This window comes from Streptococcus suis (assembly GCF_024509555.1).
In the GTDB taxonomy this organism is placed as follows: Bacteria; Bacillota; Bacilli; order Lactobacillales; family Streptococcaceae; genus Streptococcus; species Streptococcus suis_AD.
The window spans coordinates 1-44363 of sequence record NZ_JAMWEL010000019.1 but is presented as its reverse complement, the minus strand read 5'-3'; the positions used below and the strand labels follow the sequence as shown (position 1 = coordinate 44363).

General features: G+C 42.1%; 42 protein-coding genes, 1 tRNA gene, 2 pseudogenes and 1 riboswitch. Of the genes and pseudogenes, 12 read left to right on the top strand and 33 right to left on the bottom strand.

All coding sequences use genetic code 11. The features are described from left to right. On the top strand, positions 1 to 361 hold a 361-nt coding region (locus NF418_RS08355), incomplete at its 5' end, for a transposase (protein ID WP_256779197.1). A gap of 319 nt (positions 362 to 680) precedes the next feature. On the opposite strand, the gene NF418_RS08350 is transcribed toward NF418_RS08355, so the two are convergent. The 5 genes from NF418_RS08350 to hprK all read right to left on the bottom strand — a co-directional run bounded on the left by NF418_RS08350 (position 681) and on the right by hprK (position 8101). Continuing rightward, positions 681 to 4847, bottom strand: coding sequence for a sialidase domain-containing protein (locus NF418_RS08350; RefSeq protein WP_256779196.1), 4167 nt, complete (start codon positions 4845 to 4847; stop codon positions 681 to 683). A 621-nt stretch (positions 4848 to 5468) separates the two neighbouring features. Continuing rightward, positions 5469 to 5984, bottom strand: coding sequence for a YtxH domain-containing protein (locus NF418_RS08345; RefSeq protein WP_256779195.1), 516 nt, complete (start codon positions 5982 to 5984; stop codon positions 5469 to 5471). Further along, entirely contained in the window at positions 5968 to 6378 is a 411-nt protein-coding gene (locus NF418_RS08340) for a DUF948 domain-containing protein (RefSeq protein WP_029185975.1), read from the bottom strand. The genes NF418_RS08345 and NF418_RS08340 overlap by 17 nt, the downstream gene beginning before the upstream one ends. Positions 6379 to 6390: 12 nt before the next feature. After that, the gene (gene lgt / locus NF418_RS08335) at positions 6391 to 7167 is read right to left on the bottom strand and encodes a prolipoprotein diacylglyceryl transferase (RefSeq protein WP_256779194.1); all 777 of its coding nucleotides are present in this window, start codon (positions 7165 to 7167) and stop codon (positions 6391 to 6393) included. Position 7168: 1 nt separating this feature from the next. After that, a complete protein-coding gene (gene hprK / locus NF418_RS08330) occupies positions 7169 to 8101 on the bottom strand; it encodes an HPr(Ser) kinase/phosphatase (RefSeq protein WP_105108979.1) in 933 nt (310 codons plus the stop codon). Positions 8102 to 8536: 435 nt separating this feature from the next. On the opposite strand from hprK, the gene manA reads away from it, so the two are divergent. Next, positions 8537 to 9478: a mannose-6-phosphate isomerase, class I gene (gene manA / locus NF418_RS08325; RefSeq protein ID WP_256779193.1), complete on the top strand. Its 942-nt coding sequence runs from the start codon at positions 8537 to 8539 to the stop codon at positions 9476 to 9478. Positions 9479 to 9518: 40 nt separating this feature from the next. Here manA and NF418_RS08320 read toward each other — a convergent pair whose 3' ends face one another. The 6 genes from NF418_RS08320 to NF418_RS08295 form a co-directional block, all read right to left on the bottom strand. Next, positions 9519 to 9791 (bottom strand): PspC domain-containing protein, encoded by a 273-nt coding sequence (locus NF418_RS08320; protein WP_256779192.1) that lies wholly within the window; start codon positions 9789 to 9791, stop codon positions 9519 to 9521. Then, positions 9781 to 10542: a hypothetical protein gene (locus NF418_RS08315; protein ID WP_256779191.1), complete on the bottom strand. Its 762-nt coding sequence runs from the start codon at positions 10540 to 10542 to the stop codon at positions 9781 to 9783. The genes NF418_RS08320 and NF418_RS08315 overlap by 11 nt, the downstream gene beginning before the upstream one ends. A 69-nt stretch (positions 10543 to 10611) precedes the next feature. Beyond that, entirely contained in the window at positions 10612 to 11046 is a 435-nt protein-coding gene (locus NF418_RS08310; RefSeq protein WP_256779190.1) for a SprT family protein, read from the bottom strand. Next, the gene (locus NF418_RS08305) at positions 11033 to 13189 is read right to left on the bottom strand and encodes a Tex family protein (RefSeq protein WP_256779189.1); all 2157 of its coding nucleotides are present in this window, start codon (positions 13187 to 13189) and stop codon (positions 11033 to 11035) included. Before NF418_RS08305 ends, NF418_RS08310 begins: the two co-directional genes overlap by 14 nt. An 81-nt stretch (positions 13190 to 13270) precedes the next feature. Beyond that, positions 13271 to 14113 (bottom strand): aldo/keto reductase, encoded by an 843-nt coding sequence (locus NF418_RS08300; RefSeq protein ID WP_256779188.1) that lies wholly within the window; start codon positions 14111 to 14113, stop codon positions 13271 to 13273. Positions 14114 to 14224: 111 nt separating this feature from the next. Beyond that, the gene (locus NF418_RS08295; RefSeq protein WP_172024395.1) at positions 14225 to 14740 is read right to left on the bottom strand and encodes a QueT transporter family protein; all 516 of its coding nucleotides are present in this window, start codon (positions 14738 to 14740) and stop codon (positions 14225 to 14227) included. Beyond that, positions 14738 to 14839: riboswitch (PreQ1 riboswitch) on the bottom strand. (Overlaps the previous gene by 3 nt.) Positions 14840 to 14868: 29 nt before the next feature. On the opposite strand from NF418_RS08295, the gene NF418_RS08290 reads away from it, so the two are divergent. After that, entirely contained in the window at positions 14869 to 15306 is a 438-nt protein-coding gene (locus tag NF418_RS08290) for a GtrA family protein (protein WP_256779187.1), read from the top strand. 47 nt (positions 15307 to 15353) lie between these two features. Here the strand turns inward: NF418_RS08290 and NF418_RS08285 are convergent, their stop codons facing one another. The 8 genes from NF418_RS08285 to NF418_RS08250 all read right to left on the bottom strand — a co-directional run bounded on the left by NF418_RS08285 (position 15354) and on the right by NF418_RS08250 (position 23058). After that, on the bottom strand, positions 15354 to 16277 hold the full coding sequence (locus tag NF418_RS08285) for a YihY/virulence factor BrkB family protein (RefSeq protein ID WP_256779186.1): 924 nt from the start codon (positions 16275 to 16277) through the stop codon (positions 15354 to 15356). A 24-nt stretch (positions 16278 to 16301) separates the two neighbouring features. Then, complete coding sequence (locus NF418_RS08280) at positions 16302 to 17162, bottom strand: methionyl aminopeptidase (protein ID WP_172097115.1); 861 nt, start codon at positions 17160 to 17162, stop codon at positions 16302 to 16304. 10 nt (positions 17163 to 17172) lie between these two features. Next, positions 17173 to 17730, bottom strand: a complete 558-nt coding sequence (locus tag NF418_RS08275) for a GNAT family N-acetyltransferase (RefSeq protein WP_256779184.1) — start codon at positions 17728 to 17730, stop codon at positions 17173 to 17175. A gap of 80 nt (positions 17731 to 17810) precedes the next feature. Next, positions 17811 to 19070 carry a UDP-N-acetylglucosamine 1-carboxyvinyltransferase gene (locus NF418_RS08270; RefSeq protein WP_256779183.1) on the bottom strand — a complete coding sequence of 420 codons (1260 nt, stop codon included), beginning with the start codon at positions 19068 to 19070 and terminating at the stop codon, positions 17811 to 17813. Between the two features lie 133 nt (positions 19071 to 19203). After that, positions 19204 to 20403: a methionine adenosyltransferase gene (metK, locus tag NF418_RS08265; protein ID WP_256779182.1), complete on the bottom strand. Its 1200-nt coding sequence runs from the start codon at positions 20401 to 20403 to the stop codon at positions 19204 to 19206. A 397-nt stretch (positions 20404 to 20800) separates the two neighbouring features. Then, complete coding sequence (locus NF418_RS08260; protein ID WP_256779181.1) at positions 20801 to 21268, bottom strand: deoxycytidylate deaminase; 468 nt, start codon at positions 21266 to 21268, stop codon at positions 20801 to 20803. Positions 21269 to 21284: 16 nt separating this feature from the next. Continuing rightward, positions 21285 to 22022: a hypothetical protein gene (locus NF418_RS08255; protein WP_256779180.1), complete on the bottom strand. Its 738-nt coding sequence runs from the start codon at positions 22020 to 22022 to the stop codon at positions 21285 to 21287. Between the two features lies 1 nt (position 22023). Next, the gene (locus NF418_RS08250; RefSeq protein WP_256779178.1) at positions 22024 to 23058 is read right to left on the bottom strand and encodes a M42 family metallopeptidase; all 1035 of its coding nucleotides are present in this window, start codon (positions 23056 to 23058) and stop codon (positions 22024 to 22026) included. A 64-nt stretch (positions 23059 to 23122) separates the two neighbouring features. On the opposite strand from NF418_RS08250, the gene birA reads away from it, so the two are divergent. Continuing rightward, positions 23123 to 24079, top strand: a complete 957-nt coding sequence (gene birA / locus NF418_RS08245; RefSeq protein ID WP_256779177.1) for a bifunctional biotin--[acetyl-CoA-carboxylase] ligase/biotin operon repressor BirA — start codon at positions 23123 to 23125, stop codon at positions 24077 to 24079. On the opposite strand, the gene NF418_RS08240 is transcribed toward birA, so the two are convergent. The 7 genes from NF418_RS08240 to udk all read right to left on the bottom strand — a co-directional run bounded on the left by NF418_RS08240 (position 24045) and on the right by udk (position 30266). Beyond that, positions 24045 to 24227 (bottom strand): DUF3272 family protein, encoded by a 183-nt coding sequence (locus NF418_RS08240; protein WP_256779176.1) that lies wholly within the window; start codon positions 24225 to 24227, stop codon positions 24045 to 24047. The genes birA and NF418_RS08240 overlap by 35 nt on opposite strands. A gap of 197 nt (positions 24228 to 24424) precedes the next feature. Continuing rightward, positions 24425 to 26092, bottom strand: a complete 1668-nt coding sequence (dnaX, locus tag NF418_RS08235) for a DNA polymerase III subunit gamma/tau (RefSeq protein WP_256779175.1) — start codon at positions 26090 to 26092, stop codon at positions 24425 to 24427. Beyond that, positions 26092 to 26589, bottom strand: coding sequence for a GAF domain-containing protein (locus tag NF418_RS08230; protein ID WP_256779173.1), 498 nt, complete (start codon positions 26587 to 26589; stop codon positions 26092 to 26094). Before NF418_RS08230 ends, dnaX begins: the two co-directional genes overlap by 1 nt. Before the next feature lie 97 nt (positions 26590 to 26686). Next, the gene (locus NF418_RS08225; RefSeq protein WP_256779172.1) at positions 26687 to 28570 is read right to left on the bottom strand and encodes an LPXTG cell wall anchor domain-containing protein; all 1884 of its coding nucleotides are present in this window, start codon (positions 28568 to 28570) and stop codon (positions 26687 to 26689) included. A gap of 171 nt (positions 28571 to 28741) precedes the next feature. After that, positions 28742 to 29011: a DUF1294 domain-containing protein gene (locus NF418_RS08220; RefSeq protein ID WP_256779171.1), complete on the bottom strand. Its 270-nt coding sequence runs from the start codon at positions 29009 to 29011 to the stop codon at positions 28742 to 28744. Positions 29012 to 29095: 84 nt separating this feature from the next. After that, positions 29096 to 29635: a PadR family transcriptional regulator gene (locus NF418_RS08215; RefSeq protein WP_024380061.1), complete on the bottom strand. Its 540-nt coding sequence runs from the start codon at positions 29633 to 29635 to the stop codon at positions 29096 to 29098. A 1-nt stretch (position 29636) separates the two neighbouring features. Further along, positions 29637 to 30266 (bottom strand): uridine kinase, encoded by a 630-nt coding sequence (gene udk / locus NF418_RS08210; protein WP_105108583.1) that lies wholly within the window; start codon positions 30264 to 30266, stop codon positions 29637 to 29639. A gap of 83 nt (positions 30267 to 30349) precedes the next feature. On the opposite strand from udk, the gene NF418_RS08205 reads away from it, so the two are divergent. Both NF418_RS08205 and NF418_RS08200 read left to right on the top strand, forming a co-directional pair. Next, the gene (locus NF418_RS08205; protein WP_256779170.1) at positions 30350 to 31336 is read left to right on the top strand and encodes a Gfo/Idh/MocA family protein; all 987 of its coding nucleotides are present in this window, start codon (positions 30350 to 30352) and stop codon (positions 31334 to 31336) included. After that, on the top strand, positions 31326 to 32408 hold the full coding sequence (locus tag NF418_RS08200) for a DEAD/DEAH box helicase (RefSeq protein WP_256779169.1): 1083 nt from the start codon (positions 31326 to 31328) through the stop codon (positions 32406 to 32408). Before NF418_RS08205 ends, NF418_RS08200 begins: the two co-directional genes overlap by 11 nt. Positions 32409 to 32573: 165 nt before the next feature. Here NF418_RS08200 and menA read toward each other — a convergent pair whose 3' ends face one another. The 5 genes from menA to NF418_RS08175 form a co-directional block, all read right to left on the bottom strand. After that, positions 32574 to 33536: a 1,4-dihydroxy-2-naphthoate polyprenyltransferase gene (menA, locus tag NF418_RS08195; RefSeq protein WP_256779198.1), complete on the bottom strand. Its 963-nt coding sequence runs from the start codon at positions 33534 to 33536 to the stop codon at positions 32574 to 32576. Beyond that, on the bottom strand, positions 33529 to 34545 hold the full coding sequence (locus NF418_RS08190) for an FAD:protein FMN transferase (RefSeq protein ID WP_373325954.1): 1017 nt from the start codon (positions 34543 to 34545) through the stop codon (positions 33529 to 33531). The genes menA and NF418_RS08190 overlap by 8 nt, the downstream gene beginning before the upstream one ends. 222 nt (positions 34546 to 34767) lie before the next feature. After that, positions 34768 to 35247 (bottom strand): FMN-binding protein, encoded by a 480-nt coding sequence (locus tag NF418_RS08185; RefSeq protein ID WP_105150697.1) that lies wholly within the window; start codon positions 35245 to 35247, stop codon positions 34768 to 34770. A 79-nt stretch (positions 35248 to 35326) separates the two neighbouring features. Further along, complete coding sequence (locus tag NF418_RS08180; RefSeq protein WP_256779167.1) at positions 35327 to 36316, bottom strand: polyprenyl synthetase family protein; 990 nt, start codon at positions 36314 to 36316, stop codon at positions 35327 to 35329. Between the two features lie 18 nt (positions 36317 to 36334). Further along, on the bottom strand, positions 36335 to 38227 hold the full coding sequence (locus NF418_RS08175) for an NAD(P)/FAD-dependent oxidoreductase (protein WP_248045044.1): 1893 nt from the start codon (positions 38225 to 38227) through the stop codon (positions 36335 to 36337). A gap of 185 nt (positions 38228 to 38412) precedes the next feature. On the opposite strand from NF418_RS08175, the gene NF418_RS08170 reads away from it, so the two are divergent. The 4 genes from NF418_RS08170 to NF418_RS08155 all read left to right on the top strand — a co-directional run bounded on the left by NF418_RS08170 (position 38413) and on the right by NF418_RS08155 (position 42504). Then, positions 38413 to 38952: a Gx transporter family protein gene (locus NF418_RS08170; protein ID WP_256779166.1), complete on the top strand. Its 540-nt coding sequence runs from the start codon at positions 38413 to 38415 to the stop codon at positions 38950 to 38952. 119 nt (positions 38953 to 39071) lie between these two features. After that, positions 39072 to 40421, top strand: coding sequence for a TrkH family potassium uptake protein (locus NF418_RS08165; RefSeq protein ID WP_256779165.1), 1350 nt, complete (start codon positions 39072 to 39074; stop codon positions 40419 to 40421). A gap of 12 nt (positions 40422 to 40433) precedes the next feature. Continuing rightward, complete coding sequence (locus NF418_RS08160) at positions 40434 to 41099, top strand: potassium channel family protein (RefSeq protein WP_256779164.1); 666 nt, start codon at positions 40434 to 40436, stop codon at positions 41097 to 41099. Between the two features lie 67 nt (positions 41100 to 41166). Next, positions 41167 to 42504 carry an MATE family efflux transporter gene (locus NF418_RS08155; protein WP_256779163.1) on the top strand — a complete coding sequence of 446 codons (1338 nt, stop codon included), beginning with the start codon at positions 41167 to 41169 and terminating at the stop codon, positions 42502 to 42504. Between the two features lie 21 nt (positions 42505 to 42525). Here NF418_RS08155 and NF418_RS08150 read toward each other — a convergent pair whose 3' ends face one another. Then, positions 42526 to 42897 carry a hypothetical protein gene (locus tag NF418_RS08150; protein WP_256779162.1) on the bottom strand — a complete coding sequence of 124 codons (372 nt, stop codon included), beginning with the start codon at positions 42895 to 42897 and terminating at the stop codon, positions 42526 to 42528. 145 nt (positions 42898 to 43042) lie between these two features. On the opposite strand from NF418_RS08150, the pseudogene NF418_RS08145 reads away from it, so the two are divergent. Beyond that, positions 43043 to 43627 (top strand): annotated as a pseudogene (locus NF418_RS08145) (transposase family protein); the annotation flags it as partial. Between the two features lie 156 nt (positions 43628 to 43783). Then, positions 43784 to 44046, top strand: a pseudogene (locus tag NF418_RS08140) (ISL3 family transposase); the annotation flags it as partial. Positions 44047 to 44237: 191 nt separating this feature from the next. On the opposite strand, the gene NF418_RS08135 reads toward NF418_RS08140, so the two are convergent. Next, positions 44238 to 44311: transfer RNA gene (locus NF418_RS08135), tRNA-Pro, on the bottom strand. Positions 44312 to 44363: the final 52 nt, after the last annotated feature.

The window sequence follows — 44363 nt, the reverse complement described above, 5'->3', positions numbered from 1 at the left end:
AAGTATTATTGGTGAACTGGGAGATATTCGCCGTTTTCAGTCTGCCAATCAAATCAATGCCTTTATCGGTATTGACCTGAGACACTATGAATCTGGTAACTTCCTCGCTAAGGAACACATTACCAAGCGTGGCAATCCCTACGCTAGAAAGATTCTGTTCAAATGTATTCACAATATCGCTTCAGCCAGTCACACCAATCCTTGCCATATAGCCGACTTTTATGAGAAACGAAAAAGACAATCGCAAACGACTTCAACGAAGCCGCACACGATTGCCTCCATACATCGTCTCATTCGGACAATGTATTACCTCATTACGCATAATAAGCTTTACGATTATACTTCTACCCAAAATCGGTAAAACTGTTTATGCACTATCATTGTAACACCTTATCAAAAAATTTCAACATAAGGTGTTGGTTTTGTATGCACTTTTTACACTAAAATTTAGTCCAAAAGAAAACAATTTCCTTATTTTGACTATTGAACTCAAAATATTTTTCGTCAAATACCTTGATGAACTTGACAAATGGTAGAAAAAGAGTTCGTCTTCCCACCCCCGCACAGTTGATTAGGCCAGATTTGGAGTGCAAAACACGAACAAATCTGCCAATCAACCACTGCGCTGAGATGTTGACACGAACTCTGAGAAGTGATCCTGGGCTTGAGCCCAGCCTCTATTATTCTTTTCTTTGGCGACGACCCTTACTAGCTCCGAGTCCAACTAGGGAGAGAAGACCTAGGACAGATAGGCCAATACCACTGCTAGCTCCTGTATCTGGTAATTTCTTACTTGTCTCACCTTTGGCAGTGTTTGACTTAGCATCTGCTCCATTGTCTTTTGGAGCATTCTCCTTCAACCAAGCGTCAATGTCAAAGCTTGGAAGAGCTTCTGCCTTAGTACTCTCACCTTTGGCTGTTACCAATTCTGGCTCAGTTTCACTTTGAGCATTTTCCTTCAACCAAGTTTCAATGTCAAAGCTTGGAAGAGCATCTGCCTTAGTACTCTCACCTTTGGCTGTTATCAATTCTGGCTCAGTTTCACTTTGAGCATTTTCCTTCAACCATGCGTCAATATCAAAGTTTGGAAGTGCCTCTGCCTTAGTACTCTCACCTTTGGCTGTTATCAATTCTGGCTCAGTTTCACTTTGAGCATTTTCCTTCAACCATGCCTCAATGTCAAAGCTTGGAAGAGCATCTGCCTTCACACTTTCGCCCTTACTTGTGATGATTTCTGGTTCTTCAACTTTTTCAGGTTCTACAACAGGGGTCTCACCCTCTGGAAGAACAGGGGCTTTCACACCCTCACCGTGGGCTTTCACTTCTCTGTATACTATTGCATACTCACTGAAGGTGGATGCAACGAAGACTACAGACTTAAAGTTCTTTCCTGTTTCATCACTAGCTGTGGTTTCTGTAAAATCTACTTCACTTGGACCTTGACCTGATAGATAAAGGACTTTCTCAACTTCTTTGCCCTCATCAATCGGTACAATCACCAAGGTTTCTCGAGTAGGAGCTACGGCTTGACCCTTGTCATCTACCAAGGAAATGTCATAGAGGTCATAGTCTTGACCAAGCAAGGTTTCTGGAGTATCTGCCGTACCTGATTCTTTATGAGTCACTCTCAAGCCAACAATAGCCTTGCTTTCTCCTGCCTCCAATTGCACCCGAAGATTGGTTGCCTGGTCTTTCAATTCAACATCTTCTGTGTAGGTTTCAACAGGTGTTGGTAGAAGTTCAAACAATTGAAGTTCTCGAACGGTCCACATGGTATTGTTCTTAGTGGTTGGATTGGTGTGAGCTTCAATTGGAATAAACTCAATCTTATCCGCACGAACACCATTGAAGAGGACTGGAATATCAGCTGTCGCAAAGGCAACAGACTTCTCACCTGTATCAAAGACTTGTTGGTCTCCTAAATAAGCCTTGACTTGATACTTGGTCATGGTACCATTCCCAGGCGTACGTTTGGTAATGAGTAATGAATGCAAGTCCTTCTCATTTTTCAAACGAAGGGTAATGGTTTGTGGCAGAGTAATAGCTGGGTTGTTAGCAGTTTCCCAACGCAATTCGGAAACGGTTGACTTGTTGCCGTCCATGAGATTTGCCAGACCAAAACCACGACCATCTTCATAGACGTCCTCACCACTGATCTTAACAGTACGTCCATTGACTTTAGAAAGATACTTATCACCATCTTTTGTCAAGAGGGTAGCAATGGACACTGGTAGCTTATTAATATTGGTCAAGCTTCCACTAGCAACATCGAGAATGGCTGCTCCCTTATCCGCATCTGTAATGCGATAAAGCAATCTCTTGCTGTCGAGTTGTGAAACAAACTCAGCCACATTGCCATTGGAGAGACGAAGGCTTGGATTATTGAGGGCTAGGATATCGTTTTCAAAATTCAAACCGATGTAATTATTCTCATAGAAATCAACAGATGTCACGCTACTTTGTGGACGACCTGGTGTTTCTTGAGTAAGGTAGTTCCAGTTGAATTTTTTGTAGTAGAGGCTGTACCAGTTCTGGTCTCCAGTCTTATGTTCATAGAGAAGACCAAAATCATCGCCACCTAGGTGTTGGATGGAGTTATAGGCAAATTCGCCATCCTGAACCATTTGATGATGAATCCAGACGAGACTACCATCCGCCTGAACTTCGGCAATACGAATGTATCCGTCCATCCTTTGTGTACCAGGACCATTGGCGTTGGACAACAAGACATACTCTTTACCGTTGCGTACAATGCGAATAGCTGATAGCTGAACATATGGATCTGGAACTTCTTGGAAAAGTTCAACTTCGTTAATCCAGCTTGCTCCTCCATCAGTAGAGGTAGCCATGCGAACGGCACCTTTCTTACCACGCATAAACATCTTAATCTGTCCATTATTCAATTGAACAATCGTCGCCTCTGTACCAATCTCACTACCGTTGTTCATGGTAGAAGATTCAAGAACAGTTCCATTAGCTAAACGGCGACCGTCGTTGAAGGACTTACCTGCATGCCAGGTTTCACCATGATCGTCAGAGTAGAAGACTAGTGCTGATTGTGAATTCATACCTCCTGTGTAGCTCAATGAATAAGCTGGAACAACCAATCGACCTGCATGTTCACCAGTATGAAGCACAATACCTGTACCTGGACCCAAGCCCAAGAATTTCATATGTGGTTTCTTGAGATTTGGTGTAATGTCTTTTGGATGTGACCAGGTCACACCATCATCATCACTATAGGACATCCAGATAAAGTTTGCTAGCGCGGTTCTAAATGGTGCTGTTTTTTGCGTTTGGAAATAGATATTGCCGATTGGCTCTGTTCCTGTTCCTTGGTAAATATCCCCGATATTGGCATAGGCAGCACTAGTATCCTGGATATTAACACGGTATTCTGTTGCTTCACCAGCTGGTGTGTAGACACGACCATCCTCTTTCAAGAGATATGGTGCTGTTTCACCAGCCTTATAAAGATTGAGGTAGTGCTTGCCATCTACCACCGTATACTCTGCTTCATAAGTATTTGGTGCTCCAAAAAGGGCCCTGCCTTCTGGATACATATCATAGATCGCAAAAATCCGTTTGGTCGTTGGGTCTTGTACAAGGGCAGTATCAATGGTCAGCGGCGTACCTTGATTCTTATCTGTCGCTCTAGGATTTTCTCGTAGGTCAACAATTTTGATTGTCGAGCCCCATGTTGCACCTTGGTCTGTACTGCGTTTAACAACTTGGGCGATATTCCCCCAGTCACTATAATGATCATGACGTTGGTCCGTAGCAGCAATCAAGGTGCCCTTATCTGTCTTCAAAAGTGCTGGAATACGGAAACTTGCTACTCCATTTTCTGGATTCTTTTGTCCCGAACGACCGCCTTCAAAAACAGTAATCTTCTCTGTAATCTCAGAGCCTTCTTCTTTGATAAGCGGATAGTCCCGACGAACAAATAGGGCAGAACGTTCAGCAATCTCCTCAGCCGTCAAGGCACGATTGTAGACTGTAAAATTATTGACAGAAAGGAATCCAGGTGCCCAGACATTTTGTGTACCACGTTTGGTTTCACCAAGCTGTGCCTTATCCAATCCATTCCCAAAGATGTCTTGACTAGCAGTACCAGTTCCAACCAGTTCACCATTAAGGTATAGATTGACTGCTAGTGAACTATTTTCATTCTGGTTATAGGTAACAGCTAAGGCATTCCATTCCCCGTTATTAGCCCGATAACCACCTGAATTTAATCTTAAGACACGGTCATTGCCAGAGTTACTTTGTAGACGTGATTCAATACCAGCTACACCATTATTTATATATATGTTTGTATATTCATTATTTTGAGTTGTACTAGATAAAGAAAACAAATTATAGAAATTCTGTCCTGAAGCAGGTTGTCCAGCATATTCAAGATAGATAGTTCCTGAGCTAGTTTCTTTGACTTTACTTGTTTCTGCTTCTGTCAATTCATGACGTTTCTTAGAGCTATCTAATTGAATATTATCCAGACGAACCTCTTCAGCACTGGTAAATTCTTGCCCAACCAAGCTCTTTGGTAGAGTTGTAGGATCCACTTCTAATGTGTTTTCTTTTGGAGCTTCTGTAGTAGATGCTGGTGTTTCACTAGCCGGGGCTTCCTCGGTAACAGTCTCCGAACTGCCACTGGTTTCAGATGCAGTGGCTACAGTAGAATTTGTAGTCCCATTGGTAACTGCAGAGACCGTTCCTCCTTCAGGAGTACCTGTCGTTTCTTCCGCTAATGCACCTTGTTGCGATACCACAAACGATGCCAAGATTACACTTGAGAAGAGTGCAACCTTTGTTACTGGTTTTACACTTGAATATTTTTCAGCCATATTTTCCTCCTATGCTTCTCACTTTGTTTGATATATTGTCTCAATGATATATTAACATTTAAAAGGAGAGTTTGCAAGTGATTTTTGCAAACGCTTACTGAATTTTGATAAATAGAGCCTACTAATTATTCTTTTCAACTCATCATCAGATTTCAGTGGCTGGAACACTAACTGTTAAAGCCATATAGAATGATATGTCTGAGCATTAGGTTATCATTTTCATAAGAAACAAATAAAGATTTGGAATTTTATAGTAAACTGAATTACAAACAGGACATATTTAAATCAATTTGAGAACTCTAGAGCTATTTCGAGAGCAAGTTACTAAAACAAACTATGGACACTATCCTTTTCATAATTCAAACCCTATAAATTCAAGTGATAGTATCTGTTCTCCACCAAACCTATTACCGAAAATATAAAAGGACTTAGCCCTGCTCAGTACAGAACTAAATCCTTTGCTTATAATTGTTTATCTAACTTTTGATCCATACAGATACCTGATATAAAACCTTTGAAAAGTAATTTTTCAAAACAAGACTGCTTATTTGATTAGATTTAAGGGAGTAAATAGGTTTAGATTTGGTAGTATAAATAGACTCCGATACCTAATTTCTCCCTTTAGAAATCTCGAGTAATCTCTTCAGTGCTTGCATCCCCTTGCTCATTTTCAACAACTGGAACCACTAAGTCAATTTCAATATCTTCAGATACAACAACAGCATCCTCAACTTCCTCAGTCACATCTACCGTCGGTGCCTTGACAGTCTTAGCCTTAATGGCTTCCAAAATATCCGCAGTGGTCAGGTTTTGTCCTGCAATCTTTTCCTTGATTTGCTCGAAGGTTTCAACAGATTTTTCCTTACCTGACTTGACCAAATCTTCAACAGTCAATTCACCAGTTTCCAGTTGAGTTTTGACTTCTGTGAAACGGTCTGTAGCTTGTTTACCTAAATCCTGAGCCTTGTTGACCAAATCAGCATTGATTTCCTCATGATTTTCCTTGTAGTCATTGGCAAAGTTGACTACCTTTTCTTTCACTGATTTACCAGTTTTACTTGCTAGAAAGGCTGCCGCTGCAGCGCCACCTGCTACACCTAACAAAAGACTAGTTAAGACACTAGATTTTTTTACCATTTTTTTCTCCTTTCTTACCTAAGAGAGATGAGATAGTTGACAAGGCGGAGAGGGCTCCGCCAGCTTTAACAGTATTAGCACCGGCCGACTTGGCTTTGACTGTCAAATCACGCGCCGAAGCATTCAAGTCTGACACGGAGGTTGATAAGTCCGCCACTGCGACAAATAGAGGATCTAAAGTGGAAACCTTACCATTGACATCTTCCACCAACACATTGGTCTTGGCCAAAAGTTCATTGGTCTGGTAGAGCGTCACATTGACATCACTGGTCAAGACCTTAAGGGTTTGTTGGGCCTCGTCCGTCACAGTCCCCAACTTTTTCAATAACAAAACAATATAAACTGCTACTGCTGCGATTGACAGAGCAATTATTAAGACAGAAATTTCAATAATCATATTTTCTCCTTATGATTGATAAAATGGAATAGAAGATTTTCTTCTCCGCACCACAACCATGCTAATTCCGACGAGAATTAGAATACCAGATAGCCATTGGGAAACACGGATTCCCAAGAACATGAGGCTATCTGTCCGCAAGCCTTCTATCAAGAGGCGACCAAAACCATACCAAATCAGGTAAAAGGCTGTGATTTCACCCTGCTTGAGCAGGCGAGTCCTTCTACGTAGGACACAAATCAAGCCAAAACCAAGTAGATTCCATAAGCTTTCAAACAAGAAAGTCGGCTGACGATAAGCTCCTTCAATATACATCTGGTCACGGATAAAGGCTGGCAAATAGTCCAAACTCTCCACTGACTTACCATAGGCCTCCTGGTTAAAGAAATTCCCCCAACGTCCAATGGCTTGAGCGATCATGACTGAAGGAGCCACCACATCCAGAAAATCTAGCGTATTGATAAAACGATGCCGAGTGAAGAAATATAGAACAATTGCCCCTGTAATTAAACCGCCATAGATAGCAATGCCACCATTCCAAATGGCAAAGACAGACAAGAGATTATCCTTGTATTCGCTCCAAGTAAATGCTACGTAATAAATCCTAGCTCCGATGATGGAAAGAGGAAAGGCCAGTAAGATAAAGTCTATAATATCATCTTGCAAAATCTTTTTTCGAGGAGCTTCCTTAGTCGCCAGGTAAACACCCAAGACCAAACCTAGCAAGATACAGATGGCGTACCAACGTATTTCTAAAGGTCCTAATCGAATGGCAATTGGATCCATATTAGCCCTCTTCCCTATTCTGCTCGATAAGATTACCTAGACGCTCTTCAAAAATTTTCGTTGCGTCATACCCCATTTGCTTGGCACGGTAGTTCATGGCTGCAGCCTCGATAACCACTGAAATGTTTCGACCTGTCTTAACTGGGATGCGAATTTGTGGAATAGAAATGCCAGCAATTTCAATAGTATCACCAGAATTCCCAAGACGATCAAAGACCTTGCCCGTTTCATAATTTTCCAGATAGACAGCCAACTGAACTTCTGATGAATCCTTAACGGCGCTGGCACCATACAAGCTCATGATATCGATAATACCGACACCACGGATTTCTAATAAGTGGCGAAGAATTTCCGCAGGCTCTCCCCAAAGGGTCACGTCATCTTTGGCAAAAACATCAACTCGGTCATCCGCCACCAAGCGATGACCACGCTTGACCAATTCAAGCCCGGTCTCACTCTTACCGATACCAGAATCACCTTGGATAAGAACACCCATCCCGTAAATATCCATCAAGACACCATGAACGCTGGTCCGCTGAGCAAGTCGGCTATCTAGATAGGAAGACAATTCCCCTGATAGACGGCTGGTCGCAGTCTTGCTCCGGCAAATAGCAATCTTCTTCTCCTTAGCTGCACGATACATCTCCTCTGGGATTTCCAAACCACGCGCCACAATAATTACAGGCGTTTCTGGTTGAAACATCTGCGAGAGCACTTGGTAGCGGTTATGGGCTGTCATAGCCATCAAATAAGACCACTCTTTCATGCCCATGAGCTGAATACGCTCGGGTGAATAATAATCAAAGTAGCCCGTCATCTCCAATCCAGGACGTGTAATATCAGACGTCGTAATCTCTTTTTGGAGCAGTTCCTCCGTACTGTAAGCACTTTCAATTCGTAAATTTTCAAGCAATTCTTTTACATAAACTGTCATATCTGCCCTCACTTTCAGTTTTATTATATTATACCACAAGCAAGGGGTTGGGGGCGAAACAAGCATTGTTTTTCAATGAAAACTTAGTTAATTCTATTCCAAAGTATGGCAAAAAAAACAGTGAATATGCGCAATTCACTGTTTCATAGAGACCAAACTCGGAAATTTCTATGAGTGGGGTATAGATTAAATAGGAAGGAAGGCCTGATCTCCAGTTTTCTAGCTTTTGGAGTTCATTTCTGGGAACGCCAGTATTTAACCCAAAATGCTACTCAGGATAAATTCACTCCTGTAGCTATATTATACCCCCCCCCCCCCCGAAAAATCAAGTTTTTAAGATATTTTATTCACATATAAAAACACTTTAGCTTTATCAGTATTATTATCCCTTAAAGTCTGCTATACTAGAGAAATAGAAATTGAGAGGAGAATACCATGGAACCATTATTTCTCACACCTGTTATGCAAGAAAAAATTTGGGGAGGTAATCGCCTGAAAACCAACTACCACTACGACATTCCAAGTGAAAAGACTGGTGAATGCTGGGCTATATCTGCTCATCCAAATGGTGTTACTACCGTTTCAAACGGTCGCTATGAGGGGCGTGGGCTTGATGACCTCTATCAGAATGAAAAACATTTATTTGGCAATCCTAAAGACGCGGTCTTTCCACTCTTAACCAAAATTCTAGACGCTGAAGATTGGCTCAGCGTTCAGGTTCACCCTGATGACAACTACGGTCTGGCTCATGAAGGCGAACTCGGCAAGACAGAATGTTGGTACATTTTAGAAGCTGAGGAAGGAGCTGAGATTATTTATGGACACAATGCCCAATCCAAAGAAGAACTCCGCCAACAAATCCAAGCTGGGGATTGGGATAATCTCTTGACCCATGTACCTGTTAAAAAAGGTGACTTTTTCTTCGTTCCTAGTGGTACTATGCACGCCATCGGCAAGGGTATCATGATTTTAGAAACCCAACAATCTAGCGATACTACCTACCGAGTCTATGACTTTGACCGCCGCGATGATGCTGGAAACCTCCGTGAACTTCACATTGAAAAGTCTATCGACGTATTGACAATCGGTCCCGTAGCTAATTCCACACCTGCCCAACTCAAAGTAGGCAAGCTCGACACTACCCTCCTAGTCTCTAATCCCTTCTTCTCTGTCTATAAATGGCAAACCAAGGGAGAAATCCACATGGAGCAAACCGTCCCTTACCTACTCGTCAGTGTCATAGAAGGCCAAGGTGCCATCCAAGTCGGTGAAACCAGCTACCCTATTGAAAAAGGAAGCCACTTTATCTTGCCCGCAGATGTCACGGATTGGACATTTACAGGCCAGATGGAAATCATCGCTAGCCACGCAAATTAGGCCATTAAAAAACTTGAGCTTTTAAAACTCAAGTTTTTTCTTATTTAAACCAAGACTTGTTTATCTTCTCCGCATCCTTTATCTTTCGGGGACCGGTTCCATAACGTTCCGCATCCCTATCTTCCTTGTAGGGCAGGAAGTAAGCACCTGCAAGATAAAGTGCCAGTGTAAGCAGAGAAGTTTTTCCTAAAAACAGGGCAACTATAAAAAGCACACGAGTTACCCAAGCTTCCCAGCCCAATTTATGGGCTAGCCCTGCAAGAACACCCGATACAATCTTACCCTGTCTTAGCTTATACAAATCAATTGACATCTTTTATTCCTTTCACATAGAAAGCACCTTGTCCAGTCTGTGCCTTGATAAAGAGTAAATCATTGCCCGATTTTTCAAACTGGTAGGGACTGGCTTTCTTTTTTCGGTTGACAAAAACCTGACCAGAAGTAGACTCAATCTGACCTTGAATCCCTTGACCTTTTCCTGTCTGTAAGGTCAAAGGAGCCTGGACAAGCTGCACAAACAAGTGTTGTGGATAACCACCGCAAGTCGTCAAGCGGATATCCTGTTGTTTTTTATCCCTTGAACTGCGGATGGAAATATCTTCAAACGGTAAATAATCCAAGCGAGCATCGGCCTGCCCCAACTCCAAGTCCAATACGGACATCCATTCCTGTGGCAAGCTGATCGTCAAACGACAGGCCAAGCCACTGCTAAAATAGAGACATTTTTTTTCTACATAAAGATGAGGAAGTCTATCTTCAGGTGCATCCTGATTGTAACAAATTTCCACACTAAGCTGATTGTTCTTGGATTTTGCAAAGGTCAGCCGCCCTTCAGAAAGTTTTAAAAATAGTGACTCAATCCCTTCAAATGTATAGGCTTGCTTCAACTTAGAAGAGGCAAATACTTTAAAAATTGGCAAGGAAAAATTCAATTTTTCTTTTTCTTCCACAAAAAGAAAGTCAGGTTCTTGGTTCATTTCCTTAAAACAGGCACGCGCCTCTTCCTTGGTCAAGACACCTTTTTCATATAACTCAATTAAGCGTTCTTCTCTCTTTTGCGTCATAGACTCACCTCGATTCTATTCTAGTATATCACAATCCCCACCAAAAAAATCAGCCCGAGGACTGATTCTCTATTCTTTCAAAGTGAGTTTACCCCTACACTTACCACATCGGTATTTTTTTAGGTCAATGCGGCGCTTGCGCTGGTAGACTTGTCCACAGGACTGACATCTGTAAATCAAACTCGGCTTGGCAGTTTGTTCCAGTTTGGGAGCGTAGCGCAGGCCGTCCACCGCAGCCAGCAGTTCCTTGAAGTCCTTATCCCCATGCCGATAGCCCTTCTTCTCATAGTAGAGATGGTAATGGCAAAGCTCGTGGCGGACAATCTTCCGAAAGACTTCTAAACCTTGCTCCTCCAAATGCTTGGGATTAAAGTCCAAGTGGCCATCTTTAGGAAAAAAGCGACCACCCGTTGACCTCAATCGTCTGTTCCAGACTGCGACATGCCGGAATTCCTTACCGAAGTCTTGCAGGGAAACTTCCTGCACATACTTATTCAGATCCATTTGGCTTCAAAAGGCTAAGACCGATACGGTTGCGTTTGATGTCCACTTCGACCACCCAGACGGTTACAATTTCCCCAACTGCGAGAACTTCACTTGGATGAGGCAAGGCTTGTTGGCGTCCATTCTTATCCCGTTTGCGCTTGACCATGCGTGAAATGTGGACCAGACCATCCTCATGGACACCGATATCCACAAAGGCTCCAAAGTCCACAATATTGCGGACCGTACCTTGCAATTCCTGTCCGACTACCAGGTCCTTGACATCCAAGACATCTTGACGAAGGACTGGTGCTTCAAAGTCATCCCGTAAATCACGACCAGGTTTAAGCAAGTCTGCGATGATGTCCTTCAAGGTTTCTTGACCGACACCGATTCTTTCTGCCGTATCCGCGATAGCCACCTGCTTTAATTTTTCCTGCGCAGCCTCATCTAAGTGGTCAATAGCTAGAAGTTCTAACAGGTTTTCCACAGCCTTGTAAGACTCAGGGTGCACGCCAGTATTGTCCAAAAAGTTAGTCGCATCAGGAATTCGCAAGAAACCAGCTGCCTGCTCAAAGGCCTTGTCACCCAGACGAGGCACCTTTTTAAGTTGCTGACGAGAGGTCAGAGCACCATTTTCCTCACGGTACTTGACAATGTTCTCCGAAATGGTCTTGTTAAGACCAGCAACGTGAGCCAAAAGGGCAGGACTGGCCGTATTGACATTGACACCGACCTGGTTGACCACCGTATCAACCACAAAGTCCAGACTTTCAGACAGAGACTTCTGGTTGACATCGTGCTGGTACTGGCCGACACCGATAGACTTGGGATCGATTTTGACCAGCTCAGCCAGAGGGTCTTGCAGACGGCGGGCGATGGAAATGGCAGAGCGTTTTTCGACAGGTAGGTCTGGAAACTCATATCGTGCCAGTTCAGAAGCTGAATAAACAGAAGCTCCGCTTTCATTGACAATAACGTAAGAAACTTCCGGGAAATCCTTGAGCAAATCAGCGACGAAAGCCTCCGATTCACGGCTGGCCGTCCCATTTCCGATAGCAATGATTTCCACTTGGTATTGCCCAATCAAGTCTGCCAAGTCTTTCTTGGCCTGGGCAATTTGGCGCTGACCAGCCGGCTCAACTGGGTAGATGACCTGGGTTGTCAAGAGTTTTCCAGTCTGGTCTACAACCGCCAGCTTAGCCCCTGTCCGAAAGGCAGGGTCAAAACCAAGAACAACCTTGCCTTTGAGGGGAGATACGAGAAGCAGATTACGTAGGTTTTTAGAGAAGAGCTGGATAGCCCCTTCCTCTGCTTCTTCCGTCAATTCTGTCCGAATCCGACGCTCCATAGCAGGCAGAATTTTCTTCTTGATGGCCTGCTGGATGACATCCTTGATGTAGCTATTGGACTGTGGAAAACGTAGCTCAAAGAAGCGAATCATTTTATCCACATTGTGTTCAAAAGAAACCTTGAGAATGCCTAATTTCTCCCCACGATTGATGGCCAAGGTCTTATAACCCTGCATTTTTGCCACCTTCTCTGAAAAATCATAGTAAATCTGAAAGACTTCTTTTTCATCTGCTTCTTGATCTTTTAGCTCTGAAGTAAGGCTTGAATTGGTCTGCACTTCATGGTAGACCCAGGCCCGAAGCTTATTGTCTTCTGAGATCGCTTCGACCAAAATATCCACAGCCCCAGCCAAACAAGCCTGAGCAGTGTCAAAGCCCTCGCAGATAAAACCTTCAGCCTGTTCTTCCAAGTCAGCCACATTCTGCAAAATCAGACGAGCCAGTGGGAACAGCCCTGCCTCACGCGCCACCGTTGCCTTGGTCCGACGTTTTTCCTTATAAGGCAGGTAGAGTTCTTCCACATCTGCCAACTTTTCCGCTTCCTCGATAGCCTGACGGAGCTGGTCTGTCAATTTTCCTTGTTCTTCAATCTTGGCAAGGACAGTCGCTTTGCGTTCAGCAAGAGCAGTCAAGGCCTTGTCCCGATCAATGATAGACTTGATGACTACTTCATCTAAATTCCCCGTCACGTCCTTGCGATAACGTGCAATAAAGGGAATGGTATTGCCTTCAGCCGTCAAAGAGAGAACCGTATCAATCTGTTTTAAACTAACACCCAATTCCTGAGCAATTTTCAAATATTTTTCTTCCATAGCTACTATTATAGCATGAAAGCGTTGTAAATTACCACAATAGAAAAAGCATGTGAGCTACACATACTTTCATTTTTCTTCTTAAAACGCTGCCAAATCTGGGTCTAACCACCCTTTGACACCTGCAAGCTTGTCCAACTGGGCTACGGCCTCTGGACTAATGACTAGGTCATCAATATCCAAATTGGCCTTGATATTTTCTGGGCTGGTTGATTTTGGCAATGGCAGGAAACCTTTATCTAGGGACCAAGCCAGTGCCAGCTGAGCCACGCTGCAACCTGCTTCTTTAGCTAGTTCTGCTGCTTCTTGACTTTGGAAAAGTGTTCCTGTACCAAATGGGCTATAGGCTTCCAAGAGAATGCCTTTGGCTTTGCAGTAGGCTACTAATTCTGACTGTGGAGTACCGGGTGCCAACATAATCTGGTTGACCATGGGTGTGATTTCAGCCGTTTCAAGCAAACCTTCCAGGTGATGTTCCATAAAGTTCGACACCCCGATAGCCTTGACCTTACCTGCACGATACAAGTCTTCCAAGGCTTTCCAAACTTGGGCATTGCGTTCCTTCCAGCCGATTCCGTCACGAATGGCCTTTGGATTTGGCCAGTGGATAAGGAGCAGGTCCAGATAAGCTACACCCAGCTTGGTCATGGATTCCTCAACTGATGCCAATGTGTCCTCCACACCAATCTTGTCATTCCATACCTTGGTTGTCAGGAAAATATCCTCACGCGCCACACTGCTATCCGCAATGGCCTGGCCGACACTGGCTTCATTGCCATAAATCTGTGCCGTGTCAATGTGACGATAACCTGCTTCCAAAGCGTAGAGAACAGCACGATGCGCTTCTTCGCCGTCTGGAATTTGCCAGGTGCCAAAGGCGATTTTTGGAATGGCAACACCATTTGATAATTGATATGTCTTCATAAAAGACCTCCTGTATTTTCTAGTACCAGTATAACCTAAATTGTAAGCCCTGACAAAAATTTTGTAGAAAAAAGACACCCGAAGGTGTCTGCTCACATTTATCTTTAAAACTTATCTTTCGAAATTGATTTTTTTCGCTAACTTATCAATCACTACTGCACCAACCAATAGGGACAGCAATTCTCCACCTGCAGTTGTCAACCAAGTCAAGAAGAATGGCAAATCATATAAGAATTTCAATTCTAGAGCGATTGTAAACATGGTCGCTGCAAAAAAGAATGAGAAATAGAAGAATGCCTTGTTAAACAAGCCACCGAAGAGATAGTCTTTCTTGTATTTTTCAAAGAGGATAACCCCAAGTGTAACAAAGATAAGGGTTGATAATCCACCTACAAAGAGGTCAATCACACCGAAACCAATCAAGTTAGAAATCATACAACCGATGGTCACGGCAATAATATACTTACGGTTGTAAAAGGCCAAGAAATTGAGCATTTCTGACAAGCGGAACTGAATGGCTCCGAAGGAAATAGCATTCAAGGGTGGTGTCAGGGTCAATGCTACATAAATAGCTGCGACAAGTGCAATCTCTGCCAAATCTCTGGCAGTCCATTTAGATGTATTCATGAAAATTCTCCTTTAGCAAAATGCTTGTAATATGCTTGGGTAAAGTGAGCAAGCCCCAAGGGTCGTTGAAAATTCAACAACGTTGTCTAGTATAGCATATTTTCCAAAAAAATGATAGACTATTTCTTATGAAAAAACTATTTTATCAACTCATAAACAACGAAGTCATTCTTTATTTGATTGCAGGTGTGGCGGCAACCCTTGTCTATATGGTCACTCGAATGGGACTGTTCTTAGTCATCCCTTCCATTCTATTGGTTACTCTTTTGGCCAATGCTATTGCCATTCTCTTCGCCTTCTGGACCAACGACCGTTTCGTTTTCAAACAAGCCAGAGAGGGTTGGCCACATCGTCTGATCAAGTTTGCTACAGCACGTATTTCTACCTTGGTTTTGGACATGCTCTTAGCTTATTTGCTAGTACAAGCCTATCCACAATTGATTGGACAATTTGTCAAACATGATTTGACACTTGTCAATGCCATTGCCACACTCTTCTCACAGGTATTGGTCATCGTGCTCAACTATTTCTTGAGTAAATTATTTATTTTTAAAGACAAAAAATGAGGATCCGAACGGAACCTCATTTTTATATATAACTTGTTTTTCCACCCTCATTCTTTATCAATTGGTGTAAATTTCCCCTTAATCCTATTCAAAATGGAAACAATATCCCCATCTCTTGCAAGAAATTCCTCCACTTGCATACTTTGAACACTGGCATTGATAATAGCTCCAATGATAAGAACTTGAGCCATAAAAATAAACCAAAGCATAAAAACAAGGAAAATAACGGCTGTAACCATCCTAAAATCCATCAAGCGGTTGGCATAGTTATCCACATACAGTGCAAAAATTTTTCCAACCGACACCATGGTCAGCAAGACAAAACTTGCACCCGGTAAAACATAGCGAATCTTTTTTATCCGGACATTGGGAAGGAAAAAATAGAGCATACTCAGGGCTGTAAATAAAGCCAATAATCCGATCAATTGCGTTTGGCTAAATATCCCTGCAATCCAAGTATGTTCCAATTGAAACAATTTCTTGATATAGGATACAATCACCTGACCAAAAGTGAGAATGGTCATACTCAGCAGAATAATGACTTGGAGACCAATGCCCAAAAATATACTAATAAGGTGTCCAATAATAAAATCCCTGTGTTCATTGATTCCATAGGCCTTGTTGACGGCTTTCTGAAGAATGGTCATACTGCGAGATAGGGTCCATAGGGTCGTCGCAATCGAAATTCCCAACCAGGATGTAGAAGGTTTAGTCAAAACAGATATCATAAATGCCGACACAGACGGATAAAGCCGATCTGGTACAAATTCCTCTACTACAGACAAAATAGCGTCGATATCAAATGGAAAATAAGGTAATAGATTGGCAAGAGTTAATAAAATCGGGAATATAGATATGAGCAGATAATAGGCCACCGCAACACTGGTCACATCGATATCCGCATTCCGATAAAATGAAAAGAAGGTCGAGCAGAATGTTTTCAAACCTTCAATAAATTTGGTTTTCTTCATTCCCTCTCCTTCTTTCTAGCTATATTAATAACTTCCCTCTTCACCTTGACTGGTCAAAATAACCGGGCCATCTTTTGTGATGACAAACTGGTGTTCATACTGACAAGACAAACCACCGTCAAGTGTTTTGTGAGCCCAGCCAGTCTTCATATCGGTGTCAATTTCCCAAGTACCAGTGTTTATCATTGGCTCGATAGTCAAAACCATGCCTTCACGCAAACGAAGTCCACGACCTTTTGTCCCGTAGTGGGGAACCATTGGCTCTTCGTGGAAGGTTGGTCCCACGCCGTGACCCACCAAGTCACGAACAACGCCATAGCCAAGACCCTCAGCATATTCTTGAATAGCAGCACCGATATCACCGATACGATTGCCAACAACTGCTTGCTCAATACCGCGGTACAAACATTCCTTGGTTACATCCATCAAGTTTTGCACTTCTTCAGAAACCTGACCGACTGCATAGGCCCAACAAGAGTCTGCACAACCACCACGATAGGTTTGAGTGATTTTCTTCATAGCCTTGACATCATTGAAATTTAGCTTAGAAACATCAATAACAGACTTGTCCAAGGGCTCACTAAGAACCATATCGACTTTCAGCAAATCACCTTCTTTAAGCTTGTAGTGACGTGGAAAGGCATGGGCTACTTCATCGTTTAGCCCGCAGCAAGTTGCATAAGGATAATCCATCAACTCACCATCAACACCAATTTGAAGGGGCAAGACATTTTTCTCCTTACAAGTTTTACGAACATATTCTTCCACTTCCCACATGTCAACGCCTGGTTTGATGATGTCGCGCAAACCAATATGAATACCTGCTAGCACATCGCCAGCTCGGTTCATGGCATCAATTTCACGTTGTGACTTAATAGTAATCATTCATTTTCTCCTACATTTCTAAACTGAAATCAGCCCTCTTCAAGCTAAATTTCAAGTATTTTCTCATTTTATGGCTATAGCGGTCACTTCCACGATACTGCTCCACTTGCACAAAACCTGTTTTTTGGGCAACCATCTGACTGGCCACATTTTCCTCATGTGTAATGATGGTTAATTCATTCAGACCGATTTCATAAAAGGTCAGAAAGACCAGGTTTTTCACCGCTTCCGTCATAAGCCCTTGATCCCAGTAGTCTTTTTTTAGGAAATAGCTGAGCTCCGCAGAAAGATGTCGTTCATCGATTTTTTCAAAACAAAGCGCACCAATCATCCGACCTGAAGCCTGATCAATCAAGGCCCAATTTCCCAAAGGTGACCGCATAAATTTTTCAACCATTGTCGCAAGAGCCAGGTTCTTATCTTTCAAGGCTGGAAAGATAAAAGGAAGATTTTCTGGATGGGCAACAATCTCATAGAAATCATCCCCATCTTCATAAGCAAATGGTCTCAAAAACAACCGCTCTGTTTCAAAGCAAGCAAACTTTGCCAGTCTTGTCCAAATTGTCATAGTGTACCCAAGGGGCTGAGAAATTCTCCCAGCCCCAGTTTTTTTTTTTCATTAACTAAGAATTGTATTTGAGAAACGACTTAGTCCTCAATCAGCTGAATATCAGCACCAAGCTCCGTCAATTTCTCAATAATGTTTGAATAGCCACGCAAAATAAACTCAATATTGGTAATTTCTGTGCGACCTTGGGCCATTAAACCAGCAATAACCATTGCTGCACCAGCTCGCAAATCTGTCGCCTTGACTGAGGCACCTGTCAATTGATTTGGACCTTCAAAAGCAATGTGATTACTTCTAGTAAAAATCTTGGCACCAAGATTTGCTAATTCTTGTACGTGTCCAACTCGCTTCTCATAAATCGTATCCGTAATCGTTCCACTACCTTCAGCTCTTAGCAATAAAGGTGTAATTGGTTGTTGCAAATCTGTCGCAAATCCTGGATATGGTGACGTTTTGATGCTGACTGCCTTCAATTTTTCTTGTTTTTCAACAAAGATACTGTCTTCAGAAACGGTCATGCGAACGCCCATTTCTTCCAACTTAGCGATAAAGCTTTCTATATGTTCATACAAAACATTATCAATACGGATACCATTACCAACTGCAGCCGCAAGCGCAATATAGGTTCCAGCTTCGATACGGTCTGGAATCACTTGGTGACGGGTTCCATGAAGGCTGTCTACTCCGTCAATAGTAATGATATCTGTACCTGCACCACGAATATGGGCACCCATATTATTTAGCAAGGTAGCAACGTCAATAATTTCAGGCTCACGCGCCGCATTTTCAATGACCGTACGACCTTCAGCTTTTACAGCTGCAAGAATCGTATTGATAGTTGCCCCAACACTGACAACATCCATAAAAATATGCGCTCCATGGATTCGCTGACCATTTGTTGATAAGCGCATATTCTCACCTTCATAGGTAGTTTCAGCACCCATGGCAGCAAATGCTTTCAAGTGCAAATCAATGGGACGTGGCCCCAAATCACAACCACCTGGCAATCCAACTACAGCCTGACCAAAACGGCCAAGAAGTGAGCCATAAAAATAGTATGAAGCCCGTAAGCTATTGATTTTACCAAAAGGCATTGGCATATCTTTCACGCCACGAGGGTCAATCTCAAGTGATTCACCATCGCGCTTAACAGTCGCACCCATTGTTTCCATGATATCAATCAAACTATCGACATCTGAAATTGCTGGAACCCCATCAAGAGTAACTATCCCATCTGCAAGAATGATGGCAGGAATCAAGGCTACTACAGAATTCTTCGCACCGCTAACTGTAACCGAGCCTTTTAACTCCTTTCCACCATTGATAACTATTTTTCTCATACTAACTATTCTCTTTCTCTTATTATCCCCATAAAAAGGCATACGTTTCATTCTACCACAAGAGGAGGTAAAAAGCTAGTTATTTGATAGGCAAAAAACAGGAGCATGTTTGTCTCCTGTTTTGAAAATATTCCTAGTTGATCTTTTGTAGTTCTGCTTGCAAAGCATCTACTTTATCCAAGCGTTCCCATGGCAAGTCAATATCTGTACGACCCATGTGACCATAGGCTGCCGTTTGCTTGTAAATCGGACGTTTGAGGTCCAACATTTGAATAATACCAGCTGGGCGCAAATCGAAAATCTGACGAACAGCTGCTTCCAATTCACTCTCTGCTACTGTACTTGTGCCAAAGGTGTCTATGCGAACTGAAACTGGATGAGCAACACCGATAGCATAGGCCAATTGAACTTCAGCCTTTTTAGCCAAGCCAGCTGCTACGATATTCTTGGCAATGTAACGTGCTGCATAAGATGCAGAACGGTCCACTTTTGTCGCATCCTTACCAGAGAAGGCACCGCCACCATGACGAGAATAACCACCATAGGTATCAACGATAATCTTACGACCTGTCAAACCAGAGTCCCCTTGAGGTCCGCCAATGACAAAGCGACCAGTTGGGTTGATAAAGTAGTTGGTTTGGTCATCCAGATAATGAGCTGGAATGATTTCCTTAATCACACGTTCAATGACATCCTGACGAATTTTCTCCTGGCTAACTTCTGGATCATGCTGGGTCGAAATAACGACTGTATCCACACGAACAGGTTGATTGTCTTCATCGTATTCAACTGTTACCTGTGACTTAGCATCTGGACGGAGATAAGCAATTTCACCAGATTTTCTCAACTCGGCCAAACGACGCACCAATTTGTGACTAAGTGAAATTGGCAAGGGCATTAGTTCAGGCGTTTCATCTACTGCAAAACCAAACATGAGCCCCTGGTCACCTGCACCAATCAAATCCAATGGATCTTGACTAGCATCTTGACGAGTTTCCAAGGCTTCATTGACACCTTGAGCAATATCTGGCGATTGTTCTACAAGTGACGGATGAACCCCAACCGACTCAGCTGAAAAACCATACTCACCTTTTGTATAGCCAATCTCCGCAATCGTATCACGTACCACACGGTTAATATCCACATAGGCAGTGGTTGAAATCTCTCCAAAGACATGAACACTACCTGTGTAAACAGCCGTCTCTGCCGCTACGTGCGCATCGGGATCCTCTGCTAAAATAGCATCCAAAATAGCATCTGAAATCTGGTCAGCAATCTTATCCGGATGTCCTTCCGATACTGACTCAGACGTAAACAACTTACGTTCTGACATAAAAATGTCCCCCTTAAAATAGAATATATGCTAGAAACCTAGCGGGTTACTAAGGTTACAAAGAACTAGTCGAAGACTAGTTCTTTGCGAAAGACACCTGTCTTAAGCAAAGGAAAATTTCCAGGTACCCAACGAGAAAGACAATACCAGACTGTATGAAATCAGCCTTATTTGAAGAAAATAGTGACTGAAGTGTAGTAAAGTTTTTACGCTTACTATTCAATATTACCAGTTTCTTTAATTGTGTTTCAAGTGTTTCTGCAAATATTAACTAGTCTATAAACTACCTTTTCGGGACTTAATAACGTCTCTAGTATAGCATAGATTGACCGACTATCCTAGCATTTTCTTAAAAATAAAGAGGGTTGTTCTATACAACCACTCTTCTACAAAATCATTAGATAAATTCGGCATCTGCAATTGCCTGTTTAACCACCTCTAGAGGCAAATGAACCAACTCACAGCCCTTTTCTTTATACAAGTACTGAGCATAGTCATCCATACGGTATTCATTGATATAGACAACCCGCTTACAACCAACCTGTAACAATTGCTTAGAGCAGTTGAGACATGGGAAATGGGTCACATAGGCAGTAAATCCGTGCGGAATACCCCTTTCTGCCCCTTGCAAGATGGCATTGACTTCCGCATGCAAGGTTCTAGCGCAATGACCATCAATCATAAGGCATTCCTGATCCAAACAATGCTCGGTACCTGAAACAGAGCCATTATAGCCCGTTGCCACAACCTTATTATCCTTAACCAAAACAGCACCAACCTTGGCCCGCTTACAAGTTGCCCGATTGGCAATCAAGAGGGCCTGAGCTGCAAAATACTCATCCCAGGCTAAACGATTTGTTGACATGATTACTCCTCTCCACTCAATCCACCATTCCATAAATTTCGGCTATGTCTTGGGCTGTGATAATTCCCACCAGATCTTCTGGCGAATGAATCTTTCCACCAGCTTGACGAGTAACCAAAACAGTTGTCCGTTTTCTTCCTTCAAAATGATTAATCAGCTGGTAAAGACTTGTATCAGTTGGTAAAATAAGCACCTGAATACTATCCTCCTCGCAAGCCAAGACATCAGCCAGACTGGCTTTTTCTAATTTTTCACGGATAGAGCCCGTTTCCTTGCTAGCCTTGGCCAACCAATTTGCCAATCCCTTATCTGATACCAAACCCTGATAGGATGTGCCTGAAAAGATAGGAAATTTGGAAACATGCTCACGTTCCACAATTTCCAAGGCCTGGGTCAACTTATCCCGACTATCAAAAAGAATAGGCTTGATTTTCTGGGTCTTTTGCAAATAGGTTTCAATGGTCATGGGTGCTTGGTACTGGGCAATGACCTTTTCCAAAACTGAAATCAACTCCTGTGAAGGTTGAGCCACTTCTTTCAAGCCTGTTCGTCTTTCATGGACCATAAGATTACGTAACTGCCGAGCTACATAGAGATTGTCCCAGTTGGCTTGGACAGGATTGACTGGGCTTAAGTCCTTGGCCTTGGCCAACATAGAACCAACGTCCGCATGTTCCCCATCCTCAACTTGACAGACCTTGCGCAAGACCTTGTCCAGGTCATTGAAGAGCTCTAAAAAACGGTTTTCATTCATCTTAGTCTACCATTGCTGATTTCAAATAAGTATCCACCATTCGCTCAGTCGCATGGACCGAATCCAAATGGGTCCGCTCGTAGGAATGGCTAGACTCGATTCCAGCACCAAGCAGGGCGTGCTTGACATCTGCACCTGCTCGCATAGCCGCTGAAGCATCCGAACCATAATATGGATAAATGTCTAATTTATATGGAATACCATCCCTATCCGCCAAGGCTACCAAGTGCTGACGGAGTTCGTAATGATACGGGCCTGAACCATCTTTGACACAGATAGAAACTGTGTACTCATCTGTCTGCTGGTCGTCGCCCATTGCCCCCATATCCACCGCCAGATACTCAACCACCTGAGCAGGAATGCTGGAGTTAGCACCGTAGCCAATCTCTTCATTATTGGAGAAATAGAAATGGGTGGTATAAGGCAAGGTCACTCCCTCTTCCTTATAGACCTTCAAAAGATGGAGCAAGATAGCAGCTGAAACCTTGTCGTCAAGGTGGCGACTCTTGATAAAACCTGTTTCTGTCACAATAGTCCTTGGATCAAAGGAGATAAAATCACCTACTTCAATGCCTAAGGCCCGTGTCTGATCGGCACTAGTCACTTTTTCGTCCAAACGAATTTCCATATTGGTCTGGTTCCGCTCGGCTGTGCTGGCATCTCGATAGACATGGACAGAGGTCTGATGCATCAAAATCGTACCAGTAAAGGTCTTGCCATTTTTTGCACAATGGATGAGGCAGTTTTCTCCCTCAATAGAAGGGTAGCCAAATCCTCCTACCAAATCCATTTTTAGTCGGCCGTCTGGCTTGACTGCACGGACTATGGCACCCAAAGTATCCAGATGAGCAGTCACCATGCGGTGTTCTTGGTCATTTTCTCCGAGAACTGTTACTAAAACACCACCCTTGGCAGTTTTGACAGCTTCATAGCCGAAACCCTCCACTTCTGCCTTGATGTAGTTCATAATGTCTGTCGTATAGCCCGTTGGCGACGGTGTATTGGTTAGTTTAACGATGTAATCAAGTGTCTTCATGAAAACCTCCTTATTTTAAACTATTATATCATGTTTTAGGACATTTTTTTGCTATAATGAAGACATGAAAACCTACCAGAAGATTTATTTACTGTTAAAAGAAAAAGAAGACTACATCAGCGGAGAGGATTTGGCACAGGAATTGGGTATTTCTCGGACTTCCATCTGGAAAGCCATTCGCCAGTTAGAAACACACGGACTGACCATTGAGGCAGCACGCAATCGTGGCTATAAATTGGCCGAGGGGGATTTGCTTCTACCAGACTTGATTGCCGAAGAACTCCAACTACCTGTCCATCTCAAAGCCGACAGTGATTCGACCCAATTGGATGCAAAACAAGGGATTGAAATAGGACACAATAGTCCAGCCCTCTACCTGGCTCCACATCAAAATAAGGCCAAGGGCCGCTTTGGGCGTCCATTTTATGCCTCCAAGTCAGGTGGTATCTATATGTCCCTCCGCCTTTCTCCAAATGTCCCCTTCCTGGAATTTAAACCCTACACCATTCTAGCTGCCGCTGCAGTTGTTAAGGCTATCCAGTCCCTCTGTGACCTGGATGTTCAAATCAAGTGGGTCAATGACATTTATCTAGGACAGAAAAAGGTAGCTGGCATTTTGACAGAAGCCATCTCTTCTATGGAAAACCAACGGGTGACCGATGTTATCATTGGAATTGGTATCAATGTTCATATCGATGATTTTCCAAAAGAGCTCCAGCAATCTGCAGGCAACCTCTTTGATGACCAGCCACCGTTTACCCGCAATCAGCTAATTACAGCCATCTGGAAAGCCTTTTTAGAAACTGATGAAAAAGAATTGATTGCCCTTTATAAAGAAAAATCACTTGTCGTGGGGCAACAAGTGAGCTTTGTAGAAAATCAGGTTGAATTCAGGGGAACGGCCATTGCCGTCACCGACACAGGCAATCTTGTCATCCAGCTAGATAACGGCAAGGCAAAAATCATCTCCAGTGGAGAAATCAGTCTTACTTCTTGGTCTTCTTCTCCACCAAACGAATAAAGCGGGTCACCTTGTAGGCAAAGTGGAGATTGCGAAAGGCGATAAAAGCAAAAATACCCGCAAGCAAAAAATCCTTGGAGAGTATAGAGATATTCATAAAGTAAACTGCAATAATTGTCGAAATAGACAAGAAAAGAAATTGTGACATTTTCATAGCTAAATTATACCAAAAAATCAGTCAACTGGCTGATTTTTTATATCCCTTCTTTCTATGTATGCTAGCTAAACAAGAAAACACCAACTCAGTCGGTGCTTTCTTAAGGAGATTATGAAAAATATTTAGGATTGATTATAGTATACCTTAGTCAATCATATTCCACCTCAGTCCTAAGACCGATATTGCTATCAATCATTTACTATCTCAACGGTGTCTGCTAGAAAGCCAAATTCTTCTGGAACAGGGCTCTCTTCTTTAACTCTTTCTTGTGTTTTTTGCCCCTTGGCCTTGGCTGAAAATTCAGCTCGTATGCTGACCCAATCTTCTTGAGCAATGGCCAAAATCTGTGGTGAAAAACCTGCGGCCTTGCTGAGAATGTTGCCAAACATAGTGTTGAGATTATCACGTTTCATGGTCTGTTCGGCATTGAGTGGAGATTCAAAAGCAAGGATGGCGTGGTTTTCATTGGCAGCTACTGGCTGGGAACCAACAAGCAAGGCACGATCTGCTCCTGACAAGCTCTCAATAATTTCACCCCAGGCATTTTGCAGGCGGGTCAAATTCTCACGCGCCTGAGCTGGATTTTCCATGGCTTCCTGCAAAATAGCATGAACCTTGCTGGTATCCAGTCGGTATTTTTTCGGAGCCTGTGGCTTGCGTGAAACTGGCTTGACAGCACTTGGCTGGCTAGAGAGTTGGCTTAATTGCTTCTGTAAGTCAGCCACTTGTTCTTGTAGTTTACTGATTTGGCTGACCAAATCCGCTGGCAGCTCTGCCATTGCCCCAGAAGACAAACCACTTTCAGCCAAACGAATAGTCATCATTTCAGCGTAAATCTTGGGTTGGGGACTGGACTTGATGTCCGCTAAGCCCTTGGTCACCAGCTCAATCATGGTAAATATGCGAGCCTGATCCAGTGCCAGATTTTCCGTAAAACCAGCCGTCAGATGGGTATCCTCACCGCCCGTCTGCACAATCAGCAAATCCCGCAGATAATGCAAGAGGTCCGTCGCAAAACGGCTCATGCTCTTACCCTGGTCAAACAAGGTCTGCAGATGACCCAGTGCCGACACACTATCCGCCTGGCGAAGGCTAGCTACATAGTCATCCAGAGCGCGTAGGCTAATGGAGCCCGTGATTTCTTCAGCAATTTCCAAGGTAACCGTCTGGTCGTGACTTAGACTGAGGGCCTGATCGAGAATAGACAGGGCATCCCGCATCCCACCTTCTGCCCGACGGGCAATGATGGTCAAAGCCTGATCGTCGAAAGACAGACCCTCCTGGCTCAAAATCTTAGCCAAATGGGCCTGAATATCCGTCACCTTGATAGACTTGAACTCGAAACGCTGCACCCTAGACAAAATGGTCGCAGGAATCTTGTGCAACTCCGTCGTGGCTAGGATAAAGACCACATTCTCAGTCGGCTCCTCCAAGGTCTTCAGGAGGGCATTAAAAGCCCCGGTTGACAGCATGTGGACCTCGTCAATGATATAAACCTTATAGGTCGCAAGACTTGGTGCGTAGGTCGATTTGTCCCGAATATCACGGATTTCATCAACACCATTGTTTGACGCAGCATCAATCTCAATCACATCTTCCAGACTACCCTCAGTTATGGCCTGACAGATATAGCAATCATTACAAGGCTCGCCAGCCACCTGATTGGGACAGTTCATGGCCTTGGCAAAGATTTTGGCCGCCGACGTCTTCCCCGTGCCACGCGGACCTGAAAAGAGATAGGCATGGCTGATTTTCCCCTGCTCAATGGCCTGCTTGAGGGTGGTCGCAACCACTTCCTGCCCCACCATCTCCCCAAAGGTCTGGCTCCGGTACTTCCGATATAAAGCTTGGTACATTACCCTTTTTCTCCAAACATCGCAAAATTCCAGTCCGTTTTCTCTACAAGGAGGGCAACGAACTCTTCTAGGTATTTTTGGTCAATGGCATCATAATCAGCTACCAGTCGGGAATCCAAGTCCAGAACGCCCAGCAACTGACCGTTCTTCACCATAGGCACCACAATTTCTGATAAGGCTGACGCATCGCAGGAAATGTAGTTGTCATGCAGACGAACATCGTCTACGATAATAGTCTGGCCTTTGGCAGCAGACTCACCGCAGACACCCTTTCCAAGTGAGATATGAACGCAGGAAACGCCACCTTGAAAAGGCCCCAAAATCAATTCCTGACCATCATACAAGTAAAAACCTGTAAAGACAGAATTTGGTAGAGCTTGATTGAGCAAAGCAGAAGCATTTGATAGATTGGCTAAAGCATTGGTTTCGCCCTCTAAAAGCGCCTCCAACTGAGCCAAAAGTAATTGGTAATTTGATTTTTTTTCTTCTTTATTCATAGGTACATTATAGCATAGAAAGACGGAGCATGACAGTAGGTACTGTTAGAAACCAGCAAAAAACGAGATCTTTCAATCTCGTTTATAGGGTTCTTAATTAAGATGACTTGCCTGAACGTCTTTTCACAACTAGACCTGCTAGTCCCAGTAAGCCCAGACCTATCATATGCAAGACAGAATGAGCGTCACCAGTAGCTGGTAGGGATTTAGCCTGTGACTGACTAGTTGATGCAGGTTTGACTTCTTCCTTTTGGCTTGAGCTAGCTGACGGATCCTGCTCCTTATCTCCCTGCTTGGTTGCTTGTTTGCCTTGTGCTGACTGTTCAGTTGGCTTCGCAGTTGGTATTTCAACTGGCTGCTCAACTGGTTGCTCGGTTGGGGTTTCAACTGGCTGCTCGACTTGCTTGTCTGTCGGTATTGTGTAATCTTTCAAGTAGTAGAAGGTGTATCTCTTGCTAAGGCTATTTTTAGCGTCTTCATACGTAACTGTTTGTCTTTCGTGAGCTACTCTTGATGTCCAACCTTCAAATGTGAGGGGTTCTAGGACAATACTTTCTCCAGGATTAAGGGTATACTCAATTTCTTTCAAGACATCAACCTTTTGACCAGGCTCAATTTGTTCCTCAGTATAGACAGCCTTAATCGTGATCGATTGATCTACTGGAACTGTCGGTATTACCTTTGATGCAGCAATGTTAGCCAATGCTTTTTCAAGTTTCTGAATAATTTCTTTATGGTAAGCGATTTGATGATCCCAGTATTCAGGAGTCCAACCTATAGCGTTGATAATATCTTGATCTGTCAAGACTAGACCTACTGATTTAGCAAATAAGGGTTGCTCCAATACTAATTCCGAATGGAGTACAGATAAATTACTGTCCGCAAATATTTTTTCTAAATCATTCGCTTCATACGTAATATCATCAACTCCTAGCTCTCTCTTATAAACTTCGAATGCTTTTAATATCGTAGTATGAAATTCATCAAATACTTTCTGATATTCCACACGTTGTTCAGGTCTAATTAAGGAGTCAATAGAAGGAGCTTTGTCATAGTATACCTTAACAGTCTTATTAGCAACTAGTCTGAAAGTACCACTTTTCCCATAGGTCCATGAGTCAAAACCCTCAGTCTTGCCTACTCTATAACCTGATATTACGGGAGCTTCAAATGTAACTTCAGTTCCTTCAACTCCACTCTGCTGAATGGTTTGGAGAACTTGACCATCTTGGTCTACTAATTGGATAGTATAGTTTACTGTATTAGTATCGGTAGAGTTGTTGCCATTCGTAGTATCTTCTGCAGAATCTAAAACATATATATAATTCCAATTGTTGTCAGTTGAATTGACTAAATCTTCGTAACGAACTATAGTACTCATCCCATCAACCAGACGGTATCCCGGGAATTGTTCTGCTCCAACGGATATTGATTCTCCTGGTTTTAGAGTGTATGTTGTGGTAGCTAACATTTTTAGGTTACTACCAGAATCATCCAGAGTTTCATAATGAGATACTGTAATTTGTTTTGCATTTTCTTCTTCAATTGGTTTATTCGGTACCTCTGGTTCTGGAGTTGGTTTTGGCTGCTCAGCCACTTCATTTTGTATATACACATATCTCAGAATACCATCACCACCATCCCATACAGGTGGGGCATAGGTGGTATGTGATAGTGTATATCCGTCGTAATTCGGAGCGGAAGATATAATCTCTTGCCCAGGTTGAAATTCCATATATCCACCATCACCATTTAGGCGGAATGAGCTACCGTCCGTATTCTCTGCAATATGCCATATCACAACTCCAATAAGTTGGTCAGAAGTATTTACATAGGTTTCTGCATAAACCTTGGTCAAACCAAAATCTGCCAATCCCACCGGCTCAACCAATCCTCCCAAAACAGTGACCGCTGCTAATCCAAGACCCAGCTTGGTCCACTTGGCAAGTTGTTTCTTGCTAGAACTTCTTTTGATTTTCATACGAAAAACCTCCATTTATATAAAACTTTTATGCCAAAAGGCACGCTTATCAGTATACTAAAAAAAAAAAGCACCTTGTCAAGAAATTATATGCTTAATATACAAACATTCGGTTCTTTCATGGTTTTTAGGCAATTTTTCATATTTTCAGAAAAAGAAAAAGGCCTTCGCCTATTTCCACATCCAATAGATAATAAGGGCATCGATCAAGACACCGATTGCCCAAGCTAATTGAAAATACTTTTTCTGAGTTTTGTGACGGAAATGGGTTCCACCCGCCCAGGCACCTAGGCCACCGCCCAAGTAAGACATCATTAATAAAGTCTTTTCAGAAATTCGATAGGCATCCTTTCTGGCTTTCCCTTTATCCAGACCATAGGTCAGAAACACGATTAGATTCCAGACCATCAAGACCATACTCACCATTTGTTTAAGCGACATCATCTTCTCCTCCATTCATATTTCACTTACTCTATCATAAAATAGTACATAACTCAAGAAAAAACGGCTCGGAAACCGAACCGTTTAGATACTAGCAACAATCTCCCGTAACCAGTTCAATTGCGCTCGATTGCGCTCGATTGCTCGAGTTAAAATCAGATAGTGTCCATAATTATCCTGGATACTTTCCTTGGTAGAAAAAAGTTCTATTTTTCTATTTTCCAGATGTTTCAAATGTTTTGAAACCAAATCAATCTGACCTTCTAATAAACCGGGAATTCGAGGATCTTTTTTATCACGGATAAAGAACATTTTGATTGAAAAAAGATCTTTCTGTTGAGGTGTTTCATCATTGGGAATAGATAACCAATCATCTAAAATTTGTCGTCCCGTATCAGTCATGGCGTACTGCTTCTCTTTTTCATTACCAGGTACTGCATGACAGGTAATCAATTCCTCTTTGGTCATCCGTTTTAACTCTGGATAGACTTGACTATGGGCTACTTGCCAAAATTCCCCTAAATCACGTTGGACATAGTCGGTAATCTGTTTCCCAGTTACCATCTGGCCACTAGCACCCATAATTCCTAAAATAATATGAGGTAATATTCTTTGCTTAGGCATCTTAACCACGCTCTCTTAATATACTCTCCACCTTGGTGTTAATCAAGTCAATCGCAACCACATTGGTAACTCCTTCTGGAATAACAATATCAGCGTAACGCTTGGTCGGCTCGATAAACTGATGATACATGGGTTTCACCACCGAGGTGTACTGTTCGATGATACTATCTAAGCTACGACCACGTTCTTCCATATCTCTTTTTATCCGACGAATAATTCGGATATCATCATCCGTATCTACAAATATTTTAATATCCATTAAATCCCGTAGACGTCTATCTTCTAATACTAAGATACCCTCTACAATAAATACATCCTGCGGTTCTTGATGATAGGTCTTATCCGAACGTGTGTGCTGAGTGTAATCATAAATTGGAATATCCACTGAACGACCTGCCAATAATTCACTGAGGTGGTAAATCATCAAATCAGTATCAAATGCAAGTGGATGGTCATAATTGGTCAGTATCCGTTCTTCAAAGGTGAGGTGGGACTGATTCTTATAGTAGGAATCATGTTCAATCATCGATATGCGTGAATTTGGGAAATTATCCAAAATGGCACGAGACACACTCGTCTTACCTCCCCCAGAGCCACCGGTTACGCCAATAATAATGGGTTTCTGAGTCATCATCATCTCCTTCTATTTTCAATACTATTTTACCACGAAACATGGTATAATGGAAAGGATAACACATAAAGAAATGAGAATTTATGCTTAAATTTGGTATTATTGGTACCTCTGACATCAGTCACAAGTTCATTTCCTCTGCTCATTTTAGTAAATATCTTCAATTATCAGCGATATTTTCAAGAAAACTGGAAACCGCTATGTCATTTTCAACAAATTACGAAAATGTAATTTTATACACTGAATGGATAAAATTCCTTTCTGCACCGATTGACTTAGTCTATATTGCCAGCCCAAATGCCTTGCATTTTGAACAAGCTAAAGCAGTCCTTTCTGCCGGTAAACACGTTATTATTGAAAAGCCTATAGTGTCCACACCTCAAGAATTGGCCCAGCTTCGTCAGATTGCCAAGGAAAATGGCGTCTTTCTATTTGAAGCCGCTCGCAATTACCACGAGGAAGCTATCGCTATCATAAAGGACTTCTTGAAAGATAGAACTATTTTGGGCGCCAACTTCTCCTATGCCAAATACTCTTCCAAAATGCCTGACCTCTTGGCAGGACAGACCCCAAATATCTTTTCAACTGATTTTTCAGGCGGAGCCTTGATGGATCTGGGTGTCTATACCCTCTATACTGCCATTGGCCTCTTAGGTAAGCCAACTACAGCCCGATATACTGCTAAACAGCTCCCATCCTCCATTGATTTGAATGGTACTGGGCAACTGATTTATGATGATTTTCTAGTAAGCATTCAGGCTGGAAAGAATATCACTAGCAATCTACCGAGTGAAATTTATACCAGTGAAGGAACCCTCACCCTCAATGCTTGCCAACATATCAGCTCTGCAATTTTTACCAAACATGACGGTAGCCAAGTAGTTCTACCTATCCAAGCTCAGGAAGATCCTATGCTGGAAGAGGTACAAGCCATTGCACAGGTCATTCTGCGAAACAATCATGAGCTGGCAGAAAAATGGCTGGATATGGCTGAGGCCGTCCATCGAACTCTTTACACCATGCGTCAAGACGCAGGAATAATTTTTAAGGCGGATACCCATGAAAACTAATTTCCCAACTAGCTGGACTGACCAGTTGACTCAACTTGGCTTTGAGGATTTTACATCCATTCAAGTCCAAGCCTTCCAGCCAATCAGAACTGGCAAATCTCTATTGGCAATCAGCCCAACTGGTACGGGTAAGACCCTTGCCTACCTCTGGCCCAGCCTACTGGCACTGACACCAAAAAAATCTCAACAATTGCTGATCCTGGCTCCCAATACAGAATTGGCTGGTCAAATCTTTGATGTCTGCAAAACCTGGTTAGATACCATTGGTCTTAACGCCCAACTCTTTCTATCTGGCTCTAGTCAGAAGCGTCAAATTGAGCGACTAAAAAAAGGACCCGAAATCCTAATTGGGACTCCCGGTCGTATTTTCGAGCTCATTAAATTGAAAAAAATCAAGATGATGAATGTTAACACTATCATTTTGGATGAATTTGACCAACTCTTCTCTGATTCTCAATATCATTTTGTGGAAAAGATTATCGGCTATGTGCCACGTGACCACCAGTTGATTTACATGAGCGCAACAGCTAAGTTTGACCGCAAAAAGATTGCTCAAGATATTGAAAGTATCGACTTATCTGAACAGAAATTGGACAATATCCAGCATTGCTATATGATGGTAGACAAGCGCGACCGTTTGGAAACCCTACGTAAGTTTGCCAATATTCCAGATTTTCGTGCCCTTACTTTCTTCAATAGCCTGTCAGACCTTGGCGCCAGTGAAGATAAGTTGCTCTACAACGGTGTCAATGCCGTTTCCCTGGCCTCTGATGTTAATGTTAAATTCCGTAAGGTCATTATCGAGCGTTTTAAAAACCATGAACTCAATCTCTTGCTAGCTACAGATTTGGTCGCGCGTGGGATTGATATTGATAATTTGGAATGTGTCCTTAACTTTGAAGTACCTTTTGATCAGGAAGCCTACACCCACAGGGCTGGACGAACTGGTCGCATGGGCAAGGACGGACTGGTCATTACCCTGGTTTCTAGCCCAAGTGAAGTCAAACAGTTGAAAAAATATGCCCAAGTCCAAGAAGTCATCTTAAAAAATCAGGAATTATATAGAATATAAGAAAAAGTCTTAAAACTACCAATCCTATGATAGTTTTAAGACTTTTATTTTGATACTCAATTAAAAATCAAGCTTAGGTAGATAGAATTTCAAGCTACACTCTAATTAGGTGTTATTCTCAAATCCTACTCTGAATCTGACACACATCTAAGTAATCAAAATAAACTACCTAACCATAGTTATAGCCAATAGAAGCATGAGGACATATATGACTGAAAAAAGTACAAAGCTCTTTACTGCCTCGATAAAGGTTTCCCGTTTGACTTGCTTTTTCAAAAATGTTTCTAGACTCTTATAAGCAGGCCAAACACCGATTAAACCGATCAGTGCCCAGATTGGTAAGAATCCAGTCAGACAGTAGATTATCCACAGCAACCATGGTACGCTTGCTAAGACAAAATACAATTTAAGAGCATTTTTCTTGCCAATATAGTAAACCAGAGTATAACGATGGTTGCGAATATCTTCTTCTAAATCACAGGTATTGTTGGCCAACATGATATTGGCAATCAAGGTTACCAGAGGAATGGACATAAAAATAATGTCTATTATTTTTGTCCAAGAAAATTGCAAGGTCATCCACTGACCATTCAATTGACTGATCATTAGTCCTGACGGGTCTTGGATAAAAACCGCTAGAAAAAAAATCCCAAATCCCATGGTTACTCCAGAGAAAACTTCACCCAGCGGCATTCTCGAAAGTGGAATAGGGCCAAAGGTGTAAAAGATACCAATGAGAAAACAGAGAGCCCCCATTGGTAATAGGAGCCAGCTGGTCCGCCAAACAAGCACTAATGAAATAATCACTGAAAAAATGAGTAAGGCAAAGACGATTCCAATCATCTGCTGAAAATCAAGTGAAAACTTCCCAATCACATTGCTTTCTTGACGATAGGTTTCATCCTTGGCCTTGTGGTAATCCATGCTATTGTTAATGGCAGTTGTACACATGTCGAAGCTGAGTACGGCGAGAACGAACAAAAGTGTATTGAGCCAATTGAATGCTTGATAGCGATACAGACTCCATAAAATCCCCAGGGTCATCGGAAAAATACTGGCTACCTTGGTCTTCATTTCAACAAATTCTAAAAATACAGTCAAACTGAGCCCTTTAGTTGATTTATTCATTGACAAGATGATACTCCTCATTCGTTAATTCAAAGCTTTCTTTCAATCCTTCACTCAGATGAACGCCCTGCTCCTTATCGATGAAAACAGCTTCTACACCGTCAATCTGATTGATAAAGTCAAGACCTTTTTCCACACCTAGTAAGAAGAGAGTTGTGGATAAGGCATCTCCCTGAACAGAAGTTTTGGAAAAGACTGTCACACCTGAAATATCGTTTTCCACAGGATATCCCGTTTTAGGATCCAGTATGTGGTGGTATTTGACACCATCGACTTCCAAAAAGCGTTCGTAAATCCCTGAAGTAACGATTGAATCATGTGTCCCAGGAACAGAACCAACCGTTGCTCCACGCACTTGGTCTGGGTCCTGAACTCCCACATTCCAACCATTTTGCGTCGTAGGCGAATCCCCCATTACCACTACATTCCCGCCTAGATTAATGATGGCTGTCGTAATCCCTTTGCTGGCAAACAATTCTCTAACCTTATCTGCAATGTAACCTTTGGAAATGGCTCCTAATTCTAAGGTCATTCCTTCTTTGATAAAGACAGTCTTCTTCTCTTTATCTAAAGCAATGTCTTTATAATTGATAAATGGCAGAGCAGCTTTGATTTCTTCATCACTCGGCTTACGTGCATCCTCATCTCCAATTTTCCACAGATTGCTCACAGCTCCAATGGAAATGTCAAATAGCCCCTGACTTTCTTTACTCATATCAATAGCGTTTTCAATCACTTCAAAAGTACGTTCATCTACCTTGACAGTTTCTTTTCCTGCTGCCTGATTGATACGGTAGACATCTGCCCCTTCTAAGTTTGTGGATAGCAGACTTTCCATCTCCTTGATATAGGAAATAGCTTCATCCATCGCTTCTTCTTGATTTTCATGATAAATGCTCAATTGCACTACTGTGTGAAGTAAGCTTTCACTACGAGTCAAGGGATTTTTAATAACTGGTAGTCCTGATGATTGGTGTTTTCCACAGGCTACTAACAATACTGAGATCATAACTAACCCTAGTAAGCGAATCAAATTTTTCAATCGTTTTTCCTCTTAAAATTATTTCGTTTCATTTAGTACTTTCAAAAGTTGGAAATAAGTCAACTTGTCAAAAAGAGTCCTTCCCACTTCAGCACACACCAAAGTAATCTAAGATTAACTAAATGGCTATATAAACAAGAAGACACAGTTGCGACTTGATGCTCCTGTGTCTTATCAGTATTGACTAAATTAGTCAAGAGTTACAGTTTCTGTATTTCCTTCGGCAGCTGCAGCAAGAAGGGCTTCTGTGCTCTTCTTGAAATCATTTGTAGTCTGTGTTGCACCTGAAACAACTTCAACAGCTGAAAGATCTTGTTCTTTTACCAAAGCAGCATTTAATTGTTCAATTGCTTCACCAGCAGAAACTCCTGCTTTGTCCTTCATGTTTTTGTTGTATTCTTCGTTCGTAGACTTCAAGCTACCATCTTCCGCTTCGTAATCAAATTTAGACTCGCTAATTTTACCATCTTTAACTGTCAAAGTGTGAACGATTTTATAGCCGTAATCGTCCTTACCTGACTCAGCTTTGTAAGTACCATCTTTCAAGGTAGCCGTTGCTGCAGAAGAAGACGACGTTGAAGCCGATTCTTGTTTAGAACCGCAAGCAGCAAGTGCAAAGACCGCACCAAGAACGACCAAACTTTTCAAGACAACTTTAGTTGTTTTCATAACAATACTCCTTTGTAAAGTAAATAGTTTTTCTATTTATAATGATATACCTAATTAAAGAAAAAGTCTAGATATTTTTTTAAAAATAATGACTAAAAACCGTTTCGACAAGACTCTCCAATGATTGGAGAGAAAATCGATTCAGTCTGTCTAAATGACTTCTCATTTTATTTAAATAAGCCACGATCAATCCTTCCGTTTTGGCAATGGCATTCGTTGCAAATAGCTTATCTATAATCACATCTAATCCCTCTTGACTAGGGGTTTGAATGTAGTTCTGTAAGCGCTGACGAATAGAACGATCCTCACTCATCGCAAACAAAAGTGGTGCTGTATAAATTCCATTTTGAATATCTTGCAATCTGGGCTTACCCGACTTTTCAACATCTAAGCGGTAGTCAATCAAATCATCTCGGATTTGAAAAGCCATACCCAGAGCTTGACCAGCACGAAAGGCTAAATGACTGTCCTTCTTAGATTGCCCTGGGATAAAGCTGCCCAGCTGACATGCTAAACCGAATAAAAAGGCTGTTTTCCCTTGAATTTGCTTGAGATAGGCTTTCATCGTCATTTGGGTATCAAATTGATTGACCAACTGTGACAACTCTCCACGAAGAATAATTTCCAGGAGCTTATCATTGCCCAAATCCAAGTCATTCTCCGTCAACTCCTGCAATCGAAGTCCTTTCCCAAGCAAGCGTCCTGAGTAAGCCAGAAGATAGTCTCCCGTATAAATAGCGATTCGGTTTGAAAATTGTTGATGGGCTGCTTCAACACCCCGTCTCTTATCTGCACCATCAATCACATCATCATGAATGAGAGTTGCTAGATGCAAAACCTCTAAATGGGCGGCAAAATACAGTTTTGATTTACTAATCTGTCCTTCCGTCATTTGTGCAAAGAGCAGACAGAGGCCGGCACGTAGGTATTTTCCAGGTGCCTCTACATATTCAACAATCTTTGAAGTCACTGCTGGATGTAGGACCATCATTTCAGATAGAATAATGGACTTAACCTCCTCAAGCCCCTGTTTCACTTCAGGATGAGCATTCCAAATTTGATGTACCACTAATGTTTTAAATTTCCTTTATTTTTTATCCTTTAAACTGTAAATATGCTTGGGCTTCCCATAAATCTTTTGATCCAGGAATCGACCCAACCAAGGCATGATCCAGTAGTCTAGACCGAAGGCTCTACCCGCACCATTCATCAATGAAATTGCCGCTGGGATAAACCAAATATTGACCCAATAGAACATACCTGACAAGCTAAACATAACGACCAATGCAACAGTTGCTGCAGATACAATCCACACAAATGCGCCAGCAATCAAGGCAAGACCAATACCAATTTCAGCAAGAGTCATGAATTTCTGCATAAAGAGAGCCACTTCTTGGTTTGGCATCATAAATTCCATGATTGATGCGAACCAGTCAGGCATTTGATCAAGGACTGCCATCGGAGCTTCACCATAAGCATAACTCAAACCAAAGATTGGTTCGGCTGCTTCTGCCGTAGCAGTTGCCGCTTGTGAGGCACTTGAAACCGCCTCAGCAGCAGATGCACCAGATACTGGATCAGCTAACCAAGGGAATGGGAAGACAACTTGATCCCCAAACCATGATGTTGTTCCAAATAAACCAAAGGCTTTCTTAATCCCTTCGTAAAGCCATACGGAACCATAGAGAACACGCATTGGCACAGACCAGAGAAGATTTCCTTTGCCTGAAGTATGACCTCCAAAGATATTTCGCTTATTCTTAATATCGAAGAATTCATGGCGAACATAGGAGCCCATATAGAAGAAACTGCGGATGGTAAAGAAATAAAGCAAGTTGACCATGTGTTTGACAGCCATGGCCAAAAAACCAGACATATGGTATTTTTCCATCAAGAAGGCAACACCATAACGCGAACCGATAGAGACCATGAAGCCATCGTATTTGCCTTTGTAGCGGTGTTTTTCGCCACCCTTGATGGCTGCAATAATATTGCTTGCTGCCGTATGGCCTGTTTGCTCAGCTGCTTGAACAATTTGTGGAGTTGGTTTTCCTTCTGATTCTTCAAAGTAGACCAAGTCACCTGCTACATAGACATTTTCCTTGCCTCTCGCTTCCATGAACTCATTGGCTACCAGACGTCCAGCACGCGCTTTTTCAATACCAAATTCACTTGCATCAGAATTTGCTTGAACACCTGCCGTCCAAATTGACGTGTAGGTTGGAATTTGACGGCCTGATGAAAGTGTCAAGCTATCTTCTTGAACACTCGCAACTCCATCGCCAAGTACTAATTCAACGCCTTTTTTCTCAAGGTATTTGCGCGCCTTGACTTGCTCTTTTTCAGTAACCATCGCCAAGATGTTTGGAGTTGCTTCCACGACCTTGAGGGAGAATTCTTTTGGATCCAACTTGAACTCACGTGCCAAAATTGGTACCCAATCAATCAACTCACCGATCATTTCAATACCTGTGAAACCAGCACCGATAACAGTAAAGGTCAGAAGGGCACGACGTTTGGCTTCATCATGCTCACGCATGGCACGATAGCATGCATCAATCATGTGATCATGCAAACGTTCGGCTGCCTCGATAGACCAAAGGGTAAAACCATGTTCCTTCACACCTTTGACACCAAAGTCGTTGGCTTCACCTCCCATTGCAAGGAGCAGGTAATCAAAATCCAGGGTTTGGTGCTCTGCTAAGACTTGTTTCTTATCATAATCAATCTCTACGACCTTATCCGTTACCAACTGGACCTTAGGATATTTTTTAAAGATGCGTTGAAGGTCATACTTAATCGCATTTGCTTCCACACGTCCCGCTGCTACTTCGTGTAACTCTGTCATATAGGTGTGGAAGGAATTTTTATCAATTAAGGTAACAGTTACATCTTCGTTTTTCTTAAAAGTTTTTCCTAATAGTCGTGCCGCAGCAATCCCTGCATAGCCTGCGCCGACAATCACAATATTTTTCGTCACAATTTTACCTCCTTGTGAAATTAAAAACAAAAGATATAGTTCTATTATACTCCTTTAACTTCTAGTTGACAAGTTTGTTTTCAATAATTAGTAATATTCACCAGACAAAACTTGCCAGAGTGAATAAAAACAAGTATGATAGTAAAATAGATATTCACCTAGAAAGAGTTTTCTATTACAGTTCCATGAATTCCAAACGACAAACCCTTAATTTTATTACCATGTTAGCTGCTCAAGCAGTGGTTATTTCCTTAATTGAGCGAATGATTACGCCACCCTTCGCCTTTGCTCCAGGTGCCAAGCTAGGGCTGGGAAATTTGATTAGCCTGATTGCTATTTTTACCCTCCCTACTAAAGATAGTTTAAAGGTTGTCGCTCTACGCTTACTCATCTCAACCTTTCTGGGAGGCACCTTTTCCACATTTCTCTATGGATTTGCTGGAACAACACTGAGTTACGTAGGAATGCTCTCAGCTAAACAACTCGGCCCAAAGCGTGTTAGTCCTATTGGAATTTCTATTCTGGGTGGGATGCTGCACAATCTCGGTCAGCTACTAGTTTTTGCGACCATTGCCCGTTCTTTCTATGTACTGAACTACTTGCCAATCCTCTCGTTTACAGGAATCTTATCAGGGTTACTAGTCGGACTGGCAGCAACCTATCTACTTGAAAAAGTCGGGCCATTACGTCACTACCATCAGCAAGTTTTAGCCCAATGGAAGTAAGTCTAGCTAAATATGCTTAGCTAGTTTTTTTCTTGCTAAATTTCTGAGTTTGTTACTTACTTTTTCCTCCTTTTGTGTTACAATATCTTCATCTTATTATTTTATGAAAAGGGCAAATTATGATACCATTTAGGATTGCACTTTCTCCAGGTCAACGTATTATTATCAGCTTTCTATTGGTAATATTGATCGGGTCACTATTATTGAGCTTACCTATTTCACAAGCTAGTAAATCAACTGCTCATTACTGGGACCATCTCTTCACCACGGTCTCCATGGTTTGTGTGACGGGACTATTTACCAAAGCTGTGGCAGAAACCTATTCCGTTTTTGGTCAAATCATTTGCATGCTCTTGATTCAAGTTGGTGGACTGAGTTTGATCGGCTTTATCGGTCTCTTTGCACTTCGTGGGGGAAGAAGGATCAACTTTATGAGTATGGCAACCCTTCAAGAAGCCCTGAACCGCTCGGATACTAAACATTTTAGAAGCTTCATTAAGTCGGCTTTTGCCTTCACTCTGGCTCTTGAGGCACTTGGCGCCCTATTACTTTCTTTCCATTTTATCCCAGAATTTGGTTTTGCAAGAGGACTTTTTACGTCAATTTTTCTAGCTGTTTCAGCATTTTGTAACGCAGGATTTGATAATTTCGGTGCAACAAGTATCGTCCAATACGCTGATCATCCTCTAATTAATCTAACCTTAGCCAGTCTTATCATTATGGGAGGATTAGGATTTTCAGTTTGGTTTGACCTTCAAACCCAAATTGGTCAAAAAGGACACCTGAGAAGACTGGGGTTTCACTCAAAAGTCGTATTAGGTTTGACTGCTAGTATTTTAGCAATCGGTACTCTATTAACGCTCATTTCTGAATGGAATAATCCTTCAACCATCGGAAACCTATCTTTTGGAAATAAATTACTGGTTAGCTTTTTCCAAACAGTTACCATGCGAACTGCTGGATTTGCAAGTATTGATTATACAAGAGCTCAACCTATTACCTTATTGATTTATATTTTCCAAATGATGCTAGGTGGAGCCCCAGGTGGAACCGCGGGTGGGATCAAAATTACAGCCTTCATCACCTTATTCTTATATGCACGAAGCGAAATCCTTGGGTTGCCACATACCAATTTTATGGGGAGAACCATTGACAACTTAACCATTCGAAAGGCATTCGCAACTTTCTCTGTATTTCTTTTAATGTTTTTATTCGGTCTTTTCGCATTAGCTCTAACAGACCATAAACAACCACTTTTGTTCCTCATTTTTGAAGTCATGTCTGCCTTGGCTACTGTTGGCGTAACCGCAAACCTGACCCCAAACCTTACAATGGCTGGTCAAGCTATCATTATGGCACTCATGTTTTTTGGTCGAATTGGACCTCTATCTATCCTTGCCAGTTTATCTGTTCGTAAGCTTTCAAAAACAGAAAGCCTTCAATATGCCAAATCTTCCATGCTTGTTTAAGAAGGAGAAATTATGTCAAACTACACTATTGGAATCCTAGGATTAGGAGTATTCGGAACAACCATCGCAAAAACCCTGCACCAGTATGATTGTAATATTATTGCAATTGATAATCACGAACAACAAATTAACCACCTTGAACCAATTTTGACTCGTGGTATTGTCGGAGATATTACCGATCGCACACTCCTAAGGGCTGCGGGCATCGAAAACTGTGATGCCGTTGTTGTTGCAACCGGTGAAAATTTAGAATCCAGTGTCCTTGCGGTCATGCATAGTAAGGTACTGGGAGTACCTTTAGTTGTTGCTAAAGTTAAAGGAACAACTGCAAAAGAAGTTTTGCTCCGCGTAGGCGCAGATAAGGTCATCTCTCCTGAACGTGAGACGGGCATTTCACTTGCCAAACAACTACTTCACAGAGATACGACAAGCTTGTTTGAGCTCGAAGGGAATGTTTCCATTGTTGAATTCCATCCACCTGCAAAATGGATTGGTAAAACACTTGGAGAGTTAAAATTACGTCAAAACTACAAACTCAACATTATCGGTTATAGAAGCGGTGAAAATCAGGAATTGAACATTCATCTGACACCTGACTACGAATTTAAGCATGACCAACTTATTCTAGCAGTAACAGACCACAACACCGTAGACCACTTTGAAGAATTAACTAATTAATCCAAAAAGCCTGTCAGAAGTCTTACCAACATTTGGCAGGCTTCTAGTCTGTTTCCAAGGAGAGAGTATGAACGACTTAACGAAAGGAAGACCAATATGGGTTATCCTACAATTTGCCATCCCCTTGCTAATTGGTTCTTTTTTCCAATTAGCCTATAACTTTGCGGACTCTATGATTGTGGGTCATACCTTGGGAAAAGATGCCTTTGCCAGTGTCGGCTCAACTGCCAGCCTGATTTTTCTGATTATTGGTTTTGCTCAAGGAGTGACCAATGGTCTGACCATCATTTCTGCCCAACGTTTTGGAGCCGGTGACTTTGCGGGTTTAAAACAATCCTTTGTTCATGGATTGTTTTACGCCAGCCTAATCAGTCTTGTGCTGACTATCCTATCCTTAGTTTTTTTGAAACCAATATTAATCTTAATGCAAACACCGGATAGTATCATCGACCATTCGCATGCCTTTCTGACAGCCATGTTCGGAGGACTTACCTTTACTATTTTTTATAATTTCCTCTCTTCAGCCTTACGAAGTTTAGGGGATTCTAAGACACCTCTGATTGCCCTAATCATCGCTTGTTTTATCAATATCGGCCTAGACTTTTTCTTCATTCTAGTCATGAAATGGGGTGTTTTCGGAGCTGGTTTTGCAACCATTACAGCTCAAGCCTGTTCTGTCCTCTTTTTGATTTTTTACATCGTTCGCAAGGTTCCCCAATACCATATCAAGCTTGCTGATTTAAAATTAGACAAAGACAATCTCAAGAAACACGCACAACTAGCTTTTCCCATGGGCTTTCAAGCCAGTATTATCGCTATCGGAGCCATGACTTTACAATTCATGGTCAACCAACTGGGAACGGACGCTATTGCTGCCCAAGCCATTGCCCTCCGTACTGACCAGCTAGCTATGCTACCCATGGTCAATCTGGGTCTTGCAGTCGCAACTTTTACAGCTCAAAACTACGGTGCTAAGCTCTACGACCGCATTCGAGAAGGTGTTCGGCATTCCCTCGTCATCAATATCATCTGGGCTATTGTTTTTGCACTTATTCTCATTCTAGCCAATCGATTCTTTTCTAGCCTTTTTCTTCCAAATGCCAGTCAAACAGTGCTGGACTTGGCTCTTGTTTACTACATCATTAACGGGTCGTGTTACTGGATCGTTGCTTCCCTCTTTATTCTTCGTAGCTTTATTCAGGGACTTGGCAAGGGCTTTATCCCAACACTAGCAGGATTTGGAGAATTGATTTTCCGAGCAGCAGTCGCCATCATCGGCATGCAGTATTTCGGTTTTTATGGAACCGCCGCCGCTAACCCCGCCGCCTGGATTGGAAGCATCATCGTCCTGATTCCAAGTTCCATCATCTTCATGAAAAAATTAAAAGCTGAACAAACTATTTAGAAAAGAAAACGCATGAAACTCTCATGCGTTTTTAAAATAATATTTTCGTAAGAATTGGATATGAAGGACATTCCAAAGCATAGCATAGCTGATCGCCACTACAAAAGCTAAGCCATATTGCCAATTAAATTCCAACACAAGGCTAATAAAAAAGAATATTCCCAGAAGGACCAATAATAAACTACTTGCCTTTTTCTTATCCCTCTTAAAATAAGCCGACAAGGCTTTGTCAGGACAAGCTTTAACTTCCTTGAACTGTTTGAAACTAGCACCAAGACTTGCTCCTGCCGCTCCTATAATTGCACCAAAATAATAGTGCGGAAGGACATAGACCGACAAATAAGCAATTGCAACATAGGCAAGTACCAACAAGGTGTACATCAATTTTTTCACGACCAAGCCCTCCTGAGCCTATTTATCTATATCTATTTTATCATTTACAAACTAAGAAAACAAGTAAATACATGTTCACAAAAGTACAAAAAGTCCCATATGGCCTATAATGAAAAGCAACCAAACTCACATTAAAAAGACTCATATGGAACAACCCCATCATACCACAGAACTAATCGGAATCAAAGATATAGACATCAAAAATATCTTCGTTTTGAAACATCAACCCCATCTAGAAATCCAAGAAAAGCTAGACAACGACAGTCCTCATTGCCAAGGTAAGTGTATCAAGTACGACTTTCAAAAGTCGTCAAAGATTCCGATTTTGGATTATCAAGGCTTTACGCCCCTCCTCCTGCTTAAGAAACGGCAGTTTCAATGCAAATCTTGCCAAAAAGTGACTATATCTGAGACATCACTTGTCAAGAAAAACTGTCAGATTTCACAACCTATTTGGGAGAAAGTCGCACAACTCCATACAGAAAACATGACCAATATAGCCATCGCTAGGATGACTACATATCTCCGTGTCGGTCGTCCAGAAGAAACTTACTCAGTTTCAATTTGAGCATAATTTTACGAGATTACCAAAGGTCTTGAGCTGGGATGAATTTAGTTGGAACAAGGGAAAACACGCCTTTATTGCTCAAGTAGAATTGATATTATGAAGACTTTCGATACGCGCTCCCTAACTTATCGAACCATGAAAAACCACTGGTGTATTCTCCAGTAATATTATAGCGAGTTGTTTCTGAATCGCTTCTTGGCTCTATAAGACTGTAGTGGGTAAATCCACTGTAGAGATTCTAGAGCCTTTTTGAGTGTAGAAAAAACTCCCATATGGCCTATAATGAAAAGCAACCAAACTCACATTAAAAAGACTCATATGGAACAACCCCATCATACCACAGAACTAATCGGAATCAAAGATATAGACATCAAAAATATCTTCGTTTTGAAACATCTGACCCATCTGGAAATTCGGGAAAAGCTAGATTACGACAGTCCTCGTTGTCCTCATTGTCAAGGAAAATGTATCAAGTACGATTTTCAAAAGTCATCAAAAATCCCTATCTTAAAAAACGCCGGTTTCAGTGCAAATCTTGCAAAAAAGTGACCGTAGCTGAGACAGCTCTAGTCAAGAAGAACTCCTATCCTACTCATGGTTTCAGGAAGATGAAAATTTTAAAAAACGGATTTTGATTGCTTTGAACAGTAAAAAGGGCTGGGGAGAGCCCTTTTCAGCTTATCCCTAAAAACAAGAAAGAGAGAACGAATTTCGTCCTCTCTAGATGTTAGCTTTTCATCTACCCACTACAGTTGATAAAAATCCTGATATATCGGGAAGACAGGATTCGAACCTGCGACACCTTGGTCCCAAACCAAGTACTCTACCAAGCTGAGCTACTTCCCGTTATTACTTAAAAATAAACCTCCCCTAATGTCTTCATTAAGCGAGTAATGCA

Coding starts and splice junctions, on each gene's coding strand:
- NF418_RS08165 (WP_256779165.1), top strand. CDS start 39,072: ATGATACCATTTAGGATTGCACTTTCTCCAGGTCAACGTATTATTATC.
- NF418_RS08310 (WP_256779190.1), bottom strand. CDS start 11,046: ATGGATCTGAATAAGTATGTGCAGGAAGTTTCCCTGCAAGACTTCGGT.
- dnaX (WP_256779175.1), bottom strand. CDS start 26,092: ATGTACCAAGCTTTATATCGGAAGTACCGGAGCCAGACCTTTGGGGAG.
- NF418_RS08275 (WP_256779184.1), bottom strand. CDS start 17,730: ATGACAATTTGGACAAGACTGGCAAAGTTTGCTTGCTTTGAAACAGAG.
- NF418_RS08295 (WP_172024395.1), bottom strand. CDS start 14,740: ATGAATACATCTAAATGGACTGCCAGAGATTTGGCAGAGATTGCACTT.
- NF418_RS08155 (WP_256779163.1), top strand. CDS start 41,167: ATGAACGACTTAACGAAAGGAAGACCAATATGGGTTATCCTACAATTT.
- NF418_RS08250 (WP_256779178.1), bottom strand. CDS start 23,058: ATGAAGACACTTGATTACATCGTTAAACTAACCAATACACCGTCGCCA.
- NF418_RS08190 (WP_373325954.1), bottom strand. CDS start 34,545: ATGATCTCAGTATTGTTAGTAGCCTGTGGAAAACACCAATCATCAGGA.
- manA (WP_256779193.1), top strand. CDS start 8,537: ATGGAACCATTATTTCTCACACCTGTTATGCAAGAAAAAATTTGGGGA.
- NF418_RS08240 (WP_256779176.1), bottom strand. CDS start 24,227: ATGTCACAATTTCTTTTCTTGTCTATTTCGACAATTATTGCAGTTTAC.
- NF418_RS08345 (WP_256779195.1), bottom strand. CDS start 5,984: ATGGTAAAAAAATCTAGTGTCTTAACTAGTCTTTTGTTAGGTGTAGCA.
- birA (WP_256779177.1), top strand. CDS start 23,123: ATGAAAACCTACCAGAAGATTTATTTACTGTTAAAAGAAAAAGAAGAC.
- menA (WP_256779198.1), bottom strand. CDS start 33,536: ATGAATAAATCAACTAAAGGGCTCAGTTTGACTGTATTTTTAGAATTT.
- NF418_RS08185 (WP_105150697.1), bottom strand. CDS start 35,247: ATGAAAACAACTAAAGTTGTCTTGAAAAGTTTGGTCGTTCTTGGTGCG.
- NF418_RS08305 (WP_256779189.1), bottom strand. CDS start 13,189: ATGGAAGAAAAATATTTGAAAATTGCTCAGGAATTGGGTGTTAGTTTA.
- NF418_RS08170 (WP_256779166.1), top strand. CDS start 38,413: ATGAATTCCAAACGACAAACCCTTAATTTTATTACCATGTTAGCTGCT.
- NF418_RS08205 (WP_256779170.1), top strand. CDS start 30,350: ATGCTTAAATTTGGTATTATTGGTACCTCTGACATCAGTCACAAGTTC.
- NF418_RS08230 (WP_256779173.1), bottom strand. CDS start 26,589: ATGAATAAAGAAGAAAAAAAATCAAATTACCAATTACTTTTGGCTCAG.
- NF418_RS08255 (WP_256779180.1), bottom strand. CDS start 22,022: ATGAATGAAAACCGTTTTTTAGAGCTCTTCAATGACCTGGACAAGGTC.
- udk (WP_105108583.1), bottom strand. CDS start 30,266: ATGACTCAGAAACCCATTATTATTGGCGTAACCGGTGGCTCTGGGGGA.
- NF418_RS08270 (WP_256779183.1), bottom strand. CDS start 19,070: ATGAGAAAAATAGTTATCAATGGTGGAAAGGAGTTAAAAGGCTCGGTT.
- metK (WP_256779182.1), bottom strand. CDS start 20,403: ATGTCAGAACGTAAGTTGTTTACGTCTGAGTCAGTATCGGAAGGACAT.
- NF418_RS08260 (WP_256779181.1), bottom strand. CDS start 21,268: ATGTCAACAAATCGTTTAGCCTGGGATGAGTATTTTGCAGCTCAGGCC.
- NF418_RS08315 (WP_256779191.1), bottom strand. CDS start 10,542: ATGACGCAAAAGAGAGAAGAACGCTTAATTGAGTTATATGAAAAAGGT.
- NF418_RS08280 (WP_172097115.1), bottom strand. CDS start 17,162: ATGATTACTATTAAGTCACAACGTGAAATTGATGCCATGAACCGAGCT.
- NF418_RS08220 (WP_256779171.1), bottom strand. CDS start 29,011: ATGTCGCTTAAACAAATGGTGAGTATGGTCTTGATGGTCTGGAATCTA.
- NF418_RS08320 (WP_256779192.1), bottom strand. CDS start 9,791: ATGTCAATTGATTTGTATAAGCTAAGACAGGGTAAGATTGTATCGGGT.
- hprK (WP_105108979.1), bottom strand. CDS start 8,101: ATGACAGTTTATGTAAAAGAATTGCTTGAAAATTTACGAATTGAAAGT.
- NF418_RS08225 (WP_256779172.1), bottom strand. CDS start 28,570: ATGAAAATCAAAAGAAGTTCTAGCAAGAAACAACTTGCCAAGTGGACC.
- lgt (WP_256779194.1), bottom strand. CDS start 7,167: ATGGATCCAATTGCCATTCGATTAGGACCTTTAGAAATACGTTGGTAC.
- NF418_RS08215 (WP_024380061.1), bottom strand. CDS start 29,635: ATGCCTAAGCAAAGAATATTACCTCATATTATTTTAGGAATTATGGGT.
- NF418_RS08290 (WP_256779187.1), top strand. CDS start 14,869: ATGAAAAAACTATTTTATCAACTCATAAACAACGAAGTCATTCTTTAT.
- NF418_RS08200 (WP_256779169.1), top strand. CDS start 31,326: ATGAAAACTAATTTCCCAACTAGCTGGACTGACCAGTTGACTCAACTT.
- NF418_RS08350 (WP_256779196.1), bottom strand. CDS start 4,847: ATGGCTGAAAAATATTCAAGTGTAAAACCAGTAACAAAGGTTGCACTC.
- NF418_RS08160 (WP_256779164.1), top strand. CDS start 40,434: ATGTCAAACTACACTATTGGAATCCTAGGATTAGGAGTATTCGGAACA.
- NF418_RS08285 (WP_256779186.1), bottom strand. CDS start 16,277: ATGAAGAAAACCAAATTTATTGAAGGTTTGAAAACATTCTGCTCGACC.
- NF418_RS08300 (WP_256779188.1), bottom strand. CDS start 14,113: ATGAAGACATATCAATTATCAAATGGTGTTGCCATTCCAAAAATCGCC.